Source organism: Candidatus Neomarinimicrobiota bacterium (assembly GCA_022573815.1).
GTDB lineage: Bacteria > Fidelibacterota > SORT01 > SORT01 > SORT01 > JACZTG01.
In genome coordinates this window covers 1-55,260 of record JACZTG010000014.1, presented here as the reverse complement: position 1 = coordinate 55,260, position 55,260 = coordinate 1, and the positions used below count along the sequence as shown (strand labels likewise).

49 protein-coding genes and 1 tRNA gene are annotated in these 55,260 nt (G+C 45.4%); 41 read left to right on the top strand and 9 right to left on the bottom strand.

The genetic code is table 11. The features are described from left to right. Positions 1-185: 185 nt before the first annotated feature. The 7 genes from IIB39_07225 (at position 186) to IIB39_07195 (ending at position 7,881) form a co-directional block, all read left to right on the top strand. On the top strand, positions 186-572 hold the full coding sequence (locus IIB39_07225) for a hypothetical protein (GenBank protein MCH8928489.1): 387 nt from the start codon (positions 186-188) through the stop codon (positions 570-572). A 161-nt stretch (positions 573-733) separates the two neighbouring features. Then, on the top strand, positions 734-1,486 hold the full coding sequence (locus IIB39_07220; protein MCH8928488.1) for a DUF2470 domain-containing protein: 753 nt from the start codon (positions 734-736) through the stop codon (positions 1,484-1,486). Positions 1,487-1,561: 75 nt separating this feature from the next. Next, positions 1,562-2,398: a methyltransferase gene (locus tag IIB39_07215; GenBank protein ID MCH8928487.1), complete on the top strand. Its 837-nt coding sequence runs from the start codon at positions 1,562-1,564 to the stop codon at positions 2,396-2,398. A gap of 199 nt (positions 2,399-2,597) precedes the next feature. Further along, positions 2,598-2,798: a hypothetical protein gene (locus IIB39_07210; protein MCH8928486.1), complete on the top strand. Its 201-nt coding sequence runs from the start codon at positions 2,598-2,600 to the stop codon at positions 2,796-2,798. Beyond that, positions 2,746-3,231, top strand: coding sequence for an MOSC domain-containing protein (locus IIB39_07205; protein ID MCH8928485.1), 486 nt, complete (start codon positions 2,746-2,748; stop codon positions 3,229-3,231). Before IIB39_07210 ends, IIB39_07205 begins: the two co-directional genes overlap by 53 nt. Before the next feature lie 19 nt (positions 3,232-3,250). After that, entirely contained in the window at positions 3,251-5,575 is a 2,325-nt protein-coding gene (locus IIB39_07200; protein ID MCH8928484.1) for a hypothetical protein, read from the top strand. Then, positions 5,572-7,881, top strand: coding sequence for a tetratricopeptide repeat protein (locus tag IIB39_07195; GenBank protein MCH8928483.1), 2,310 nt, complete (start codon positions 5,572-5,574; stop codon positions 7,879-7,881). Before IIB39_07200 ends, IIB39_07195 begins: the two co-directional genes overlap by 4 nt. A gap of 299 nt (positions 7,882-8,180) precedes the next feature. Here IIB39_07195 and IIB39_07190 read toward each other — a convergent pair whose 3' ends face one another. Further along, entirely contained in the window at positions 8,181-8,570 is a 390-nt protein-coding gene (locus IIB39_07190; GenBank protein MCH8928482.1) for a DUF4440 domain-containing protein, read from the bottom strand. 102 nt (positions 8,571-8,672) lie between these two features. Next, on the bottom strand, positions 8,673-9,896 hold the full coding sequence (locus tag IIB39_07185) for an MFS transporter (GenBank protein ID MCH8928481.1): 1,224 nt from the start codon (positions 9,894-9,896) through the stop codon (positions 8,673-8,675). Positions 9,897-10,122: 226 nt separating this feature from the next. Between IIB39_07185 and IIB39_07180 the strand changes: the two genes are divergently transcribed. From IIB39_07180 to phoU, 5 genes are all read left to right on the top strand, one after another. Continuing rightward, positions 10,123-11,001: a PstS family phosphate ABC transporter substrate-binding protein gene (locus IIB39_07180; GenBank protein MCH8928480.1), complete on the top strand. Its 879-nt coding sequence runs from the start codon at positions 10,123-10,125 to the stop codon at positions 10,999-11,001. 108 nt (positions 11,002-11,109) lie between these two features. Then, positions 11,110-11,916 (top strand): phosphate ABC transporter permease subunit PstC, encoded by an 807-nt coding sequence (gene pstC / locus IIB39_07175; GenBank protein MCH8928479.1) that lies wholly within the window; start codon positions 11,110-11,112, stop codon positions 11,914-11,916. Next, positions 11,913-12,773 (top strand): phosphate ABC transporter permease PstA, encoded by an 861-nt coding sequence (pstA, locus tag IIB39_07170; GenBank protein MCH8928478.1) that lies wholly within the window; start codon positions 11,913-11,915, stop codon positions 12,771-12,773. The genes pstC and pstA overlap by 4 nt, the downstream gene beginning before the upstream one ends. Positions 12,774-12,785: 12 nt before the next feature. Continuing rightward, positions 12,786-13,562 carry a phosphate ABC transporter ATP-binding protein gene (locus tag IIB39_07165; protein ID MCH8928477.1) on the top strand — a complete coding sequence of 259 codons (777 nt, stop codon included), beginning with the start codon at positions 12,786-12,788 and terminating at the stop codon, positions 13,560-13,562. Between the two features lie 11 nt (positions 13,563-13,573). Beyond that, the gene (gene phoU / locus IIB39_07160) at positions 13,574-14,245 is read left to right on the top strand and encodes a phosphate signaling complex protein PhoU (GenBank protein ID MCH8928476.1); all 672 of its coding nucleotides are present in this window, start codon (positions 13,574-13,576) and stop codon (positions 14,243-14,245) included. A 174-nt stretch (positions 14,246-14,419) separates the two neighbouring features. Here the strand turns inward: phoU and IIB39_07155 are convergent, their stop codons facing one another. The 3 genes from IIB39_07155 to IIB39_07145 all read right to left on the bottom strand — a co-directional run bounded on the left by IIB39_07155 (position 14,420) and on the right by IIB39_07145 (position 17,280). Next, positions 14,420-15,058, bottom strand: coding sequence for a methyltransferase domain-containing protein (locus IIB39_07155; GenBank protein ID MCH8928475.1), 639 nt, complete (start codon positions 15,056-15,058; stop codon positions 14,420-14,422). 253 nt (positions 15,059-15,311) lie between these two features. Continuing rightward, complete coding sequence (locus tag IIB39_07150) at positions 15,312-16,310, bottom strand: PD40 domain-containing protein (GenBank protein MCH8928474.1); 999 nt, start codon at positions 16,308-16,310, stop codon at positions 15,312-15,314. Positions 16,311-16,314: 4 nt separating this feature from the next. Continuing rightward, entirely contained in the window at positions 16,315-17,280 is a 966-nt protein-coding gene (locus IIB39_07145) for a PD40 domain-containing protein (protein ID MCH8928473.1), read from the bottom strand. Between the two features lie 460 nt (positions 17,281-17,740). On the opposite strand from IIB39_07145, the gene dusB reads away from it, so the two are divergent. The 6 genes from dusB to sucD all read left to right on the top strand — a co-directional run bounded on the left by dusB (position 17,741) and on the right by sucD (position 24,752). Then, a complete protein-coding gene (gene dusB / locus IIB39_07140) occupies positions 17,741-18,757 on the top strand; it encodes a tRNA dihydrouridine synthase DusB (protein ID MCH8928472.1) in 1,017 nt (338 codons plus the stop codon). A gap of 17 nt (positions 18,758-18,774) precedes the next feature. Beyond that, on the top strand, positions 18,775-20,328 hold the full coding sequence (pruA, locus tag IIB39_07135; GenBank protein MCH8928471.1) for an L-glutamate gamma-semialdehyde dehydrogenase: 1,554 nt from the start codon (positions 18,775-18,777) through the stop codon (positions 20,326-20,328). A 123-nt stretch (positions 20,329-20,451) separates the two neighbouring features. Then, positions 20,452-21,765 carry a GTPase gene (locus IIB39_07130; GenBank protein ID MCH8928470.1) on the top strand — a complete coding sequence of 438 codons (1,314 nt, stop codon included), beginning with the start codon at positions 20,452-20,454 and terminating at the stop codon, positions 21,763-21,765. Next, positions 21,762-22,715 (top strand): carbamate kinase, encoded by a 954-nt coding sequence (gene arcC, locus IIB39_07125; GenBank protein MCH8928469.1) that lies wholly within the window; start codon positions 21,762-21,764, stop codon positions 22,713-22,715. The genes IIB39_07130 and arcC overlap by 4 nt, the downstream gene beginning before the upstream one ends. Then, a complete protein-coding gene (gene sucC / locus IIB39_07120; GenBank protein ID MCH8928468.1) occupies positions 22,712-23,881 on the top strand; it encodes an ADP-forming succinate--CoA ligase subunit beta in 1,170 nt (389 codons plus the stop codon). Before arcC ends, sucC begins: the two co-directional genes overlap by 4 nt. A 1-nt stretch (position 23,882) precedes the next feature. Next, the gene (gene sucD, locus IIB39_07115; protein ID MCH8928467.1) at positions 23,883-24,752 is read left to right on the top strand and encodes a succinate--CoA ligase subunit alpha; all 870 of its coding nucleotides are present in this window, start codon (positions 23,883-23,885) and stop codon (positions 24,750-24,752) included. Positions 24,753-25,052: 300 nt separating this feature from the next. Here the strand turns inward: sucD and IIB39_07110 are convergent, their stop codons facing one another. Together IIB39_07110 and IIB39_07105 are read right to left on the bottom strand one after the other, a co-directional pair. Next, positions 25,053-25,487, bottom strand: coding sequence for a CBS domain-containing protein (locus tag IIB39_07110; protein MCH8928466.1), 435 nt, complete (start codon positions 25,485-25,487; stop codon positions 25,053-25,055). Between the two features lie 39 nt (positions 25,488-25,526). Next, on the bottom strand, positions 25,527-26,378 hold the full coding sequence (locus IIB39_07105) for an oxidoreductase (protein ID MCH8928465.1): 852 nt from the start codon (positions 26,376-26,378) through the stop codon (positions 25,527-25,529). 305 nt (positions 26,379-26,683) lie between these two features. On the opposite strand from IIB39_07105, the gene IIB39_07100 reads away from it, so the two are divergent. From IIB39_07100 to frr, 15 genes are all read left to right on the top strand, one after another. Further along, complete coding sequence (locus tag IIB39_07100) at positions 26,684-27,487, top strand: cyclase family protein (protein MCH8928464.1); 804 nt, start codon at positions 26,684-26,686, stop codon at positions 27,485-27,487. Between the two features lie 713 nt (positions 27,488-28,200). Beyond that, positions 28,201-29,133 (top strand): DUF72 domain-containing protein, encoded by a 933-nt coding sequence (locus tag IIB39_07095; protein MCH8928463.1) that lies wholly within the window; start codon positions 28,201-28,203, stop codon positions 29,131-29,133. A gap of 2 nt (positions 29,134-29,135) precedes the next feature. Then, positions 29,136-29,852: a VRR-NUC domain-containing protein gene (locus IIB39_07090; GenBank protein MCH8928462.1), complete on the top strand. Its 717-nt coding sequence runs from the start codon at positions 29,136-29,138 to the stop codon at positions 29,850-29,852. A 2-nt stretch (positions 29,853-29,854) separates the two neighbouring features. Continuing rightward, positions 29,855-31,105: an aminopeptidase P family protein gene (locus IIB39_07085; protein ID MCH8928461.1), complete on the top strand. Its 1,251-nt coding sequence runs from the start codon at positions 29,855-29,857 to the stop codon at positions 31,103-31,105. A gap of 1 nt (position 31,106) precedes the next feature. Continuing rightward, on the top strand, positions 31,107-31,475 hold the full coding sequence (locus tag IIB39_07080; protein ID MCH8928460.1) for a hypothetical protein: 369 nt from the start codon (positions 31,107-31,109) through the stop codon (positions 31,473-31,475). 46 nt (positions 31,476-31,521) lie between these two features. Beyond that, the gene (locus tag IIB39_07075) at positions 31,522-32,682 is read left to right on the top strand and encodes a hypothetical protein (protein ID MCH8928459.1); all 1,161 of its coding nucleotides are present in this window, start codon (positions 31,522-31,524) and stop codon (positions 32,680-32,682) included. Between the two features lie 36 nt (positions 32,683-32,718). Further along, a complete protein-coding gene (locus IIB39_07070; protein MCH8928458.1) occupies positions 32,719-34,101 on the top strand; it encodes a sodium:solute symporter in 1,383 nt (460 codons plus the stop codon). Between the two features lie 246 nt (positions 34,102-34,347). Next, a complete protein-coding gene (locus IIB39_07065) occupies positions 34,348-34,755 on the top strand; it encodes a DUF1722 domain-containing protein (protein ID MCH8928457.1) in 408 nt (135 codons plus the stop codon). 548 nt (positions 34,756-35,303) lie between these two features. Next, a complete protein-coding gene (locus IIB39_07060; GenBank protein ID MCH8928456.1) occupies positions 35,304-36,386 on the top strand; it encodes a hypothetical protein in 1,083 nt (360 codons plus the stop codon). Positions 36,387-36,719: 333 nt separating this feature from the next. Then, entirely contained in the window at positions 36,720-37,148 is a 429-nt protein-coding gene (rplM, locus tag IIB39_07055) for a 50S ribosomal protein L13 (protein MCH8928455.1), read from the top strand. A 6-nt stretch (positions 37,149-37,154) separates the two neighbouring features. Then, a complete protein-coding gene (rpsI, locus tag IIB39_07050) occupies positions 37,155-37,550 on the top strand; it encodes a 30S ribosomal protein S9 (protein MCH8928454.1) in 396 nt (131 codons plus the stop codon). A gap of 15 nt (positions 37,551-37,565) precedes the next feature. Further along, a complete protein-coding gene (gene rpsB, locus IIB39_07045) occupies positions 37,566-38,297 on the top strand; it encodes a 30S ribosomal protein S2 (GenBank protein MCH8928453.1) in 732 nt (243 codons plus the stop codon). A gap of 3 nt (positions 38,298-38,300) precedes the next feature. Further along, positions 38,301-38,906, top strand: coding sequence for a translation elongation factor Ts (tsf, locus tag IIB39_07040; GenBank protein MCH8928452.1), 606 nt, complete (start codon positions 38,301-38,303; stop codon positions 38,904-38,906). Positions 38,907-39,062: 156 nt separating this feature from the next. Continuing rightward, positions 39,063-39,791, top strand: coding sequence for a UMP kinase (locus IIB39_07035; GenBank protein ID MCH8928451.1), 729 nt, complete (start codon positions 39,063-39,065; stop codon positions 39,789-39,791). Beyond that, on the top strand, positions 39,784-40,341 hold the full coding sequence (gene frr / locus IIB39_07030; protein MCH8928450.1) for a ribosome recycling factor: 558 nt from the start codon (positions 39,784-39,786) through the stop codon (positions 40,339-40,341). Before IIB39_07035 ends, frr begins: the two co-directional genes overlap by 8 nt. A 360-nt stretch (positions 40,342-40,701) precedes the next feature. Here the strand turns inward: frr and IIB39_07025 are convergent, their stop codons facing one another. Together IIB39_07025 and IIB39_07020 are read right to left on the bottom strand one after the other, a co-directional pair. Beyond that, positions 40,702-41,628 carry a hypothetical protein gene (locus IIB39_07025; GenBank protein ID MCH8928449.1) on the bottom strand — a complete coding sequence of 309 codons (927 nt, stop codon included), beginning with the start codon at positions 41,626-41,628 and terminating at the stop codon, positions 40,702-40,704. A 15-nt stretch (positions 41,629-41,643) separates the two neighbouring features. Further along, the gene (locus IIB39_07020; protein MCH8928448.1) at positions 41,644-44,124 is read right to left on the bottom strand and encodes an adenosylcobalamin-dependent ribonucleoside-diphosphate reductase; all 2,481 of its coding nucleotides are present in this window, start codon (positions 44,122-44,124) and stop codon (positions 41,644-41,646) included. A gap of 312 nt (positions 44,125-44,436) precedes the next feature. On the opposite strand from IIB39_07020, the gene IIB39_07015 reads away from it, so the two are divergent. The 8 genes from IIB39_07015 to IIB39_06980 all read left to right on the top strand — a co-directional run bounded on the left by IIB39_07015 (position 44,437) and on the right by IIB39_06980 (position 54,661). Further along, a tRNA-Gly gene (locus IIB39_07015) sits at positions 44,437-44,509 on the top strand. An 8-nt stretch (positions 44,510-44,517) separates the two neighbouring features. Continuing rightward, positions 44,518-45,738 carry a PD40 domain-containing protein gene (locus IIB39_07010; GenBank protein MCH8928447.1) on the top strand — a complete coding sequence of 407 codons (1,221 nt, stop codon included), beginning with the start codon at positions 44,518-44,520 and terminating at the stop codon, positions 45,736-45,738. A gap of 463 nt (positions 45,739-46,201) precedes the next feature. After that, the gene (locus tag IIB39_07005; protein ID MCH8928446.1) at positions 46,202-47,323 is read left to right on the top strand and encodes a DNA repair exonuclease; all 1,122 of its coding nucleotides are present in this window, start codon (positions 46,202-46,204) and stop codon (positions 47,321-47,323) included. Position 47,324: 1 nt separating this feature from the next. After that, positions 47,325-49,496: an AAA family ATPase gene (locus IIB39_07000; GenBank protein MCH8928445.1), complete on the top strand. Its 2,172-nt coding sequence runs from the start codon at positions 47,325-47,327 to the stop codon at positions 49,494-49,496. Beyond that, positions 49,493-51,148, top strand: coding sequence for a urocanate hydratase (gene hutU / locus IIB39_06995; GenBank protein ID MCH8928444.1), 1,656 nt, complete (start codon positions 49,493-49,495; stop codon positions 51,146-51,148). Before IIB39_07000 ends, hutU begins: the two co-directional genes overlap by 4 nt. Positions 51,149-51,481: 333 nt before the next feature. Further along, entirely contained in the window at positions 51,482-52,198 is a 717-nt protein-coding gene (locus tag IIB39_06990) for a glycerophosphodiester phosphodiesterase (GenBank protein MCH8928443.1), read from the top strand. After that, positions 52,195-53,406: an imidazolonepropionase gene (locus tag IIB39_06985; protein MCH8928442.1), complete on the top strand. Its 1,212-nt coding sequence runs from the start codon at positions 52,195-52,197 to the stop codon at positions 53,404-53,406. Before IIB39_06990 ends, IIB39_06985 begins: the two co-directional genes overlap by 4 nt. A gap of 34 nt (positions 53,407-53,440) precedes the next feature. Beyond that, positions 53,441-54,661 (top strand): hypothetical protein, encoded by a 1,221-nt coding sequence (locus IIB39_06980; protein ID MCH8928441.1) that lies wholly within the window; start codon positions 53,441-53,443, stop codon positions 54,659-54,661. Positions 54,662-55,260 lie beyond the last annotated feature (599 nt).

Genomic DNA, 55,260 nt, shown 5'->3' with positions numbered 1-55,260 from the left:
CGGTCTAAATGCCGTAATTTATTAATGGGCGATAAACACCGTATAATTAAATATATACAGCTGAACGATAATTCTCATATTTGACACAGCTCACATGAATTATCCTCTGAAGCGATTGTGGCACACCACTTGCGATATATCAGGCAAAGAGTATGGGCAAATTAACAGAACCTGGAGATTAAGAGATGGGACAACAACAATTATTGTTAATAGTACTCGGGACAATCATTGTCGGAGTAGCTGTGATTGTTGGGATCAATATGTTTACAACAGGCGCTGTAAATGCAGAACGTGACGCATTGTTGCAGGACGTTAATAACGTAGCGTCAACTGCGGCGTCTTACTGGAGAAAACCGGCAGCCTTAGGCGGCGGAGCGCGAAGTTTCGTTGGAGTTTTAGACGTGACAGCATTTGGCGCCGATTCCTCTAACGCTAACGGTAATTTCTTAATGTCGACTGTCGCAGCTAATTCCTTTACTCTCACCGCGACAGGAGCAAACGAAGGAGTTATAGTAGTGGCGAACATAACCCAGCAAGGTGTATCGGGTACACCAACGATTACGCTTCCGTAATATGAAATAAAGAACCAATCCTCCCTCCCAAACAGGGGTCAGTCAGGTGTCACATCCGCGATGACATCGGCTGACCCTTTTTTATTTTATTGTGTTGCAAAACCACTGCTTCAAGAATATCTTTCAGACTTACAAACCATAAACTAAAGAAAGAATGAAAAATGCCCGGAGAAACTGACTACACCCAAGAAGCGCGTGATTTTGTCACTATGAACAAAAACGCAATACTTTCAACAACATCCGTCGATAAACTCGGATATCCGTTCGGTTCGATAGTTCCGTATGATATAGACAATCAGGCTCGCATAATTATTCAGGTTGCGGATATTTCCCAACATTATAAGAATTTGTCTGTTGACCATCGGGGGAGCATAATAGTAACCGATCAGTTCGGCTCGCATGACCCTCAGGCTCATGCCCGCGCCACAGTGTTAGCCGATTTTTCTGCGGTGCCGAACGATGAGCTCGAGGAAGTCGGCTGGTCATATAAAGGCAGGTTTCCCGAATCTTTGGAGAGGGAGCGAGCTCACGATTTCTTATATTTGAGGGGAGTGCCGACTGCCGTTAGATGGATCGGGGGATTCGGCGAGATCGGTTGGATAAGCGCACTGAATTTTACCGATACGGCAGCGGATCCATTAGCCTATGTAGCGTTAGATATAATTGATCATATGAACGCCGACCATGAAGAGGCGATGAAAACGTTAATCAGCGCAAATAGCGACATTGATCTGAAAGGAATGAATGTTGAGATGACAAACATTCGCTCAACTGATTTTACCCTGCAGGCTATTAATGGCAAAAGTTCGGAGCGGATAACTTTGGATTTCCCCGAGCCGGTCAGTGACGCGTCAAAAGCGCGCGCGGCGCTTATATCAATGCTCGCAGACACAGCCGGAAAGACAACTGTTTGAGTTCCAATTTATTCTAAATTAATCTTTCACAGAGGAATATTTTAATTCATATTCCTCCACAAGCCGGGAGGAAATTTGGGAAAGCACGATAAGGTTGATTCGCGGGAAGTCGGTCTTGAGATAGGACTTCTAATGAGCAGGTTTTTTCAAAATTGCGACGACCTGCACTATGGTTATTGGCCCAACGGTCTTGAAGTACAATTTTCAAATATGGGGCAAGCTCAAGCCAACCACTCCGAACTGATAATCTCGAATATACCCGATGGCACAAAATCCATTCTCGATGTGGGAGCCGGAGCGGGTAGCCTGGCTGAGAAATTGCTGAAGAAAGATTACGCAGTTGATTGTGTTTCGCCCAGCAGATTCCTCTCTGAGAGATTAGAAGAAAAATTAAACGGTAAATTCACTCTGTACCGCTCCAAATTTGAGGATTTGGAGACAGATGAAAAATATGACCTCATTCTTTTCAGCGAGAGTTTTCAATATATCGATATGAATAAGGCGCTCGATAAGTCACTCAATTTAATGAGCGAAAACGGTCATCTCTTGATTTGCGATTTTTTCAAGACAGACGCAGAGGGCAAAAACCCTCTTCAGGCGGGGCATAAATTCTCCGTGTATCAACAGATAATCAAAGATTATCCGTTGGAACAATTAACGGAGATAGACATCACCGCCGATACCGCTCCCACTATACAGCTGTTAGATGATTTTTTGACAAATCTTGCGCTGCCTGTGAGTGAACTTTGCTCGAAATATCTTAACGGTAAGCATCCTCGATTAATGAAGATTCTTAATTGGAAGCTGGGCAAAAGTATCGATAAGATTGAGAGCAGATATTTTAAAGGGCAGATGAACGTTGAAGCCTACTTGAAATATGAAACGTACAGGCTGTTTTTGTACAAGTCCTAAACTATAATAGCGTCTAGCTGTTGTATTCAATTGATATTAAGTCTTGAGGGATATACCTTAATAATCTTAATATCCAACATTGATTATATTTTTTAAGGTACTCTAATTTCCCAGTGGTGGAAGGAGATATATTTTTAATTCGATTTGTTCAGCAAGGTGCAGGTTATCCGTCAGCTGACAGACTGACTTCAAGGAAACAATGAAAGTTCTATCGCTAAATATAGCCCGGCGAAGGGAAGTTCAATGGCAGGGGAGAACGATAGCAACCGGATTTTTTAAAGAACCCGTAAGCGGAGAGGTATTCGTCACCAAAGAAGGGCTAACCGGCGATAGTATTGTAGAAAAAGGTGCACGGAGGAATTCTTGGGGCGGTTTACGCATATTTTCAAACTCATTATGACTATTGGGCGAAAGAAACAGGACGGGAAGATCTCACGCCGGGAATTTTCGGAGAAAATTTAACTTTGGATAGCCTTGATGAATCAAGTATAAATGGAGGCGATAAGCTTCAGATCGGAGGGGTTTTGCTGCAAGCGGTGAATTTCAGACTGCCCTGTTACAAATTGGGAATGAGAATGGAAGATGATGAGTTTCCGGGCGTTTTTATGGAGAGCAGACGCTTCGGGGTATATTTCAAAGTATTGGAAGAGGGGATGCTGAAAGCGGGCGATCAGGTTTCGATAGTTGAAAAAGATCCTGCCGGTATATCAATGAAACAGATAATCTCAGCAGCTTTTGACAATGACATAACTGCGGAATTAGTGAGTAAGGCTTTATCGGTTGAGTCACTTGTCCCAAATTTAAAGGATCGGTTAACGCACCGATTAGGCTGATTGGATATGAATTTATAATATGACGGAGTCACCAACACGCAAACTTGCCGCAATAATGTTCACCGATATGGTGGGTTACACGGCTCTTATGCAAAAGGATGAATCCAAAGCCCGGGAGCTAATACAGCGGCATCGTGATCTTATGAAACCTCATATCACGAAACATGGCGGAAAAGTTTTACAATTTGTCGGAGACGGAACGTTTTGCACCTTCGACAGCGCTATCGAAGCTGTGAATGCCGCTCTTGAGATTCAACACGTATTTAAGACCGAGGATGAAATGGCGCTCCGTATTGGAATACACGTCGGAGATGTGGTGATTGAGGGTGAAGAAGTATATGGCGACGGCGTAAATGTAGCTTCACGAATTGAGCCGTTGGCAGAACCCGGCGGAATTTGCGTGACCGATAAAGTCTATGATAACCTCAAGAATCAGCAGGGAATGAAGGTTACTCCGTTAGGCGAGAAAGAATTGAAAAACGTTGAAGAATCTCTAAAGGTTTATTCAATTGAAGCGGCAATACCTGATGAGCTTGAAAATCATGCTGACTCTAAATTTACCGAGCAGAAAAAGGCAAGCGAATCCACTACAAATAAATTAATTATTGTAGCAGCCGGGGTGATATTTTTAATCATATTATTCGCCTGGTTATTTCCTGTTTTTGAATCGAGCGAAAGAGCTCTTGAGGCATCGGGAGAGATTCGATCTATTGCGATATTACCGCTTGATAATTTGTCTAACGATCCCGATCAGGAATATTTCAGTGACGGGATGACAGAAGCTTTGATAGCCAACATTGCGAAGATACGCTCCTTAAAGGTTATTTCCCGAACCTCTGTTATGAGATACAAAGGAACTGATAAATCGCTTCCCGAAATCGCAAGAGAACTTAAAGTAGATGCGATCCTCGAGGGTTCGGTTATGCACGCAGAGGGCGAGGTACGTGTAACTGTACAGCTCATTCGGGCTGCAACAGATGAACATCTATGGGCGAACAGCTATACGGACAAGTTGGAGAATATACTCTCTTTACAGAGCAAGATCGCCCGAGCTGTAGCAGAAGAAATCAAACTGACACTATCGCCGGAAGAAGAGATGAATATCGGAGGCGATCGAAAAGTAAATCCTGAGGCATATAAACTTTACCTACAAGCGCAAAAAACAGATCCCTGGGTTCAGTCCTTTAAAGAAGAGGAAGTCGCCATAAAGCTCTTACGGGAAGCCGTTGCGATTGATGCGAATTTCACTGACGCATGGCTGCTTTTATCATATCGGTTATCCGTTTTACACTCAGAGCTTTATGATCCCGACGAGACGGAGCATGTTGCTAATGCTGAGGAGGCGCTCAATAAAGCAAAAGCGCTTGAACCTACCAAAGTAGAAGTTGAGCTGACAGAGGGTCATTATCATTATTACGGAAACAGGGATTATGTCAATGCGTTAGAGTCCTATTATAGAGTATTGCAAAAAGATCCGAATAACTCTGTGGCGAAAGAGCATATCGGTTATGTGCAGCGTAGGATGGGCAAGTGGGAATCTTCTCTTGATAAACTATTAGAAGCGTATAAAACAGATCCATATAATCTCGATCTGGTTCGCTCTGTTGGAGAAAATTATCAGAATCTGAGAAAATTCGCTGAATCTGAGGTCTTTTTTAAAAAGGCGCTGGATATTTCTCCATTGCTCACTCACGCTTACGTTGCGTTAGCCTCTATCGCATTTCAGAAATCAGGAAATCCCGAAGATGCGTTAGAGGTGATGGACACAGATCTTTTGGTCGATCTGCTTGATTGGTATGTGAATGAAAAATCATACTATTTCGCTCTAAGTGGAAACTTGGATGCTGTTTATGAATTAGTTAACTCTTACCCTTCATCTGAATTTCGGTTAGGTTCATTCATTAATACGCGTAATTATTCTTTCGGTATGGCCCACTATGTTCTTGGGGATCATGCAAAAGCGGAAGAATATTTTAATTTATTTCTGCCTGAGTTAGAGATAGCTCATCGTTTGGAACCGAAAAAGGACCAGTGGATGTTGTATCTATCTTACAGTTATGCATTTCTGGGTCGAAAGGAAGATGCTATTTCAGTTGCGCTAAATAGAGCAGAAAATATCAAGATATCTGAAGATGCCTTTTGGGGCGGGAATATTGAATATGATATGGCAGAGATATTCATGATAGTCGGCGAACTTGATAAGGCGTTGAATAAAGTTGAAATGCTTTTATCTATTCCAAGCTTATTGAACATAAATGCATTGGAGGTGCATCCAATTTGGAAACCGCTACACGACCTTCCCCGGTATCAAGAAATTATTAAAAAATATAGTCCGGAATCATGACCGATTCACCCAAAAGAAAATTAGCCGCAATAATGTTTACCGATATGGTGGGCTACACCGCTCTTATGCAGAAAGACGAAAGCAAGGCGAGAGAACTTATCGAGCGTCACCGCGCGCTAATGGAACCGTTTGTAAAGAAACATGGCGGCGAGGTTATTCAGTTTGTGGGTGACGGAACTTTCTGCTGGTTTGACAGTGCTATAGAGGCTGTGAATGCCGCAATTGAAATTCAGAAAGTTCTCGAATTAGAAGATGAAGTAAACCTCCGAATCGGTATCCATATCGGCGATGTAGTGGTGGAAGGCGACGAAGTTTACGGGGATGGCGTGAATGTGGCATCCCGGATCGAACCGCTTGCAAAACCGGGCGGCATCTGCGTTTCTCATCAGGTATATGAAAATATAAAGAATCAAACGGGATTAAGCATAACTTCACTTGGAAAAAAAGAGCTGAAGAATGTGGACGAGGAGATGGAAGTATTTGAGGTAGCTAAGTCATCTGAGCCGGCTTCTGTAACACCTGCTGTGGCACAATCAACTCCCATTTCAAATAAGATCAATATGAAATGGATAGCGATCACCGCTGCTCTGACTCTGTTGGTAATAATCGGTCTTAAAGTTGATTTCGGCACTAAGGAAGCAGAATCAACTGAAAAGGCAAATAGTCTCAGCATTGCTGTTCTTCCATTCACAAATATGAGCGCGGATCCGGAGAATGAATACTTCGCTGATGGCATAACAGAAGATATATTGACTCAACTTTCTAAGATAAAAAGTCTGGACGTGATCTCCCGAACATCCATTATGCAATATAAGAACACCACAAAAAGTCTGCGCCAAATCGGGAAAGAATTGGGTGTGGCTACTATCTTGGAAGGGAGTGTCAGAAGAGGTGGAAATCGGGTCCGCATTACAGCTCAGCTGATAGACACAGAGACTGATAAACACCTCTGGGCGGAGACGTATGACAGAGATCTCGATGACATATTTGCCATACAAAGTGACGTGGCGAAAAAGATAGCGGCTGCTTTAAAAGCATCGTTGACTCCCGAAGAAGAAAAACGCATTGATAAAAAGCCCACTGAAAATTTAGAGGCTTATGATTATTATCTGCGGGGGAAAACGTATGCGAACCGTAGTTATTTAGAATCGGATCTTAGTATAGGTATTCAGATGCTCCAAAAAGCGATAGATTTAGACCCTGATTTTTCCCTTGCTTATGCGACATTATCTCAGATTCATTCAGGCTTTTACTGGTATTATTTTGACAGGAGTGAGGAGCGATTAGTAAAAGCCAAGGCAGCGGCAGACAGGGCTTTGCAGCTAAATTCACAGCTTCAGGAAGCTCATATGGCATTAGGAATGTATTATTATCATGGGCGATTGGACTATCAGAATGCGTTGAAAGAGTTTGATGTAGCTAAAAATTTGGGATTAAACGGCGGCGAACTTTACGCTAATATAGCTTTCGTCCAAAGACGCCAGGGTAAAATGGAGTTGGCAATAGCTAACTTTTTGAAAGCCCTCGAGCTCAGTCCGCGAGAAGCAATGATATCTCAATATTTGGGAGAGACTTATTCATTTATTCGAAATTATCAGGAAGCGGAAAACTCATTTAACAAAGCCATTTCATTAAGCCCGGACTTAAGGTTTAATTATTACAGCAAAGCGCTTCTTTTTGTGAAGTGGAAGGGAGATATTAAAAAAGCTCGATCCGTCCTCAAAGAAGTTGAACAGATGATAGGTACTCCCGCTGACCAGAGTGATATCATTCTGAAATATAATTTTGATAACTATGATCGAAAATTTGATCATGCGCTCGAATTACTTATGTCCTTAAACGATGATATTTATGAAGGTCAATTTAGATACTTACATAAGAATCATCTCATAGCAGATACTTATGGATTTATGGGCAACAGCGGGTTGTCGCAAGTCTATTACGATTCAGCGCGAGTTGTTTTTGAAGAATTGGTGGAAGAAAATCCGGATGATTCCAGGTTATACTCTTCTCTCGGATTGGTTTATGCCGGTCTCGGTAGGAAAGAAGATGCCATCCGAGCAGGCAAAAAAGGAGTTGAACTGCTCCCTATCAGTAAAGAAGCGTGGAGGGGAGCTTACAGGTTGGAAGACCTTGCCGTAATTTATACCAAAGTAGGTGAACTTGATCTGGCGATCGACCATTTAGAAACACTGTTATCCATACCGGGCGATCTGTCTGTAAATCTCATCCGGCTTGACCCCAAATGGGATCCGCTTCGTGATCATCCGCGTTTTATCGCTTTACTGGAGAAATTCTCTATCTAATGCGATAAACGTCCCTCTTTCAAGAGGTATACCCGAAAGGCGGTGTTTGTCCGGAATAGAAATTATCGTCTTATTATCCTTTAAAAAAAATTGTGTGCTCCTAAAAGAAAAACTCCATAAGATCCCCTCTATCAAGAGGGGTGGATTTTGTCCCGATTGTTCGGGACGAAAGACGGGGTGTGTAATGAGTATTATATATTGAGCGATTAGTTTATTTCAATGACCTTCCTTTTAGGATGAATCACACCTCTCGTCTGTCAACCGACGGACACTCCCCTCGAGGGGAGAGAATAAGGAGTCTAATTCGGTGAGGGGCTTTTATTGCCCATATCTACCGATACTTTCCAATTACCGTTTGCATCTTTCTTCCAGATATTGAGATACTTCCCGTAGCCGGTTGATTCGCTTCCGTCTTCCTGAATGACTACAACGATGTATTTTCCCCACGTCCAGCCCAGCTCCCCTGATTTGGCGACTTCCGCTTTTATCGGAGTCCATGAGAGAGTATAATCACCCTGCATCATCGTATCGAAGATCGCTTTTTTCCCATAAATAGGCAAACTCCCTTCGGGAAGCTGCATAGCGTTATTAGTGAGATACAGATAGAAAGCCGCCGCCGCTCCTTTCTTTACGGATGTTCGCGAAAACTCCCAATCGGCATCCAGGAGTTCTTTTTGCGCGGCATTCATTTTTCCCTGCGCGCTGAGACTGCCGACATCCGATATTTGAAAAGCGGACAGGGCGATTAAAATTAATAAAGTTTTAGTTAGCGTATGTACCTCAATTTGGGTTTATCTGTTTCCCGAAGCCATCTTAGTCGCTTCAGGGAGTGCGCGAAGTTTCAGCATACTCCAAGTTCCGATTATTGGTCCGATAGCAAGTACCATAAATACGTAATTCCACCCGATTTGTTCGGATAAGATTGGAATCAGCCGAATCGAAACCATTGTCAGGAGGAAACCCATACTCGTTTGAAGCGCAAGAGCGGTTCCCACGTAACGACTGTCTGTGAGTTCGCTGACAGCCGCGCTGAATTGGGCGCTGTCGGATATTACGAAAAACCCCCACAGAAGTCCGATGATGGAAACGATAACGGGATTATGAAAAAAGAAACCGATGGTCAGAGAACAAACGCCCGAAATTACCATACTCCATGAAGTGACTTTCGTTCTGCCGAGTCTGTCGGCGAATTTCCCCGCCAAAATACAGCTGATGAGTCCGACAGCGATTACGCTGAATCCCATAACGCGGGCGGACTGTTCGCTCAAACCGGCGGATTTATAACTTAAAATAATGAAGACAGGAAGCCACGTCCACATCGCATACAGCTCCCACATATGCCCGAGGTAGCCGAAATTCGCAAGGCGGGTAGGTCTGTGGGAGAGCGCGCGGCCGACGAATTGCCAATCAAAGGGAGCGGATTCCCTGAGATGAGGTCCGGCTTTGAGGACGAATCCCGCAAGAGCGGCGCCCACCACGGCAAGCGCTGACGAGAAATAGAGAACGCTTCGCCATTCCGGAATACCGTTCTCTCCCAAATAAGGAAATGCGCTCAATAGATGGGGGAGAGCCGAGCCGACGGATAGCGCGCCCACAAGAATTCCGATTCCGAAACCCAGGTCTTTCTTGCACCAGGTAGCCATTAGCTTCATACCCGGCGGATATACTCCCGCTAATGCGAATCCCGTTAGAAATCGCAGGAGAATCGCCGATTCCGGTCCCGGATTAAGTGCGGGTATTGCCGCGTTAAAGAGCGCCGCTAAAAGAGCGCTGATTGTGAATAACCGCCTGACGGAATACCGGTCAGCGAGATTCAAAACAGCGCTGAGTAATGCTCCGATAACGAATCCGATTTGGACGCTTAGCGTCATCCATGCCTTTTGTGAATCGCTCAATCCCCACTCGGCGGATAGCTGAGGAACAACGGCAGATGCGGAAAACCAGAGTCCCATAGCCAAAAGCGCTGAAAAGGAAAGAACGGTGATATGGAACCATTTTCCTTTGTGCCGAGCTATGTTCGGGATTTCTGACACTGTTTCTCCGGTTATAGATTACGAATGAGCAAAATAGTTATGGGAGGTGAACCAACCAAACGATTAATCGCAAAACTTAAAGCGATTGTAATCCAATTCACAGCAATTCGGCAGTTTCATAGTTAGAATATTGCAGATATGAGATTGAAGATTGGATTATAGCAAATAAAATACATAGATTTATGATTCAATTTTAATGGAGAATCAAATGACCAAAAGTTACATAAATAATTTTTTCTTTATGCTGATATTACTTTTCGCTGTTATTTTCGCCGGTTGCGGTAAGGGAGACAGGGGGAATAAAAGTCTTAACACTGTTACTATTAAAGGTTCGGATACAATGGTGCATCTTGTCAGCACATGGGCGGAAGCGTTTATGACGGCGAATCCGGAAATGCAAATATCTGTTACAGGCGGCGGCTCGGGAACGGGAATAGCCGCGCTGCTGAACGGTACGACGGATTTGGCGGCATCATCGCGAGATATAAAACCGAAAGAAGTTGAGTTGGGAAAAGGCAAGGGATTAGATATTTTTCAAACGCCGGTAGCATTGGACGGCATCGCGGTTGTGGTGAATTCATCCAACCCTGTCTCGGAGCTCACCTTAGCGCAGCTTAAAGGGATATTCACAGGCAAAACCACTAACTGGAGTGAAGTGGGCGGTTCGGATGGCAAGATTGTCATACTCTCACGGGAATCGAATTCCGGCACTTTTGTATTCTTTCAGGAGTTCGTGCTTGAGAAACAGGATTACGCAGCTTCATCGCTGCTGCTGCCTTCATCGTCTTCAATCATTCAGGAAGTAAGCGGCGGAGAAACAGCTGTGGGATATGTGGGACTCGGCTTCGCGGCGCATGCGGGAGAAAGTGTGAAAACTCTTTTGGTAAAAAAAAGAGATGATTCCGAACCGGTTATTCCGTCAGGAGCTGCGGTGATGGACGGTTCGTATCCTATCGCAAGACCGCTTTACTTTTTTACGGACGGCGAACCCACAGGCGCTGTGAAAGCTTTTACAGAATATATCCTCAGCGAAGCGGGTCAGCGGATAGTCACGGAAGTCGGGTATGTTCCGATTTCGGGGATGTAACTGATGAAAGAAATTCAATAAGATTCTATAGATAACAGGGATAAAATTAGACCTATCTTAAAAGGAAATCTGATAAAATATCTTTTTCAGGGAGCAGCTTCCACAAGTATGCTTATCGTGCTTCTGATTTTTATTTTTATCGGGAAAGAAGCGCTGCCGTTTGCGTCACATCCGGGATTAGGCGAGCTTTTCGGTTCGATTTGGAAGCCTGTATCGTTCCAAAAAGAGTTGTTCGGAATTCTTCCTCTCATAACGGGAACGCTCTTGATCACTTTTTTAGCGATGCTTATCGCAGTTCCCATGGGCGTTATCGGCGCGGCGTATTTAGCCGAAGCGGCTCGAGAAAAAGAGCGGGAAATATTGAAACCGTTTATCGAAACACTCGCCGGAATACCATCGGTGGTCATCGGTTTTTTCGGGCTTGTGGTACTTGTTCCGCTGGTTAAAGAAGTTTTCGGGCTGCAAACGGGATTAACGGCGCTGACAGGCTCGATTCTGCTGGCTATAATGGCTATTCCTACAATCCTGACGATTTCGGAAGACGCGATTCAGGCTGTACCTAAATCGTACAAAGAGGCTTCGCTGGCTCTCGGCGGCAGCCGATTTGTTACGCTGTGGAAGATAGTCATACCCGCCGCTCTGCCGGGGATCATCGCTGCTATTCTTCTGGGAATGGGACGCGTTATCGGCGAGACCATGGCGGTGATGATGGTAACCGGAAATGCCGCGAATATAACGATTTCGCCGTTTGAGTCGGTGCGGACGATGACAGCTACCATAGCCGCGGAAATGGGCGAAGTGCCGTTCGGCAGTGAACACTACGGAGCGCTGTTTATGGTAGGTATAGTGCTGCTTCTTATGACGTTTGGTCTTGTAATGATCGGTCAACGGTTTTTGAATAAGTTTGAAAGATGATAATCAGTTCTACAACAACTGAAAAGTTAGGCTTCGCGGCGATGCGGCTTGTTACGTATACTATTGTAGGAATAGTCGCGTGGATTTTGTTGGATCTGATTTGGAAAGGGATTCCCGGACTCAGCTGGGAGTTCATCTCAGCCGCGCCGAGAAAAAGCGGAGCGGAAGGGGGGATTCTTCCTGCAATAGTCGGCACCCTCTCGCTTCTTGTGGGCACGATGCTGTTCGCGCTCCCGCTTGGAATCGCAAGCGCGATTTATCTTTCTGAATACGCGAAAAAAGGAAAATTCACTACTTATGTCCAAAGAGGAATTGTGACGCTCGCAGGCGTTCCGTCTATCGTATTCGGACTGTTCGGATTGGGTCTTTTCGTGCTGTTTTTTAATTTTGGAGCTTCGATTTTAGCGGGTAGTCTCACGCTGGCTTGTATGACACTGCCGACAATTATCGTAGCCAGCAACGAGTCTTTGCAAGCCGTGCCGAGGTCGTTTAGGGAGGCGAGCCTCGCGTTAGGAGCGACCAAGTGGGAGACGATTAAGAACCACGTACTGCCGTATTCGTTGTCGGGAATGCTGACGGGCTCGATCCTCGCCATCGGAAGAGCGGCGGGTGAAACAGCGCCCATCCTGCTAACAGTAGCGGCGTTTTTCCTGCCGCGGTTGCCAAACTCGATTTTTGATCAGGTAATGGTTTTGCCATATCACCTTTATATATTAGCCACTCAGCACCCGGAAGCGCCGATTTTGAGAGACAAGCAGTACGGCACGGCGTTGGTATTACTCATAATAGTTTTAGGGTTCAATTTTATAGCCGTGTACTACCGCAGTAAATTCAGGAAGAAATATAAATGGCAATGAAAAACAAGATGGATAATTCGGTTGAACGATAATAACGGAACAAAAATAAAGATAGAGAATTTGGATTTTTACTACAGCGGTAAGCAAGCGTTGTTCGACATCTCAATCAATATTCCGAATGGTAAGGTCACCGCTCTAATCGGACCTTCTGGATGCGGAAAATCCACGTTTCTCCGTACGCTCAACAGGATGAATGATATAATCGACGGAACCAGCGTCAGCGGTAAAATTCTAATCGATGGCTCTGATATTAACGATAAATCTGTCAATCTTGTGGAATTGAGAAAAAAGGTGGGGATGGTATTTCAGAAATCTAATCCATTCCCAAAATCTATATACGACAATATCGCATACGGCCCGAAAATTCACGGTTTGAAAGACAAAGAGAAACTTGATAGTTTGGTGGAAAAGAGCCTGAGGCAGGGAGCATTATGGGAAGAGGTGAAAGACCGGCTCGATGAAAGCGCTCTAAAACTTTCCGGCGGACAACAACAGCGTTTATGTATCGCCCGGGCGCTGGCCGTTGATCCGGAGATTCTTTTGATGGACGAACCCGCTTCCGCTTTAGACCCGAAAGCAACAACGCGGATAGAAAATCTTATCGGGGATTTGAGGGGCGAATATACTATAATTATCGTAACGCATAATATGCAGCAAGCGGCGCGGGTTTCGGACTACACGGCATTTTTCTACGAGGGAGAACTCGTCGAATTCGGATTAACCAAAGGAATATTCACCAAACCTGAAAACAAACGCACCGAAGATTACGTTACCGGTAGATTCGGTTAGGGGATCAGATTATGGAAATACATCTTCACAGGGAGATAGACCGTCTTAAAGAGAAGATTCTCGGTCTCGGCGCCAAAGTAGAAGATCTTCTTATCAAAGCGGTAAAGGCGGTAAGCGAGGACAGCACGGTATTAGCAAACGAGGTTATTGAGAATGATAAGGAAATCGATAGCCTGGAACTTGAAGTTGAAGAGGATTGCCTGAAGATTCTCGCGCTGCATCAGCCTGTTGCGATTGACCTGCGATATATCGTGGCAATATTGAAGATCAACAGCGATTTAGAGCGTATTGGCGATTTGGCGGGCAATATTGCCGAGATTGTTACAATGAAAATGAACGCTGAGCCTAAAAATTCAATATTCGATTTCGGAACGATGGCGAAGCTGTCTCAGGAGATGGTGAGGCAGAGTCTCGAAGCGCTGGTTAATATGAATGTGAAACTTGCGTTTGAAGTCTGCGAAAAAGATGACAAGGTGGATGAGATGTATTACGAAGCGATGGAAAAAATTAATAGTGAAATTACAAAAAATCCCGATAAAGCCAGGGATTATATCGCGCATCTCACCGTTTACCGGATGTTGGAACGGGTAGGCGACCACGCGACGAATATCGCTGAAGACATTATCTATATGATCGAAGGAAATATAGTCCGCCACAGGATGGAGGATTACGATAAGGAATAGTTTTTATCTGTTAGAGTGCAGGTCAGGGCTTGCCCGCCGCGTAAGTTCTATACTTTTTGTCATTGCGAGGGAATCCGCCAATTGGCGGATGACCGCGGCAATCTCAGAACTATCCTCTTAAATTATAAATTGAGATTCTTACGTCGCTCCGCTCCTCTGAATGACAGAAGAAAACTACGTTTTTTGATACACCCTGACTTTCCAGATGATGGTTTGCTTTTCGTACTTCAATCGGAAGCCGGCGTTTTCAACTCGATCCAATATCGGCTGCTCAGGATGAATGTACGGGTGGAAATTCCATTTTAGCAGTTTAGAGAAGAACGTAAAAAATGCGAAACCGATTCTCGGTATCAGATAGTCGCGGGGCATAACGAAACCATAAATATTCTTTGTCTTGGCTAATGTTTTCTCTAACAGCCCATCGGCGTTTTCGTAACAGCAGACGACCTTGTCGTGCATCGTTATATCAACATCAGGGATTTCGCCGTTCATCTCAACAATATCGCCATGAAAATATTCGACCTTATCGGTCAATCCTTCTTCTTCGCTGAAAATCTTCGCGGCGTTAATCATTTCTTCCGAAAGCTCGGTTGCGTAAGCCTTTGACGCTCCTTTTCGAAGCAACGCGCGGTGCGCTCCGCCGACTCCGCCGCCCACTTCTAAAATCGTGGCGTCTTTGATTCCCAGTTCTTCAATGCCTTCAACCAACATCCGGGACACTTTTTCTATCCCTTTTTTACGATATTTTTTGATAAAACTCTTCGATTCTTTGTCAAAGAATTGGGCGGCAGGATTATCACAACAACAGTTCATATTTTAATTTCTCCATAAAGGTTAATTATTTCAGCATCATCAACTTTTTGGTTTGTACTGTCGCCGCCGTTGTGTGCTATCACTTCGGCGGCTTTTTAGGTAAAATTCATGTCATAATATTCAGCCCCTTTGGTTCAGGTGGCGAAGAGATTATTAGATATGGTATTCTCATCACCCGCCTTTTTCTTCATTGCTGATCTTCGAATTTTGAGTTACTATCCATCTAAAAATTGCCTACACCAAATAATGACCATTAGTAAAATCCCTCGAAAAATGTGAGCTGCCTTAGATTCGATCCGTCAGTGTCAATCAGCCAGAGCTGACCGTTTCCAGCCGGTATCGGATCACGATTGCTGAAGCTCCAGTGAAGAAATACGATGCTCTTGCCATCAGGGCTCCAGTCAAATCTCCAATCCGGACCATCGGTTAGCTCACGAAGGCTGCTCCCGTCACTGTTCATAATCCAAATAGCAGATAATTCTGTACCTGATTTCGAATACATTGCTATTTCACTACCGTCTGGAGAAAATCGAGGGTGAGAGTTATCCGAATCATCTGAGTTAGTGAGTTGTGTTATATTTGCAGTATCATCCACTGCAAGACGGAATATATTTGTTCCCAATGCTATGAAGATGAGGTCCGTTCCATCAGGTAACCAATCCGGCATCCTTCCCCTTGTGAGAAATGTCTTGTCCGAGCCATCAGCCCTTATAATTAATATACCACATGATTCAGTAGCTGGCGGCTCAACACTGGAGCCACAATTGGTAGTATTGTCATAAGCTATCCAATTTCGATCCGGGGACCATGCAGGAAAGAAATTCCTCCCCACAAACGTAAGCTGCAGAATGCTGCCGGTGTCTATCCGGGCAGGCTCAAGACTCAGGATATCAACAGTAAATATCTGGCCGCCTCTGTGCATAGCAAGACTGCTCCCGTCGGGACTCCAGGCAGGGTAACCGAAATGGCGAATAAGCGGCTGTTTATATCCTGTCTTTGCGTTTATTATCCAAATTCCTGAGAATACAGTGTCAGCGATACCATCGAAATCCGTGTCTATGCTGTCGCCATGTTCAACAGCTATCCATTTACCGTCGGGATGCCATGCGGGATTGTCGAAAAAAAAGGGTGGCCCTTCTAGAATAATACCTCCCTCTTCTTCAACTGGGGCCTCCGGCTCTGATGGTTTCTCACCACAGGCAACAGATAACAGTGTCCATACCAGGACATTAATTAAGGTCGTTCGATTCATTTTGTTATTTAGTGAAGGTCAACTGTTTGAGATTCGTTCCGTCAATGTTAATCAGCCAGAGCTCACCGTTGCCCTCTATCGGTTCATTGAAGTTCCGCCTAAGGAAGACAATTTGGTTGCCATCAGGGCTCCAGTCAAAACTACTGTCCGGACCATTCGTTATCTGTCGAAGTTCGGTACCGTCTCTTCTTATCGTCCAGATAACAGGGGGGAGACCGACTTGAGGTTGGGCGTAAAATGATATTATACTTCCATCAGGTGAAAATTTGGCTCCAGACCCATGCTCAAGCCATGTTGCATTAGCTCCACTTGTATCCATTATGTATATTTCTGTTCCTGTTTCTCCATTGGAAATGTAACGATGGTGTGCTATCCAATTTCCGTCCGGGCTCCAGTTCGGAATTCGCCACCCTCCCTGATCCGCGCTATCGCTTTCAGTGCTAATGTTTTGCTTTTCGGTTCCATCTGACCTCATGATCCAGATATCATATTTGGTATCATCTACATTCGAATCATAGGCAATCCATTTTCCATCTGAGCTCCATGATGGGAAAAAATTGGCTCCCATTGATGTCAACTTAAGCAGAGAGGTCGTGTCTATTTCTGGCGGTTCAAGACTGAGTATGTCAACAGTAAATATTTGGCCGCCGCTGTGCATAGCAAGACTGCTACCATCTTGATTCCACGCTGGAAAACCGAAACCGCGGATAAGCGGTTGCTTATATCCTGTCTCAGCATTTATAATCCAGATTCCGGAGAATGAAGTGTCAACGATACCGTCGAAATCTGTGTCTATGCTGTCACCGTGTTCGACGGCGATCCATTTACCGTCAGGATGCCATGCCGGATTGTCGAAAAAAGCGCCAAACTTGATAATATTGAGTCCGACACCGGGGTTTGTCGGATTATCGCTGCAGGAAACCATTAGCAGCGCCAATGTCAGAATATTTATTATGTCTGTTCGAATCATTTAAATAAGCATACCCGAGAAAACGTATAATAATATTAGAAATTATATTATATTCACCAATTTGGTGCGATATTCTAAAATGTCAAGAGAATATTCGATTACGACATCATTTCGTTCGTCGGATAGTCTGTCAAGTGTGCGGTCAGGCCACCGCCATTGGCGGGACAGGCTCCGCAGGAGAACCTTTGGCTCAAGTCCTAACCCGCACCCATTTATTACCAAAGATTATTTGAGCAAAACCATCCTCTTGGTTTCGGCTGATATTTGTATATTTCTGTCAGCCACAATTATAAATGCTTATGGAAAAATATGTGCAGAATTATAATTTGTCAAGCGACGAAGAGGATTATTTCATAAAACAAGTCAATATGACTCATTCATATTTGCTTGCAAGTTTGGCGAGTTTGATTTATCATTACTGACTGTAGTTGCCGGCGGGGGAATATACAAGGAGGCAAAAGTGGGACAACTAAAATTGAAAGGAAAAGTCATTCTTGCGCCGATGGCAGGAATTACGGACTCACCCTTCCGCGGACTCTGTAAAGCTGCGGGAGCAGCGCTTGTATATACGGAAATGACTTCATCACAGGGGATAGCGAGAGGCGCGTCAAATACGCTGCGTTATCTCGGATACGAAGAATCTGAGCGTCCCATCGGCATACAAATTTACGGGGAGAATACTGCGACTATGGAGTCGGCGGCTGTTGAAGTAATGAAATGGAAGCCTGATGTTCTCGATATGAATTTCGGATGTCCCGTCAATAAAGTCACGAAAAAGGGAGCGGGTTCGGCGTTGCTGAAAGACATCAAGCACTTGGAGGAAATTGTTCGCGCCGTGGTGAACGCCGTTGATATTCCGGTAACCGCAAAAATCAGGAGCGGCTGGGACGACAAGCATGTGAATGCGGTTGAGGTCGCTCAGATGTTTGAGGACGCGGGAATTTCGGGAATCAGTGTCCATCCCCGAACGAGGGAACAAAGTTTTTCGGGAGATGCGGATTGGAGTATCATCAAGCAGGTAAAAGAAGCCGTTTCAATTACCGTGATCGGTAACGGGGACATTGATTCTGCGGTGAAAGCGAAAAAATGTTTCGAGAGTACCGGATGCGATTATGTAATGATAGGCAGGGGAGCAATCGGCAGGCCGTGGATATTCAAGATAATAGAGCACTATCTCGAAACGGGAGAAACATTAGAAGAACCGGGCGACGAAGAAAAATTTCAAATTATAAGAGATTATATTGAAGCCGAAATACATTTCAGAGGCGAATTCAGCGCGCTTGGTCAGGCGAAAAAGATGATTTCATGGTTTATTTCGGGAATGCCAAACTGTCACAAAGCAACAAACGATTTCCAGCGTCTCAAGACTTTAGCGGAATTTTCTAAGAAATTAGACGAATATTCTATAGAAGTTCTGAAAGTTGAAGATCATTCAACCTGGGAGCCGGGCCAGATAGAAGAGATGGCGTTAGATTAATATTAAGAACAGAGAATTTGGAACGAGAAAAATACAGACCGATAGATTTTATCGACTTTACAAAATCTGAAAATAAAGATAAAATGAACTCCGCATTGGAAAAAGTAGCGGGGGAGCTGGGCAAAACTTATAATCTCCATATCGGCGGTAAGGAAGTAACCGCAAGGGAAACATTCAGTTCATTTAATCCTGCTAAAGCAGATCAAGTTATCGGGCATTTTCAAAAAGCAGGCGAAAAAGAAGCCAACGATGCTATTGACGCCGCCGTGGAGGCATATAAATCATGGTCGAAAACATCGGCGGAAGAACGAGCTGATTACATTTTCAAGGCTGCCGACATTATGCGGGAGCGGAGGATGGAGATATCCGCATGGATAATTTATGAAGTAGGCAAATCGTGGGTCGAGGCGGACGGCGAGATAGCCGAGGCAATAGATTTTTTAGAGTTTTACGGTCAGGAAGCGTTACGATATTCGGGAAATAAGCCTATGATTCCGATCAACGGTGAAGCTCCTTATACCACATACATACCGCTTGGCGTAGGCGTTATCATTCCGCCCTGGAATTTTCCGCTGGCGATTACGGCGGGGATGGCAGTTGCCGCAATCGTATCGGGTAACACGATAGTTCTCAAGCCATCCTCTGATTCTCCTGCGAATGCGTATCAGTTAGTGAAAATATTCGAGGAAGTCGGTCTGCCGGACGGCGTGCTGAACTATCTATCGGGACCCGGCGCTCTTGCGGGTGATAAACTGGTGAAGCATCCGAAAACACGATTTATAGCTTTTACGGGTTCGATGGAAGTCGGGCTTGAAATTAACCGAGTGGCGGCTGAGCACCAGGACGGACAGATTTGGATTAAACGTGTTTTGGTTGAGATGGGCGGCAAAGATGCCATTATAGTAGATTCGGAAGCCGACCTTGAAGATGCGGCAACGGGTGTTGTAGCGGCGGCTTTCGGATATGGCGGACAAAAATGTTCCGCATGCTCCCGACTGATAGTCGTGGAGGATGTTCACGACGAGCTTATGGAGAAAGTGATTCAGAAAACTTCCGAGCTCAAAATTGGTGATCCCGCAGACGGCTCAACATTTATGGGTCCTCTTGTAAATAAATCTTCTTTGGAGAAAGTTGAAGAATATGTGGAGATAGGAAAAGGTGAGGGAAAACTTTTGATAGGCGGAGAACGTGGCTCTGATGAAGGTTATTATTATAAGCCGACAATTTATGGCGATTTGGACAGGAGTTCCCGATTGGCGCAGGAGGAGATTTTCGGGCCTGTTTTAGCGGTGATGAAAGCTAAGGATTTTGACGATGCACTCGACATTGCAAACGATACGATTTTCGGACTTACAGGAGCGGTTTATTCCGCCAACAGAGAAAAATTAGAAAAGGCAACTCGTGAATTTCACGTGGGTAACCTTTATCTGAATCGCAAATGCACGGGCGCTTTAGTCGGCGTTCATCCGTTCGGCGGATTTAATATGTCGGGGACGGATTCAAAAGCAGGTGGAAATGACTACCTGCTTTTTTTTCAGCAAGCGAAATTGGTTTCGGAAAAGGTTCAATAGATCAGTCGGAAACTGCTTCCGGGAATCTCAATTAGTTTAATGGGTCGCCGCACTGTTGTTTATTTATAGATGATCAAAAATGTTATTGATCCAAGATTGATAAAAAAGATTGGAGTTTGATAGATGGCGGAAAGAATAAGAACTGTTATAATGGGGGCTGCGGGGCGTGATTTTCATAATTTTAATACCGTCTTCCGGGATAACGACAGTTACGAGGTTATCGCATTCACGGCAACGCAGATACCGAATATAGACGGCAGGGTTTACCCGAAGGAACTCGCGGGAGAACTTTATCCCGACGGAATACCTATCTATGAAGAATCAGAACTGATTGAGCTGATAAAAAAAGAGAATATTCATCAGGTGATTTTCGCATATAGTGATGTATCAAATCAGTATGTAATGGAAAAAGCATCCGAAGTTATGGCGGCGGGAGCGCAGTTCGGAGTAATGGGAGCCGAGCAGACAATGCTGAAATCCACCAAACCTGTCGTTGCGGTTTGCGCCGTTCGCACCGGCTCGGGTAAGAGTCAGACCACCCGGAGAGTCGCTGAAATTCTCAAGGAAATGGGTAAGAAAATAGCTATCGTCAGGCATCCGATGCCTTACGGAGACCTTGTGGCTCAGCGAGTTCAGCGTTTTGCGGAATACGATGACCTTGAGAAACACGACGTGACCATTGAAGAACGGGAAGAATATGAACCGCACATCGCCCGGGGCGACGTGGTGTTTGCGGGCGTTGATTATGAAGCGATTCTCAGGAAAGCCGAAGAGGAAGCAGATGTTATATTATGGGACGGCGGAAATAACGATCTGCCGTTTTTCAAACCGGACATATTATTTACCGTTGCCGACCCGCATCGCGCAGGACACGAACTTACTTACTATCCCGGCTCAACCTGCGTTAGATTAGCGGACGTTGTCATAATCAATAAGGTCAACACAGCCGAACGCGCGGATGTGGAGACTGTTATCAAAAATGTGAAATCTTTGAATCCGAATGTGACGATTATTGAAGCGGATTCACCTGTAACAGTTGATAAGCCGGAACTCATCAGCGGTAAACGAGTCCTCGTAGTGGAGGACGGCCCAACTTTGACGCACGGCGGAATGAAATACGGGGCGGGAGTCGTGGCGGCAAAAGAAGCAGGCGCAGCTGAACTGATAGACCCGCGGCCGTTTGCTGTCGGAACTATAAAAGAAACGTTCGAGAAATATCCCGACATCGGGACGCTCCTGCCCGCTATGGGATACGGGAACGGCCAGATGAAAGACTTGGAGGAGACTATTAACAGCACCGATTGTGATGCGGTGATCATAGCCACGCCAATCAACCTTACAAAACTTATCAGCATCGAAAAACCAACCGCTGTTGTGACTTATGATCTGGCTGTGAAAGGCTCGCCTAACATCGAGGAAGTGCTGAGCGATATATGAGCAGGAGTGATTCCAAGCGCATCGTTATCGCTTTCGGAGGGAATGCCATTGTTTCCACCGGTCAGCGGGGAACCGTAGCCGAGCAATTCGCCAACGTTCGCAAGTCCCTGTTGAGCATAGCGAAAATCCTGAAGATTGGATATGATGTTATCATTACGCATGGGAACGGGCCGCAGGTTGGTGACGCGCTCCTTCGGGCGGAGATGGCGAGCGATGTTGTTCCTGTAAATCCGTTAGGAGTTTGCGTGGCGGAAACTGAAGGCACGATGGGATATATGATTCAGCAGACTCTTATGAACGTGCTCCATACCGCAAAGATCAAGCGACCGGTAGTGACTCTGCTTTCTCAATTGCTCGTTGACCCGAATGACAAGGCGTTTGATAATCCTTCTAAACCTATCGGTCCTGAATACGCTGAATGGGAGGCTGTGAAACTTCAGCACGAAAGAGGCTGGAAACTGAAGAAAAATTCGCACGGAAAATACAGACGAGTGGTTGCTTCTCCGGTTCCGTTGGAACTATTAGAGGCAGATGTTCTCAAGCTGCTTGTGGAGAACGGCAGCGTGGTAATAGCCGCCGGCGGCGGAGGAATTCCCGTCTGCAAAGACAAAAATGGAATAATTGACGGCGTTGACGCGGTGATTGATAAAGACCTGGCATCAGCCCTTTTAGGAGAAGTAGTGGGAGCGTCTCATCTCATTTTGGCGACTGCCGTTGACGGAGCATATCTGAATTTTAACACGCAAGGCCAGGAGCTGCTGAAGGAGCTGAAGGTAAACGATGCTCACAGGTTCTTGGAAGTAGGTCATTTCCCGGCAGGCTCAATGGGGCCGAAGATTCAGGCAGCAATAAATTTTTGTGAGAACGGAGGAGATAAGGCGATTATCTGTTCCGTGGATGAAATCGTAAACGCCCTTGAGGGCAAAAGCGGGACGACACTGACATTATGAAAATTCATGAATATCAGGCAAAGGCAATATTGAAAGATTTCGGGGTACCTGTGCCTCGGAGCGGAGTAGCGGAAACCCCGGAAGAAGCAAGGAAGATAGCGGAAGAATTGGGGGGAGGCACTGTTGTTGTTAAGGCGCAGATCCACGCCGGCGGAAGGGGAAAAGGCGGCGGAGTTAAACTCGCTTCCAATGCCGCTGAAGCGGAATCATTCGCCGCGGAAATTCTCGGGATGAATCTTGTGACGCATCAGACGGGACCGGAAGGGAAACAGGTAAATATCGTCCTTATAGAAGAGGGAGTGAAGATCGCCCGGGAACTCTATTTCGGAATCGTCCTCGACAGAGCCGCGAGTCAGTTGACGCTGATGGCGAGCAAAGAGGGCGGCGTTGAAATTGAAAAAGTGGCTGCGGAAAATCCCGATGCCATCTTGAAAGAACGGATAGACCCCGCCGTTGGTGTTCAGCCGTTCCAGCTCCGCAAACTTGCGTTCGGACTCGGATTGAAAGGAAACGCATTTAAGGAAGCGACTAAATTCTTCGGAAAGCTGCTGACCGCTTACATCGCGAAGGATGCGTCACTTTTGGAGATAAACCCGCTGGTCATCACTGAAGACGACAAGGTCATCGCTCTCGACGCCAAGATGAACTTCGATGATAACGCTCTATATAGGAATAAAGAAATTACCGAACTTAGAGACGAGACCGAGGAAGACCCGTTTGAAGTTCAGGCGTCCAAATACGGTTTGAATTACATCAAACTCGACGGGAATATCGGCTGTATGGTGAATGGCGCCGGACTCGCTATGGCTACGATGGACATAATTAAACTTTCGGGTGCGGCGCCTGCGAATTTCCTTGACGTCGGCGGCGCGGCAAGCGTGGAAACAGTGCAGAACGGTTTCAAGATTCTTATGGGCGACCCGGCGATAAAAGCCGTCCTCATAAATATTTTCGGTGGAATTGTCCGGTGCGATATTGTGGCAAACGGTGTGGTGGAAGCGGCGAAGAACGTTAAGATAAACGTCCCGCTTATTGTGCGGTTGGAAGGCACCAACGCCGAAAAAGGCTCCAAAATCTTGAGAGAGTCCGATGTTGAGATCAATGTGGCAAAAAGTTTTCTCGAAGGCGCTCGAAAAGCCGCTGAACTCGCCAAGGCAGGAGGTTGAGATGAGCATCTTAGCGGACAGAAATACGCGGTTGATCGTGCAGGGCATAACGGGCGGAGAGGGTTCATTTCATACTCGTCAGATGGTGGAATACGGAACGAATGTAGTCGCGGGAGTCACGCCCGGCAAAGGTGGAGAGAATCTCGACGGTATCGCAGTCTTTGATACGGTTGCGGACGCTGTGAAGGAAAAGGAAGCGAACGCATCGGTCATTTTCGTGCCGCCGCCGTTCGCTGCCGACGCCATAATGGAAGCTGCCGCCGCTGGAGTGGAGCTCATCATCTGCATCACCGAGGGAATCCCCACGCTTGATATGATAAATGTCCATGAATATCTGAAAAACCGGAATTCACGCCTTGTAGGACCAAACTGCCCCGGCTTGATTACTCCGGGCGAAGCGAAGATCGGTATTATGCCGGGCTTCATCGCCACCGAAGGAAAAGTCGGCGTCATCAGCCGAAGCGGAACGCTCACTTACGAAGCGGTTGACCAGCTGACGAAATTAGGTCTGGGTCAGTCAACCTGTATCGGCATCGGCGGCGATCCGATAATCGGCTCATCTTTCAAAGACCTGCTAATTCTATTTGAGGCGGATGAAGAAACAAACGCTGTAGTGATGATCGGCGAGATTGGCGGAACGGCGGAGGAAGAAGCCGCTGAATATGTAAAAGAGAATATGTCCAAACCCGTCATAGGATTTATAGCGGGTCGGACGGCTCCTCCCGGCAAACGGATGGGTCATGCCGGCGCTATCATCGCCGGCGGAAAAGGCACCGCTGTTGAGAAGATGGAAGCGCTGCGGAATGCAGGCATCCATGTCTGCGAAAGCCCCGCTGAAATCGGAGAGACTACCGTTAAAGCGCTTGGTTAGAATGGGTTGTAGATTTCCCCTCCTTTCAAAGGAGGGGATAAAGGCGAAGTCGGGGGGTGGTTGGCTTTTTCCGATGGCGGTCAGGGCAAGTGAATCCCGCTGTAAGCGGCGGCCCTAACTCGCACATTACGCCTCTCCCCTTGAGGGGAGTGTCCGGCGAAGCCGGACGAGGGGTGTGACCGTTCGGTAACGGAAGTATTTGAGTTATTTTCAGAATCACACCCACCGTCACTTCGTGCCACCTCCCTCGAGGGAGGAGATTTCCCCCTCCTTTTCAAGGAGGGGATAAAAGTGGTGGTTCTACCGACTGCCCGTGATATAGTTCTCGAGTTGACCCATTATGAAATCCTGCTCGGAGATTATCGCCTTGACCACATCCCCGATAGAAATCAGGCCCACCAATTCATCACTCTCAAATACAGGCAGGTGGCGGATTCGCTTTTCCGTCATCAATGCCATACACTCTACTATGGTCTGTTCCGGGCTTACATGATGAATCGTGGTACTCATAATTTCTTTAATAAGCGTATTTTTTGATGCTTTCCCTTTCAGGATAACTTTTCGGGCGTAGTCCCTCTCCGAAAACATCCCCACTATTTTTTCTGATTCGATCACAGGCAAAGCCCCCACATTCTTTTCAGCCATATATTCAAGAGCTTCAAATACGTGTGTATCGGGCGAAACGTTCCAGACCTCGCTCCCTTTGTTCTTTAAGAGTTCTTTGACAATTTTCATCATCTGACTCCTATTTTAATTGACTATCTCCATTTGGTATTACCAGCTCTCTTTTTTAACCCGGTCGGAGGGAATACCAATCTTTTCAACATACTCAAGCATCGTATTGACAAACCGCGGCGTGGGTTCAACTCCGGCTTCTTTCGCTTTTTTCTTCTCTATTCCTGTAATTGCCGGACCACAGACAAAAGCCACCGTGGAATCAATGTCGTCTATCTGACTTTTTATCAAATCGATATCAGGTCTTCCGAAATGGACGCCCCTTGATTCGAGTTTGCTGTTTTCTTCTCTTGTGATAGTGTGTATGATCTTAAATTTATCAGGATAATCGGCTGCCAGCTCATTTAAGCTGTCTCTGAAAATAATGTCATTCCAGGTTTTATTGGTAAATATCAGGGTATGTTTTTTATCGGAGCCGTTATTCAGTTCGTCTTTGATGATGGAATAGTTTGGTACTATCCCGCTTCCGGCGCACAGGTGCAGAATATGGTCACAGCCGTTTTGTACCGCTTCGTCCACAATGTAAGAGCCTGTATATCCTTTTATTTTCATCTTCGTACCTACGGGAGTACGGAACGTGAGAAGCGGAGAGAGGAGAGGAGGATATTTTGTTTCTCCCGGATAATAGACGTCCTCTTTCACGGTAAACGAAACATACTTTTCATTGGGAGCGCTGGACATTGAATACGCTCTCGGCGGCTCTTTTTTCCCTTTAAGGAGTTCCAGATAGCTGCACCACCTTTCGAGGGCGGGAAATTGATGAGGGTCCACGGTAAGAAATTGTCCCGCTTGATATTCGGGTGATTCTTGTCCTGTGAACAGGAAAAGTGTCGTACTGTCTTCTGTCTCCCGAACAACGTCTGATACGATTACCTCCATTTCTTGAATCATTTGCTAATCTCCTCCAAACTTCTAATAATATAAACGCGGCTTCGGGTTCAAAGAGTTTCCGGCGTTTGGGTTGTGATAAGGGTGTCATTTTCGGCTAAAACTATAAGAAATGTAAGGCGTTTCATATCGGCCTCCACGGTTTGTCAGTTACCTCACCATACCTCACGGCCCAAAATTTCAAATTATAAGATTACCTGTTTAGAAACATCTAAATATATGAATTATATCTGTAATATCAAGATTTTGTGTGATTAAAAATTAGTTTCTGATTATCTTCGGGAGGATATAATTGGAGGGATTACATTATGAAACAATTAATTACGATACTTATGATTATTGGTTTTACAACTATTTTCGGGAGCTGTTCGGAGCGCGCTCTTTTCTCATCAGGCAGATGGATTGACCTTACCCATGACTTTTCTTCGGAAACCGCTTATTGGCCCACGGCAGATTCGTTCAAGTTGGAGGAAGTTTTTAAGGGATTTACGGAAAAAGGTTTTTACTATTCCGCGAATAACTTCAGCGCGGCTGAACACGGCGGCACGCACATAGATGCGCCTGTTCATTTTGCCGAAGGGAAACAGAGTGTGGATATGATTCCGCTGAGTAATCTGATAGCCGCTGCGGTGGTAGTTGACGTTTCTGACAAGACGATGAAAAACAGGGATTATCAAATAGTTGTGGCTGATTTTATCGGTTGGGAGGCCCAATACGGCATTATTCCTGACGGAGTCATCGTACTGCTGAATACCGGTTATGCGGCGTTCTGGTCTGACAGAGAGAAGTATATGGGAACCGCCGAACGGGGAGCCGGGGCAGTTTCGGAATTACATTTTCCGGGTCTGCATCCGCAAGCGGCGAAATGGCTTGTGGAAGAGAGGAAGATCAAAGCCATCGGGCTTGATACTCCCAGCATAGATTACGGTCAATCAGTATTATTTGAGAGCCACCAAATTCTATTTAGTGAAAATATTCCTGTGTTCGAAAACGTATCCAACATTCACATTTTACCTGCCACCGGCTCTTTCGTGATAGCCCTACCGATGAAAATAATGGGAGGCAGCGGCGGTCCGCTCAGGATAGTAGCATTTGTTCAGGATAAATCCTGATTAGTACATTACGCCTCTTCCCTTGAGGGGAGTACCACGTAGTGGGGAGCCTGCCCGACTTATGTCAGGCGGGGGGTGTAATCGAATGATAACTGAAGTATTTGAGTTATTTTCAGAATCACACCCACTCCCGATAGATCGGGATAAACTCATCTCCCTCGAGGGAGGAGATTTCCCCCTCCTTTTCAAGGAGGGGATAAAGGCGAAGTCCCGAAGCAAGCGGGGGGGTTAGCATATTTCGATAGCGGTCAGTCCGTCAGCCGACGGATAAACCCGTGCATCTTTAATACGTGAATTTGAGCTTGAGTGCTGGTTGGGGCTTGCCTGTTACGCTGAAAAGCGGTGGCAGCCTGCTAAGAAATGTGGCAATAAAGCAAGAATTAATTAAGAAAAATAGCCATATTAATTATCTTCAGTTCTATCACTATTATGGCCCTTATGGACTATATTAGAAGTTCATCCAATAAAGTTATCGATCTTTTTTGCCAAATTTGCGAAGCACACTTTAGCGATCCAACCGACCTCAATTCTCTCAAAACTAAAGAGCCTACATTGATAGCATTTTCTGATTCCTTAAAAGAGTATCAAAAGAACGGAGATGCTGTCAAAATAAATACAAACACTAAAGGCAAGATGATAAACAATATAAATTCGGCACTGAAGAAAATTCCTCCTAATAATTAGACTATCAGATACTTATATTCAATCTGAATATGAGCCTTGCCGATTACAATAAGTATATCCGTTTCGGGACATCCACATGGACTTACGAGGGATGGAAAGGGACTATATACAACCGTGTGTACACAAAATCGAACTTCAAGCAGACCTGTTTGGAGGAGTACGCCGAGTATCCGCTGTTCGGAACTGTGGGGATCGACCACACTTTTTACGGGCCGGCGAGTGACGAAACGCTGAAGCGGTACGCGTCGCAGCTGCCTGACGGGTTCGAATGCTGCAGCAAAGTCTGGGAGCGGATAACCATTCCGAGGTATGGAAAGAACAAGCGGTACGGGAAATTAGCGGGAGAGAAGAACCCCGATTTTCTGAATGCGGAGCTTTTTATAGACGGCGTGCTTCCTCCGTTCGCCCGGTCGTTCAGCGGTCACACGGGACCGTTCATATTTCAGTTTCAGACTCAATATCCGCCCAAACCGAAGAATGCTGAGGATAATCCTGCTGTACGACTGAGAGAGGCGTTCACAGAAAAATTAGATGCTTTCTTGGGGAAATTGCCCACTGATTTTATGTATTCGATAGAAGTGCGGAACAGAGACTTTCTCACGCCCGAATATTTCGCAATGCTCTCCAAGCATAAGGTATCGCACGTTTTCAACCATTGGACTCATATGCCGTCTATCGGGGAGCAGCACGCTATATCCGGGTCTATCACGGACGCTGGGCATCTGGTGGCGCGAATTCTCACGCCTTTAGGAACGGCATATAAACAGGCGGTGGACAAATTCTTTCCTTATAATGAGGTGAAACAGCCGATGGAGAAGATGCGGCGGGACGTGGCAGACCTGGCACGCGAGGCGATAAATCTTAAGAAGAAAGCGTATGCCATCGTGAACAACCGCGCCGAGGGGAACGCTCCTGGAACTATCGAGGCAATTGATGCTATGATTCGCAGCGACATCGGTTAACGATGGCGAAGATCCCGGATGATATTGAAGTCCGAAAGATCGGGTTGGAGCGAAAAGTAAACCCTGAGAAAGGCTGGTCTGAATGGTGGGCAGGAACTCAGTTTTATCCTGATGTGGAGGACGCCGTTTTGGCTTATTATGTCGCGAACGGGAATTTCAGCGGAATCCGTACAACCTATCGAATTTGGAAGGAAGCGTTTCGCGGGATAGGCACGAACCGGAAATCTTCGTCGAATCAACTTATCACTGTTTTGCGGTCGTTGGACAGCGGAGCGACAGACGCATTAAAAAGCCTGATAAAATCTACCGACAGAAAAGGCGCACCCGATTTGCTGCTTTCCAAAGATGGCGAGGTTTACTTCGCGGAAGTAAAAGTGTCCGATTCCCTGTCAACACAGCAGTTGGCATGGCTGAAAGGTATGATTAGTACGGGTCTGAACGTTTTTATCGTGCGGGTGAAACCCGATTATGTCGGCGTTCAGGTCACGAAGGATGACTATATTATCGGAGAGTTCGAGAAAGAGATGTGGGATTATATCAGCAGCGCTGACAATCCTGAAATGCGTAACGCATTCGCTTACGCCAAGCGGTCGCTGACGAATTTTGACGGCTACGACATTAATTCGGCATTGGAATTCGAGTCCCGCATTCATAAACTATACACCACCGAACGACTGGAAGAAACTTTTAACAGACTCAGCAAAAAAAGAGAGGATTGAAGATGACTCCACCTTTGAGAAGAGACTTTTTGAAAACAGGCGGGCTGATGCTGGCAGCTTCCGGATTAGGGATATTCAGCAATTCCAACAATGCGGTTTCCTCGTCTAAATCTTCGGCAATGCTTTCGGACGCTCCGCAACCGATAAATGATAAAGACAGGAGGGAGCGGGAAGAACGGGCTAAAGCGCTGATGTTGAAAAACAATATGGACGCAATTCTCCTCACGGGCGGCTCATCAATGGAATATTTCACAGGCGTAAAATGGCGGCGTTCGGAGCGGACTTTCGCCTGCGTGATTCCGAGAGAAGGGAATACGATGTGGGTCAGTCCGGGGTTTGAAGCGGACAGAGCGGAGGCGACTATCGGCTCGGGGGCTAATATTTATATTTGGGAAGAAGAGGAATCTCCGTTCAAATTATTGGCGGGAATCTTCAAGGATTTGAAGATAAATAAGGGACGAATCGGCTTGGAGGAGACTATCCGGTATTTCGTTTCCGAAGGACTTAAAGAAGCGGCAAAAGACGTTGAATTCGTTTCCGCAAACCCTGTTGTGAACGGTTGTAGAGGCATCAAAACAGCTCATGAGATAGAGCTGTTACGGTATATCAATAATGTAACACATAATATACTTCAATCTACGTTCAGTCAGATGAAAGATGGGATGTCTCAGCGCGAACTCGCCACTGTTTTATCATCGGAATACGCCGAGCGCGGACTTCGGGAATGGGCTATTGTCCTGTTCGGAGCCAACGCCGCTTTTCCTCACGGAACGGACAAAAGGGAGCTGTTGTTTCCGGGTCAGATGGTACTTGTGGACACGGGAACTTCCTTTAACGGCTATCAGTCGGATATGACGCGGACTGTCATTTTCGGCGAGCCTTCCAAGAGGCAGCTGGATGCCTGGAACGCAGTTAAAAACGCGCAATCAGCCGCATTGGAAAAAGCGGCTCCCGGAGTGAAGGCGGAAGATGTGGATAAAGCTGCTCGCAAGGTGATCGAAAAATCGGGATTCGGAAAAGGATATAGCGTCTTCACTCACCGGGTGGGGCATGGCATCGGAATGGACGGTCACGAGTTCCCCTATCTCGTCAAAGGAAACAGACTCCGTTTGCAGCAGGGGATGACGTTCAGCAACGAGCCGGGGATATATATTCAGGGTGAGCTGGGCGTGCGAATCGAGGATATAATGCATATCACAGAAAACGGCGCGGAGCTGCTGACTCCGCAAACTAAATCAATGACGGAAATCTGATTTGTCCGGGTTCACTGAAAGTCTGGGGATAAAACCGGGCGACAGCGTTGTCGTATTGGACGACGGCAATACGATATTCCGCCGATTGAGCATTGAGGCGCCGGAAGATGTGGCACTGCAAAAAAGGGTGTTGGGCGACAGGGTAGAGATGATAATCGTCCGCATAGGAGAAGGGCAGGATACGGGACAGCTCTTCAAGCGGATTCAGCAGGGGATTAAACCTGACGGCGTTATCTGGGCAGTATCGCATGCGAATAACGCTGAATTGCTTGCGGGAGCTTTGGAGGCCGGCTTAATAGAAACGGATACAATTAGCTTCAGCGAAGAGGAAGTGGGCGTCCGTTTCGTCAGAGAAGAAAAACACCGTTGATTCCATCCTTGCCAAATTTAAACCTTCATAATATATTTCAGACGTTTTGAAAATATTCACAGTCATATCCTATCTGCTTCTGCTTCAATCGTCCATATTTGCACAAAGCGAAGAGCAAATATTACGATATAAACCGGTGGACGAATTTATCGCAATGCGCGGAGTTCGTCAGATGTATAATTTTCAGTTTGACGAATCGAAGAAATCGTTTGAGGAGTTCACATTGCTTAATCCCGAGCATCCGTCGGGATATTTCTATCTGGTAGTGCTTGAGTGGTTCACGCTCCGAATGGTGGAAGAGGATAAAGAGATTTGGAGCAGGATGCTTGACGGGCTTGATAACGTCATTGAGATTGCGGAGGCGCGGCTAAAGAAGCATCCTGACGATGCTCTCACTATGGTTTATCTCGGAGCCTCAAGGGGACTGAAAGCGCGTGTGGCATTGTCGAAGAATAACCTGTTAGATACGTTCTATGACGCTCAAGCGGGATTTTCCATCATCAATGACGCAATGGAAGTGAACCCGACAATGATCGATCCGCTGATTGGAGTGGGCGTGTTCCATTATTTTATCGCGATCTCCGGGAGTTTTGTCAGGAGCATCGCATATATGGCGGGCTTGAGCTCGAGCAGAGAAGATGCGTTAAACGATTTGAATTACGTTGCCGAAAAAGGAATGTACGCCGCAATAGAAGCGCGGAGTTTTCTGATGTTCGCCTACGCCTATATTGAGGAGGATTACGAAAAGGCGCTCGGGTTCGCGCGCGGATTGGTGAATGAATTTGACAAGAATCCGTATTTCCGCGGCAAATTGGCGGACATCCTTCTTATGAACGGAATGCTTGATGAAGCCGATGAGCATATTGATATGATGCTTCCCTTATCCGACGGAATGCCGCAAAAGTATCTCGAAGAAATTGAAAATCGTGTTGCATATCTGAAAGGTGAAAAGTTGAGAAGGGAAGGGAATTTAGAGGAAGCGATAATAATTTTCACGGGATTAGCGAAGACATATACACTTGAATTCAAGTTCGGGCTGGCGTATATATACCTCCGAGCCGGAATGACCTACGATCAACTCGGTGCACGGAAGAAGGCGGTTAAGCAGTATAAAAAAGCGGTGAAGCTCGACAATTTTACATCAGCGGTAAGTTTGTCGAAAAAATATTTGAAGAACGCCTACAGCAAAACTGACGATCAACGCTGAATATTTTTTTACTATTAATTTGAGGTTGTTTTATTGATGGAACCCAACTTTTCATCACTCGTTCCGCCGTTAGTGGCCATATTTCTGGCTGTCTGGACAAGGCAGGTGTATCTCTCGCTATTTTTCGGCATCTTCGCCGGTTACACTATTCTCGCGGGATGGAATCCGTTTGTGGGATTCGGAGATTCGCTTGAGGGATTGCTTTTGGTGTTTGAGAGCCACTCCAACAGCAGCGTGATAATTTTCAGTGTCCTTATGGGAGTCCTTATAACCTATACTCAGGCATCGGGCGGAGTGACCGGGTTTATCAATTGGATAGAAAGTAAGAATCTTATCAAGTCGCGGCGTTCGGCAGGTCTTCTCGCCTGGGCTTTAGGCGTGGTGATATTTGTGGAAACGAACATTACAATTCTTGTAACAGGCACCGTTTGCAGACCGATATTCGACCGCTATAAAATTTCCCGGGAGAAGCTGGCGTACATCGTTGACAGCACATCGGCTCCTGTCTGCGTGATGATACCTTTAAACGCATGGGGCGCGTTTGTAATAGGTCTGTTGGTTGAGCAGGGGATAGAGCATCCCGTCTCAGTTTTCGTCAAGAGTATCCCTCTGAATTTTTATGCAATAATCGCGCTGCTGTTGGTTGTGGTTACAGTAATGTCGCAGAAAGAAATCGGTCCGATGAAAGCCGCTGAGGAGAGAGCTAAAAACTCTATCAATCCTGTCGCGGAAGCGCCAAAAGAATCAAGCGATGAAATGAAAAACCCGCGGGCTGTCAATATGCTTCTTCCAATTGGGGTGATGGTGGGGATGATGCCGGTAGGATTGTACATCACCGGCGACGGCAATATTATGAATGGAGAAGGTTCCGCTTCTGTTCTTCTGGCAGTTATGACCGCGATCTTTGTCGCAGCGGGATTATATAAAGTTCAGGGTGTGATGAATCTCGAGGGGCTAAGCAGGAATTTTGTGACTGGTGCGCGGGCGCTTCTGCCAATGGCAATATTAATGATGTTGGCATTTGCAATCGGCGACCTGACCGTCAAGATGGGAACGGGAGTATACGTCGCCGGAGTAATTGGCCCCTGGCTGAATCCGATACTCATTCCGGCTCTGCTGTTTTTGGTCTCTGCGGCAATTTCTTTTTCCACAGGAACCTCATGGGGCACATTCGCCATTATGATTCCTATCGCTGTTCCACTGGTGAGCAGCGTAGGCGGCGCGCTCCCTCTTTCGCTTGCGGCTGTTCTCGGAGGAGGAGTGTTCGGCGACCACTGCTCTCCGATTTCTGACACCACAATCATTTCAAGCCTTGTCTCGATGACAGACCATATTGAGCATGTAAAGACACAATTGCCTTATGCATTGGTCGCCGCGGCAGCCACCACATTATTTTTTATCATCGCTGCGGCAATATAATTGATAGATTGCAAAGATTTTCAATATTTCAGTGCATTAGCTATTGACATACGTTCTTTTATGTATTACAATCCTGATGCCTAAAGCACATTTGTGAGGAGGGGGAATCTCGAGGACTTGCTTTTACGCTTGGAAAGAAATCCAATCAAGGCAGAATATAAAATTGACTTTTCGATATGAGAATTTTAAAACGCCTCATTCGAAAAAATCTAAAGATAAATCTTAGAAAAATTGTAAGGAATATAAATGACGGACTTAAAAAACATTAAAACTAAGCTGGATGTATATGAATCATGGTTCAAGGAGCGATTCAAAATAATGGAATACTCTTTTGAGGTTCATGACAAATTAATTAAGCTTATAAAATCTGACGCGCCGGAAAAGGAAATCGCAAAGACATATGTGAAAGAAGTAAAGGCGTTATACGCAGGCGATCCTGAGCCGCTGTCTCGCCGAAACGCAGCTTATTATATATGGGGTCATCTGAAAAACGTAGTTTCCAGGAATGAAAAGAAACGAATTTTCAGTTTACTTGAGCATCTTGAGGGTAATGGAGATGGCCTTAGCGAGATCAAAAAGGAATTTCACCTACTTATGAATAAATATGACGTGGAAAATCTTTCCAATTCAAATTACTTTCATGATATGAGTTAGAATATATAAAAGCTTTAAATAAGCCTTTAAATCCGGTGAGTAAAATCATCGGATTTTTTGTAATTAGAATTACTTTTTAATCCTCCAAAATACCTTATTTATAAATCAAATAAAAAACCCCGGTGAGTGAGCGAATTGGTTCCATGTTTACCCGGCTGCATGGAAGTAGCGCCACCCCGGGGGTTTTTGTTTCTGTTGCCGACTTTTTTTGATAGTATGATTTTTCGTGAAATCCAATTTATCTAAAGCCTTTCTGATATTACTTACACTTTCGTCATTGCGGGCAAAGCGACGAAAGAATCTCGGAAAGAATGGATATTGTGGGAGTCGCGAATTATCACAACCTCAATGACTCTCATTGCTCTTGACAACTCAATCGGCTCAATCTATATTTAATTATCAGATTTAGCTAACTGTCAGAGGAGTTTCACAGCATTCAATTCAACTATATTTTCTATATAAGATTATTTAAACAGTCAGTTCTTTTATTTATCCTATCCGTTTATCTCGGAATAGGATTCAGTCGGAATCTATATGCCTCCAAACCGATGAAAATTGTAAATACGGGTTACGGCAGTGTTATTGATAAGGGAGTCTTCGGAGCGAAAAAGGAGGCTATCGCAGACGCTCTGCGCGGCGCAATTGCGCAGGCAATGGAACCAATGGTTAACTTTGAAGCAAATGCCGAAAATATGCGGCTCGTGGAAGAGAATATATATTCAAACAGATTTAGATATATTCGCCTTTTCGAAATTATCTCATCCGGGATAAATATTGACAGCCTTTATGTCGTCACTCTCCGCGCTTTGGTGGATTGGAAAGAAATTGAAAAAGACCTGGACGTTTTGGGATTGCTGCACAATCGTCTCGGAATGCCGAGTCTTATGCTTTTAGTTAGAGAATCGTCTTCTGATTTCGACAGCTACGGCGGCTTGGGATCGGTGGAACAAACCCTTCTTGCCAAATTCAAAAAGAAGGGATTTGAGTTTGTTAATATGGATTCGGAAAAAATTGTTTCATTTGCTGCTGATCTGAAATTGGCGAGAATCGAAGATTCGGTAGCTATCAATCTTGCCGATGAGCTGGGCGCTGACGTGGTGATAATCGGAGAATCTGAATTGTCAATCGTTGAGGACACAGACCGAAGTTCCGGAGCGATAATCTCAATTCAGGCTACCGTCCGGCTTCAAGCGGTGAAAGTAAATAACGGCGTTGTAATTGCTGAGGTCTCCGGACACGCGATTTACCCGCATCGTAACCCTGCATTAGGGGCTGCCCGAGCTATCGCCAAGGTTTCTTCGAAAGTCTCGGAAGAATTGTCCGCAGTTATTCAATATCGGTGGAAAACCGAGGTAAACGCCGGTAGGCAGATTCTTCTAAAAGTGCAGAATCTGCACGATTTCAACAGCTTTACCAACTTCAAAAAATGGCTGGATAGCGCTGTCCACGGGCTGTTTGCTGTAAGGAGCCGGAACTATAACGGTATTTCAGCGGAGTTTGAATTGATCGCGCGTTCCACTCCTGAAAAGATGGCTGCGGAACTTAACGGGAAGAGTTTCGGGGATTACGAAATTAAGGTCGTTGATCGGACGATTAATACGCTCACCATTTCGCTCGGCGATTCGAATTGACGATGTTTTTCTTCTCCCCTTGAGGGGAGTGTCCGCCACTTGGCGGGCGAGGTGTGTAATCAATCGGAATCGAAAATTTAAAGTTAATAATATAATCACACCGTCCCCGCCTGACATCAGTCGGACAGACTTCACTAACATAAATGCGCGTTCGCAATGACGCCGGAGGAAGAAAATTACGGCAAAAATATCCAGCTCAGATCCAACTTTACCAACAGACCGAATTATTTCCCAAAAACAGCGTGTTATATCAAAAAAAACCTTGACTATCTTGCGGTTTGAATATACTTTTTGCGGCTGAACAATGTATTTATTGAGGAACAGGAAAAAGTGATGGGAACATACAGTCCGAAACAAGATGAACTGCAACGCGATTGGCTTCTGATAGACGCGGAAGACAAAGTGCTGGGCAGATTAGCGGCAAAAGTTTCGCACTTACTCATGGGAAAACATAAACCGAAATTCGCTTATCATATGGACGGCGGCGATTTCGTAGTAATCATCAACGCAGAGAAAATCAAAGTTACCGGCAATAAATATGAAACTAAAAAATATTACAGGCACACCGGTTACCCGGGTGGTATAAAAGAGACAATTTTAAAAGATATGATGGAATCGAATCCAGAACGTGTGATTGAGAAGGCTGTCAAGGGGATGCTGCCTCACACAAAACTCGGCAGGGCATTATTCAGGAAACTTAAAGTTTATGCCGGTTCGGACCATCCACACAGCGCGCAAGAACCAAAAGTGTTAGAAGTTTAGGAATTTATGGTAAAAAAAGAAAATTTTTACGGTACAGGTAGAAGAAAGAAAGCAATAGCAAGAGTTTGGTTAGTGTCGGGAAAAGGTGGATTCAGTATCAATAAGCGTGAAGTTGACGATTATTTTCCCAGAAAATCCCTTCAATACGTAATAAACCAGCCATTTGGCGCAATCGAAGCAGATTCCAAATACGATGTTATCGCCACCGTAAAAGGGGGCGGCTTGAGTTCGCAGGCAGGAGCAATCAGGCTCGGAATTTCAAGGGCATTACTGAAAATAGACGAGGAGCTTCGACCCGTTTTGAAGAAAGCAGGTTTTCTTACACGCGATTCTCGTATGGTTGAACGAAAGAAATATGGTCTTCGTGGGGCGCGAAGAGCATTTCAATTCTCTAAGAGATAAAATCAGAAGGTTCTATTGGACGAAATTAGTATACAACAGTTATTAGATACGGGCGCTCATTTTGGGCATCTGACAAGGAAATGGCATCCGAAGATGGAGCCATACATTTTTATGGAAAAAAATTCCATTCATTTGATCGACCTGAGCAAAACTAAATCCCAGATTGAAGAGGCTGTAAATATAATTAGCAATGCAGTTTCGGAAGGCGGGACCATCCTTTTCGTGGGTACCAAGAAACAGACTAAAGGTCTTATCCGTAAAGAGGCAGAACGGTGCGGAATGTATTACATCACCCATCGGTGGCTTGGCGGAACATTGACAAATTTCTCTACGATTCGTAAAAGCATTAAGAAATTAGAGAAGTTTGAGGAAGAAGGCGCCAAGATGTATGAAGGACTGACCAAAAAAGAAGTCCTGACACTCGAGCGGGAGCGCCTCAAACTTGATAATGTATTTAGCGGCATTAAAGCGATGAAACGCCTGCCCGATCTGATGGTGTTAGTTGACGGTAAACATGAAGATACTGCTATTAAAGAAGCGAGGAAATTAGATATACCTATAATAGGTCTTATTGATACCGATACAGACCCAACATTGATAGATCACGTGATACCTGCAAACGATGATTCTCTGAGAACTATTTCTCTGATAATTCAACGACTTGTTGACACCGTAGTCGCCTCCCTTGAGCTGCGAAGAGAAAAATTAGAGATTGAGAAAACCGAACCCGAAGCGGAGAAAGTATAAGAAATGGAAATAAGCGCTGAGCTAGTTAAACAGCTGCGTGATAAAACGGGGGCGGGTGTCCTTGACTGCCGCAACGCATTAAAAGAGGCAGACGGAGACATCGAAAAGGCATTCGATAACCTAAGAAAAATGGGGATTGCGAAGGCAGAATCAAAATCAAGCAGGGAAGCGAATGAAGGGGCAGTGCTTTCATACATTCATCCCGGAAATAAACTTGGTGTGATCGTAGAAATAAATTGTGAGACTGATTTTGTCGCAAGAACCGACGAATTTCTCAAATTGGCGAAAGAAGTATCGATGCAGATAGCAGCCTCAAATCCTATTGCAGTAACCCGGGACGAAATACCTGAAGAACTTGCCGAAAGAGAACGGGAAGTTCACGCGGGAAGTAAAGACCTTGAAGGCAAACCCGAGAATATGATAGACAAGATAATTGACGGTAAGATGGACAAGTGGTATAAGCAGGTATGTCTAATGGAGCAGGCTTATATAAAAGAGCCGAGCCAATCAATATCGGATATCATAAAAGCTTCCGTGGGAACGCTGGGCGAAAATATTACTATAAGCAGATTTAGCCGTTTTCAACTCGGAGATAATTCCAAAGCCTGAAAACATTTCCCATTATTAAATTAAATTCAGTTGATGCCGACTCAGATGTCGGCATTTTCTATTTTCAGCGTGATCTGTATTCCATAGGCGCGACAGTTTCGATTTTGCATTTAACTGCGCAAAGTTATATATTCAGTGAAATTGGAAACCGAATAGATGCCTGAATCCATATACAAGCGAGTGCTGCTAAAATTCAGCGGTGAAGTTCTCGCCGGAGATAAAGAATTCGGCATTGATTCGAATACGGTAAGAGAAATCGCATCAGAAATCGTTGAAGCGACATCTACAGGCGTTCAGATGGGGATAGTCATCGGAGGTGGAAACATCTTCAGGGGATTAAACGCAAAAGATTCTGAGATAGATCGGGCGACAGGCGACCAAATGGGTATGCTCGCCACTATCATTAATTCCCTGGCAATGCAGGACGCTCTTGAAAAAAAGGGGATAAAGACCCGCGCAATGACGGCTATTAAAATGGACGAAATCTCCGAACCGTATATCAGGCGCAGAGCTGTGAGGCACCTTGAGAGAGGGCGGGTAGTATTGTTCTCCGCAGGAACGGGCAGCCCTTATTTTACAACTGATACCGCCGCCGCTCTGCGGAGCATTGAAATCGGAGCGGAAATTCTTATCAAGGGAACAAAAGTTGATGGGGTTTATGACAGTGACCCGGAAAAGAACACAGACGCAAAGCTGATTCCCGAACTCAAATATATGGACATACTTGAGAAAAATCTCCGTGTAATGGATAGCACCGCGATCAGTCTCTGCATGGAAAATAATTTACCTATAAAAGTATATAATATGAAGACACCGGGAAATCTCATTAAATTACTTACCGGTGAAAATATTGGCTCAACAGTATCGGGAGTGAAAAATGATTGAGGATATTTACAAGGACACACAAGAAAGAATGCAAAAATCAGTGGATTCGACCAAGCATCATTTCTCCGCTGTGCGAACAGGCAGGGCATCAACGAGTCTTCTCGACCACATCACTGTTGACTATTACGGCACACCGACTCCTCTTGTCCAGTTAGCGGGAATAAGTATCCCTGAGCCGCGGCTCATCGCTATACAGCCTTACGATAAGTCCGCTATGGCGGACATCGAAAAGGCAATCGCAATGTCCGAGCTGGGACTGACTCCTACCAATGACGGGAATATGATTCGCATTCCGATTCCTGCGCTCACAGAAGAGCGGAGAATAGAATTGGTGAAGGTGATACATAAAATGTCGGAAGACGGCAGGGTGGCTATCCGTAACATCCGCAAAGATGCCAATCATCATATTGATATGCTGAAAGACGAGGGACATATTTCCGAGGATGATCTTAAAATAGCCCATGACAACATTCAGGATGACACGGATAAATATATCAAACTTGTTGATGAGACGGTGGTAGTAAAGGAAAAAGAGATAATGGAGGACTAATCGGTCTTCTTCACGGTCAGGCTAAATCCTGACTCGCTGCTTAATAATCAACCACCTCTTTATCCCCTCCTTAAAAAGGATGGGGAGTAAACCTCCTCCCTTGAGGGAGGTGTCACGAAGTGACGGAGGGTGTGATTCTGATATTATCTCGAAATCTCTCGATGTCGCAATATTGAGATTACCCGCCTGGCACTGGTCGGACAGGCTCGTCCGCCAAGTGGCGGACACTCCTCTCAAAGGGATAGGATTAAGTGGCGTTCAGGCTATAAATCCTGATCCACAAAAACCTTTCGTCATTGCGGGAAGTCGCCCTGCTCCTCTGAATGACAAGAGGGATGATTTTTTAAAGAACTTAGAAACTTACTTCAGATTTAATTCCCGGCCATACTCGAACATAAACTGCTGAACAACTCCGGCGTATTTCCCGAACCGTTGCCTTCCGAATTCAGACGCTTTTTTAGCGCTGATTGATTCATCCGCGCGATAATATTTTTTCAATACTTTCAGAATCCATGTATCCACAGGGAAACTCTCGCCGAAACCAAATGAGAAGAGCAGGACGCAATCAGCGACTTTTTCGCCAACACCCGGAAGTTCGCACAATTTTTTCTTTCCGTCTTCATAAGACATCAGTCTAATTGAAGATATGAATTCATTATCTTCAGCGATAATGATCGAGCTGTTCAGCACATAGGGAGCGCGGTAACCGAAACCTAATTTTTTGAATTCATCTTCAGAAGCCGCTGCTAACTTCTTTGCGGTGGGAAAATCATTGTATTCGCCGAACATATCTATCCGTTTTGTTCCGTATGAAGCGCAAAGCCGTTCAATATTGCCTTTTATACGCGGGATGTTACTTGCGGTGGAAAGGATGAAAGAGATTATAGTTTCCCACGGGTTTTGCGTCAGTACCCTTAAACCCGCATGAGCCTTCATTGCCTGGGAGAGAAAGGGATCATCACGGAAAGAATCGAAAATATCGGAATAGCGCCTGTCCAGATCGAAAAACTTTTTTATCTTGCTCTCGTTATTATCAACGGATGAAGTATCGTACTCAATGACCGAACCGTTTCCATCTTTCGACAGCTGATTGAGTTTATAACGATTCCCCTCAATTGAGCCGAGCCATGAACCGTCTTCGTTTTTCGTCCATCGGAATGATTGTCCGCTTGAGAGCGTTTTGTCTATATCAAGCTGTTCTTGAGTTTCCAGATTGAGCTTATTCGTATGAGAAATCGAAAGGTCGTCGCCAAGCGCGCTGCTTTGAATAGCCTGTGTGGAAATCACTTCAGCAGCGGTGTTTCATGAACACTTGGAATAGCCGCAATGCTTACAGACAATACAGCCGTTTTCATGTGTCATTGTGGAGCCGCACTCGATGCAAAGGGTATAGCTTTTCACTCTTGTTTCTGTTGTTTCTAATGTCTCGGCAGTTCCTTCCAAAAAAGTGAATCCGGAAGATTCTTCGTTCTGTTTATTTTTAGGGGACCGATCGGCTAAGTATTTCTCCAGAGCTTTACCGATTGCATCCGGCGTAGAGAGAATTACATCTCCGTCCTGCCAGACAGGAGAAGGCCCGCTTATTCCCTTTAGCTGTTTTACGACTTCGTGCGGATTTAGACCCGAACGAAGGGCGAGAGATATGAGCCTGCTGACGGCTTCCGATTGCGCCTGAGCATTCCCGCCTGCTTTGCCAATAGTAGTAAAGACTTCGCAAATCCCTCTATCATCTTCATTTATAGTGATGTAGAGGTTTCCTTCGCCTGTTCTTACTCTTTGTGTCACACCGGAGGTAAGCATCGGACGGTAGCGCGGATTTAGTTTCATTTCATTTTTTACGGCTTCAGTCTTTTTCTCTTTTTCGGTAATTAATATTCCTTCGCGGCTGCCTTCCCGATAAACTGTTATTCCTTTTAAGCCTGTTTTATACGCAGATATATAAATGTCGCTTATAGTTTCCACGGGGGTGTCCTCGGGAAGATTGACGGTTGAAGAAATGCTGCTGTCGGTGTATTTTTGAATTTGCCCCTGCATCTTCACTCTGAAAAACGGATCAATATCGTATGCAGTTACTACCCAATCAGGCAGATTTTCGTCCGTATCAAACAGTTGTTTTATGAGCGGATGAAAGACCTTGTATGTGCTGAAAGAATGACCGTCCTGATTCTTAACTCTGCGCTCGTAGCTGATCTGATAGATGGGTTCCACGCCCGAACTCGTTTCGGCTACGATTGAGCCTGTGCCGACGGGGGGAACGGTTATGAGAGTGCAATTGCGGATACCGCTTTCCTTGATTTTACTTTTGATAGAACGGGGGAGAGCTTTCACGAATTTACTTTTTGAATATCCTTCCCAATCAAATTGCGGATACGCTCCCTTTTCCTCGGCAAGATTTATGGACTCGAGATAAGCGGTGTCGCGTATGACTTTCATAATTTTATCAACCGTGTCCAACGCTTCTTCCGTGTCGTACTTGATACCCATTTTCACAAATGTATCACCCAATGCGGTGATCCCCAAACCTACACGCCTATCATTTCCAACGGCGGTTTTTATTTCTTCGAGAGCGTGGTTCGGATAATTATATGTGATGACATTATCGAGAAAGCGTGTGGAAATCGCCGTTATCTCTCTCAGCTCATTGTAATCGAATTCACCGTTTTCATCCACTAATGCCAGAAGGTTGATATTACCGAGATTGCAGGCGGTGAATTCCGGCAGAGGCTGCTCGCCGCACGGGTTGGTGCTCGAAAGAGGAGTGATGTATTCGTTATTATGATACTCACGCATCGTATCCCAGAATATGATTCCCGGTTCCGCGGAAGCGTGTGCGTTATTTATAATTTTATCCCACAATTCCTTTGCCCGGACTGTCCGGTAAACCTTTCCGCCCCACCTCAGCTCGAACTTTTCGTCGGCTGAAACAGCATCCATAAATTCGTTGGTGATAAGGACACTAATGTTCGCGTGCTGCACGATATTGCGAGACTTGTCATTTTTAATTGTGATGAAATTTTCTATGTCAGGATGATCAACACGGAGCGTAAGCATAAGCGCTCCGCGTCTTCCTGCTTGAGAAACCGTATTTGTGGACTCGCTGAACAAATTCATAAATGCGGTGATACCCGGAGAAGAATCCACTGTGGCATTGACTATTGCGCCTTGTGGACGTAGGGACGAAAGGTCTGTTCCAACACCGCCTCCTGTGCGGTAAACCATTGCCGAATCAAATAAACATTGATAAATGCCTTCTAAGCTGTCTTCCTTTATAGGAATTACATAGCAGTTGGAGAGAGTCGGTCGCCGGCGCGCGTCTTCCCGTCCTGCGGCGTGCATAACTCTGCCGCCGGGAATAAATTTGAAGTCTTTTAAGATCGAGAAGAATTTTTCATACCATTCCTGCTTGTTATCCTCAACCGAAGCGACAGACTTTGCGACTCTGTGCCATAAATGCAGCGGTCCTTTTTCGTTTGGAGCAAGATATTTTTTCACCAAGACGTCAGCGGCAAGATCGTTTTCGGGATAGTACGCTTTTGTTTCCATCGCCTCGGCGAGCTTGGAACCGCCATCTTCGCCGGAATAATACTTTTCTTTTAACAGCTGCAGTTCGCTCTCGGTCAGGAGATATTTATTTTTTGTTTCCCTGGATTTAAGAGGCAGGCTCTCTTTTTCTAATCCCTTTGAAACATCCGCCGGCGCTGTTTGTGAAGATGCTTTCGCCTGTTTGACGGGTGTTTCATTTTTCGTTGGTTCTTGAAATTCAATAGGGATATTTGAGTTCATTCTCGCTTCCTTCTTACTTGAGGTGATAACAGAGACGGACTCTGTTAAATTCTTTTTACTTCTTAACTATTCTTTTTTAATATATATGCGGCGTTATACGCCTGCCCACCGGAAAATCAATATATAAAAGCCGAAGAACGCAGTCAAGAAAAAAATACTATATATAGTGGTATTTGTTAACATTTTACATCATTTTGTGTGGATAATATGTTCTTAACTTGTTCATAACTATTCAAAAGTACGATTATTTTCGATAACTATTTGGTTTCTACCTCTCCGCATATATATTTCAATTGTCAGCTTTTAATGATTGCGGCTGTAGCTCAGTTGGTAGAGCGTCAGCTTCCCAAGCTGGATGTCGCGAGTTCGACCCTCGTCAGCCGCTCAAAAATTATGAATAAAAATAGACTAAACAGCTGCATTTCAATGCTCCCGCTTTTTGCGGTTTTTTTCTTGTTTACCGGTTGTTCGGATGACGGGTTGTTGGGCAACGGAGAAACCGAAGAGTTTTTAGAGATAATTTATCCCGCTCACGGCTTCAATGTCTCCGGCGAGGTGAGCATTCGTCTGAATATAAATTCTAATTCGTCGGTGGATATGACCAACTATCAGATAGCCGGCGTTTTGGATACGACCCTACAGGGGAAGGTCGAGACTCTTCCGTTAAATTTTTCTGATTCCACTCTTTTCAAAGACGGAACTTTTTACTCACTTATCGTATCGTGGTGGAATGATGAATCTTTTTACACTGACAGTCTGCTGTTCAAAGTCGATATGCTGACCATAAAAAGAATTACGAGTAATAAAGGGAATACGGAATTGTTCAATACGGTGCCGACCTACACTTCGGACTCGCTTAGAGTTATTGTGCAAAGTCTGCGGAACGGAAATATGGAACTTTTTTCCATAGACAATAGCGCTCTGATTGATACGTTTGCAAGCAATGCGCTGAATCTCTCCAACAATCCGAAATCTGATATAATGCCGTCATATTGGTCTGCGATGAACAGTGTCCTATACGCCTCTAACGATTCAGGCTCGTTTCAGCTTCGCCTGCTGAACCTTGATACTGACGAGCTGACGGTGCTGACTGAAGACTCAACTGCCGAGGCGTTTTTCCCTACGGGAAGCAACAACGGAGAATTTATATTTTATGAACGTGAAAAAGATGGAGTAACCGACATTTGGAATCTCAGGATAGAAGATCTCCAGGCGTCGCCATTGTTATTTCGAGAGGGCTCCGACGGTCATCCGTCAATCTCTCCCGATAACAGCCGGGTGGTTTTTCATTCAGATATTGACGGCAGCTTCGACCTGTGGGTGAAAGATGTTGGCAGCGGAGAGCCTCTGAAACTTGTTGATTGGAGCTCGGCCGAGAAAAATCCCGTTTGGTCTCCCGATGGAAATTATATTGCGTTTACTTCTGACAGAGCAGGAAATGATGATTTATGGCTTTTGAGAGTTTCGGACTCTTTCACAATTCAAATGACGAGTCATCCTTCGGATGAAGACTACGCCGCCTTTCATCCAACGAAAAACGAACTGCTGTTCACCGCTTTCCGGAATAACAATCAGGACATTTACCGGTTAGAGAAAATAGATAAGTTTTACTGAGTTGACCTGTGAAGAATTTCTATGCGAGTCAGGATTTATCCGCCTGAGCTATGCGTTTTATCGGAGTACATCAACTGTGTTGATGCCGCATTGACACAGTCAATGCACTCCAAAAAAAACATTTTATCCTCCACCAACGTGAGTGCCCTGACCGTTTATTAAAAGAAGCACGTCATTCTGAGCGCCTGCCCGACTGATGTCAGGCTGGTAGCGAAAGAATCTCAAGTCTGTCCACTGAGGTAATTTCTGAGATTCCTTCGTCGCATCCCTCGCCGATGGCGGGGTTCGCTCCTCTGAATGACGAAAAAGATGTGCGGTCAGGGCAAGCCCTGACTCGGACGAAGTTAATCTTTAGTCACTGCGTTTCCTGAATGACAATAGTGTTACTGATAAATCTCACCTTAAAGTCTTGCCTTTGTATGACCCTTAGTTAAATTTACAGCACGACGGGACCATCTAATTTATGATACGATTATTACATCTTGCCGACCTCCATTTGGGAGCAAAGTTCAATTGGCTCGGCAGCAAAGGGAAAACCCGGCGAAAGGATTTGTCAGACTCTTTCAGCCGCGCCGTCGAGTTTGCCCTTTCAAACAAGAATAAGATTGATGCTGTCATTATATCAGGAGACATATTCGACAGTCACGTCCCCCCAAACGATGATCTGGAACTGTTTAGAGCGCAAATAAACCGGTTGAAAAAGAGTAAGATTCATTGCGTTATCATACCCGGAAATCACGACGGTTATGAGTACGCGGATTCGGTTTGGCGGGATAGCCTGCCGTGGGCGCATCTGCTTAAAGAGCCGGCTGTGGGCGAACCTCTAACGATTTCGCTGAACGGAACGGATTGCCATTTCTACGGATTCGCATTCGATTCCCAGCTAAGCAAACCGCCCTTCGATGAGTTCAAACGAAAAGATGCAGACGGGTTCCATATCGCACTGCTTCACGGTTCGCTTGTTGACGGCAGTCAGTTCGAAATGCACAACAGAAACGTTCCGTTAGACAGGAAAAAGCTCTCTTTGTCGGGTATGGATTATATCGCATTGGGGCATTATCACAATTTTCAGGAAGTAGATGCTAATGGAGTCAAGATAGTTTATCCCGGAACTTTGGAAGGTTTGCGATTCGGCGAGGACGGAGAGAGGCAGCTCTTAGTGGTGGAATTATCTGAAAAAGGAATAAGTCTCAAAAAGGAATCGTTCAATAAACGCACTCTATTTTCTGAGGAGCTGAACCTGAATGGAACGGAAGATGCCGCTTCGGCAATTCGGGGGAAATTGAGCGAACTTGCCTCTGAAGATAATCTTTTGAAGCTGAAGCTTACAGGAACGACAGGCGCGCTTCCCGACAGCTCGGCGCTTAAAACAGCGTATGAAGATCAATTTTTTCATCTCGAAGTGAAGGACGAAATTTCAATTATCGGCAGTGAAGGGATAAAGTTGGTTATGAAAGAGAAAACCGTCAGGGGTGCGTTTGTCACAAAGCTTATGGACGGTATCAATGACCTTGATGAACGTGAGATAAAAGTACGTGAACTCGCTCTACGTAAGGGCTTAGAGAGTCTCGGCGGGATAGGCTGATATGCGATTCAGACGGCTTGAACTACGTAAGTATGGACGATTTGACGCTGAAGTCGAAGTGGAATTTAGCGATTCCGGTATTGATGTCATAATCGGGGCGAACGAAACAGGAAAGTCCACCATAATGGATGGAATTCTCACCGTGATTTTCGGTCTGTCGAAAACAACGGAAAAAGAAATGCGTGTACCGTGGAGCAAGGCGGAAAGCGGAACCGGAAGTTTGGATATTGAGCAAAACGGGTCGTTCTCTATTCGGCGGGAAATTGGAAGTCAATTTACTACGCTGACTAAAAATTCAGATGAACTTCCGTTAGAGCTGTTCAAAGGGGACGCCAAGCCCGGCGGCACGAAAGAATCGTCGCAGTATTTTAAGAAACTTAACGAAAATCTGAGTCTGACGAGCAGAGAAGTTCTTGAGTCGCTGACCTTTATAAATCAAAATGCGGTTGAAACGAAAATTGATGGAAAGATACGGGAAGTTATCTCGGGAATCGGTTCCGGCGATTATCTGAAGGCAAATAAAAAACTGAAAGAAGAAGCGGAATCATTGACCAAAAACGTATCGTGGGCAAAAAGAGAAAGGCAAGATCGAAAGCTTGAAAAATTAGAGAATAAACTTATGGAAATAAAACAGGAATTGGATTCAGCGCTCACTGCCCGTGAGGTCGGCGGCGACAAAGAAGAGGAGCTGAAAGAACTGAAAAGTAAGTCAAATAAGCTGGAAAAAATCCTCAAAAAAGAAGAAGAAAAACTCGCCGATTTTGGGAAATATATTGAGTCATTGAAGGAGCATGACAGGGCGGTGGAACGGGAAGAAAAACTCGCCGAAGAGCTGATAACCATCAAGAAACAGGAACTGAAATTAGAAGAAAATGAGGCTCTGCAAAATCTTGATATAGCTCTTAGTATAAGGAAGAAAGGCGGTAGAGTTAAAGAAGAACTTTCGCAATATAAAACTGACGAGGAGAGAAAAGCGGAGCTTTCGGAGAAAGTCGAAAACCTAAGAAGCGAGTCAGGAATTTCGGCTCCGAAAACGATTCCGGGTGTCTGGAAAACAGCCGCCGTTCTAACAACCTGTACCTTGAGTTTCATCTTAGCCTGGCTCTCAACAAACTCCGTTCAAATGTCTTCGCTGGTCGCCGTATTTTTCGGTACAATAGTATTCATCATAGTTGACCGGTGGCGCTTCAAATCTGCTGACGAACATTCGGCGCGGATAACTATACGGCTGGAAGAGCTGGAAAATCTCGAGCAGAGCAGCAGTGAGATAAAAGAGAAATACGCGCCTCTATTGGAAAAATATGGAATTGACGTCCTTCTAAAAGAATTTACGGATATGAAAGATCGAGAAAAAGAATCTGATTTGATTCGCGAAATACTGGGCGAAAGGAAGAGTTCTGAAGATCTAAAAAAAGAATCGAAAAAACTTCTTCAATCTATTCGAATGAGAGTCGCCGAAATGGACGAGATGGAGCAGAAGAACTCCGAACTTCTGAAAGCCGACAGAAAATTGGCTGAGTGCAAGGCTTTGGAAGCCGAGCAAAAAACAAAAGTTATCCTGCTGTCGGAAGAAAAGGAATCGCTGAAAGAAACGAGCCACAGCATTGATACAGAACTTGCGGAACGCCGCGGCAGAGGAGTGGGAAATGTTGATCTTCTCGGCAGGGAAGCGGCGGAGCTTGAGGAGCAGATAGAAGAAACGCGGCTGGAAGCGGATGCGTTGAAGTTGGCGGTGAGCACGCTGAACGAGGCTGTTGAGGAGTTTCAGGAAACTCATCACGGACGGCTCAGTGAGCGGATTTCGGATTGGTTCAACAGGTTTACTGAAGAAAGGTATAGCAGTGTGGAGCTCGATGATAATTGGGCGCCGCAGATACGTACAAAAGAGGGGAGGACTGTAGAAATTGATGTTTTGAGCACAGGGGCGAGGGACCAGCTCTATTTTGCTATGCGGCTCGCGCTGGCTGAATTGATGTCGCAGGAAGTTTCGCTCCCTATAGTTCTTGATGACCCGTTTGTTCATTACGACAGTGAACGGCTTAAAATTTCAAAGAAGATTCTAACAGAGATCAGCAAGGAACATCAGGTGATTCTTTTCAGCCACTCTCCCGAGTATAAAAAATGGGGGAACGTTGTGCTTGATCTGGACAGCTATTGGAAAGCGCGCAATTGAGCGGACGAGGGGAAATTCGTGCGCCTCGTGGCAAGGAGCTAACCTGTAAGGGATGGCATCAGGAAGCCGCTATGCGGATGCTTATGAACAACCTCGACCCGGAAGTCGCCGAGAAACCGCAGGAGCTCATCGTTTACGGCGGAACGGGAAAGGCAGCCCGAAACTGGGAGGCGTATGACGCTATAATCCGAACGCTTAAGGAACTCGAGAACGACGAGACGATGCTGATTCAGTCCGGCAAACCTGTGGGTGTATTCAGGACTCACGAATACGCGCCGCGGGTTATCATAAGTAATTCAATGCTTGTTCCCAATTGGGCTAACTGGGAACATTTTCGCGAATTGGAAGAGCGCGGACTGATGATGTACGGACAGATGACGGCGGGTTCGTGGATATATATCGGAACTCAGGGGATATTGCAGGGGACTTACGAGACTTTGGCGGAAGTGGCGAAACGGCGCTTCGGAGGAAGCCTGAAAGGAACCATAACTCTAACGGGCGGATTGGGTGGTATGGGCGGAGCTCAGCCGCTTGCGGTAACGATGAATGAGGGCGTTGCGGTCATTGCCGAGGTTGAGCGTGAGCGGATTCAGCGGCGTCTCGATTCCGGCTATCTGGATATGATGACCGAAGACTCCGCTGAGGGAATAGAGATCGCTCTCAAGGCAAAAGAAAAGGGAGAAGCGAAATCCATCGGGATTTTGGCAAACGCTTCCGACCTCTGCAAGAATTTTATTGAGCGGGAGATCACTCCCGATATTCTCACTGACCAGACCTCCGCTCATGACGAACTTAACGGATATGTTCCGTCCGGGATGACTTACAAGGATGCGCTGAGCCTCAGGAAAAGCAATCCGAAAAAATATATCGAAGCGTCTTATGATACAATGGCGGAACACGTGAGAGCGATGCTCGAACTTCAGCAGCGCGGAGCTGTGACGTTCGATTACGGTAACAATATTAGAGGTCAGGCGAAATCGGCGGGCGTGGAAAACGCATTTGATTTTCCCGGATTTGTGCCGGAATATATTCGGCCGCTTTTTTGCGAGGGAAAAGGACCGTTCAGATGGGTTGCGCTTTCCGGCGACCCAAAGGATATTGAAGTTACAGATAATATTGTCCTGAAACTATTCCCGGAGGACGAAAGATTGGCGAGATGGATTAGACTTGCTGGAGAAAAAGTGAAACAGCAGGGACTTCCTGCGCGTATTTGCTGGCTCGGCTACGGCGACAGGGCGAAGTTCGGCGCCGCTATAAACGATGCGGTTGCGTCCGGTGAGATTTCCGCTCCTATTGTCATAGGGCGTGACCATCTCGACTGCGGTTCTGTGGCATCCCCCAACAGGGAGACAGAAAATATGAAAGACGGTTCCGACGCGGTGGCTGACTGGCCGATTCTGAACGGACTGCTCAATGCGGTCTCAGGAGCAAGCTGGGTTTCTGTCCATCACGGCGGTGGAGTGGGGATGGGATTGGCTATCCACGCGGGAATGGTGATCGTTGCCGACGGCACTCCCGAAATGGCGAAACGGATTGAGCGGGTTCTCACAAACGACCCCGGGATCGGAGTCGCCCGGCATTTTGATGCGGGTTACGATATAGCGGTGGAATTAGCGGACAGGAAAGGCATCAAGATTCCTATGGGAAATTGAGTGCGGATGAAGGAATCTCAGAACTTGAAAGACAGGATAGCTTTGAGATTGCCACATCAGTCTAACGACTGATTCGCAATGACGGATATGAAAGTGCGGGTTAGGGGGCTTGCCTGTCCCGCCAAAGGCGGTGGCCCTGACTGCACAAAAAACTCCTCCCTTGAGGGAGGTGAGTTTATCCCGATTTATCGGGAGTGGGTGTGATTGTAAAGCAGATTCAGGTTCTTTCCTGTTACGATGTATCACAAACCCCCCGCCTGACATCAGTCGGGCAGGCTCGTCCGTCAACTGACGGGCACTCCCCTCCTTAAAAGGAGGGGAGAGAATAAGAATATGAAACGAATTATTCACAGAGCCAACACGGGAAAATATCCCGAAAATACGTTGGAAGCGTTGGAAGATGCCGTTCAAGCGGACGCTGACGCTATTGAGATAGACGTGCGGCTCTCATCCGACGGAGTGCCGATTGTCATCCACGACAGTCGGCTGCATAAGCTTACAGGCCGATGGGATAGAGTGGAATACCTGACAGCGGCTGAACTGAAAACACTGAAAGTCAGTTCTAAGAATGCGGAAAAAGAAGGGAAAATACCGACTCTTGCGGATGCGATAGAGATAATCAATGACAAAAAAGAGATTATTATCGACCTGAAACCGGGCGTAACTCAGAAAATAGTGGAATCTGTCACGAATGATTTGCACCGGTGCAAGCCGCACGAATCAATCGTTCTCTCCTCTTTCGACCCGAAAATATTAGGCGGATTCAACAAAGGCTCTCACGGATTTCACACTGCGTACATTTTCGAGTCGATCTATCGCCGGTTTTCAATCGCAAGGGCGGAAACAAATAACGGTGAATTTCAGCAATGGCATCCTAACTTTTCAAGGCTTAACTCACGACTGATGTCAATGGCAAAAGATGAGAAGAAAAAAGTAATGACGTGGGATGTGAATAGTCAAACCGAAATGGAGAAGTGCATCGCGTTGGGAGTGGACGGAATCATCACCGATGAGATAGGTTTACTGAACACCGTCTTGGGAGAAAAATGAGCGATCTTCTGATTAAGAATATCGGGGAACTGCTCACTGTTGATGAAAACGGTTCCCTTGAAACCCGGAATGAAATGGAAGTTCTAATTTCTGATGGGAAAATAATATCAGTAGGGGAAAAAGGAACGGCTGATTCCAGCGGAGAAATCGAAGTAGTGGACGCTAAGGGATCTCTCGTTACGGCAGGACTTATTGACCCGCACACGCATCTGATTTTTTACGGCACCCGCGAGGATGAATTCCTGATGCGGAACAGCGGCGTGCCGTATATGGAGATAGCCGAAGCAGGCGGCGGAATCCGAAAAAGCGTCCGAATGCTACGGGAAGCGGACGAGGATATGCTTGTGGAGGCCGCTCTGCCGCATTTGAAAACAATGTTGGAACACGGCACCACAACTGTCGAGGCTAAAAGCGGTTACGGGCTATCCTTAAAGGATGAATTGAAGAGTTTGCGGGCCATTAAACGACTGAACGAGATGCAACCTGTCAGCATAGTCGCCACCTTTTTAGGAGCGCACGAAATACCGGATGAATATAGAGACAACCGGGAAAAATACATCGAAATCATTATCAACGAGATGATTCCGGCGGTGGCTGAGGAGCGGCTTGCGGAGTTCTGCGATGTGTTCGCGGAGGAGGGAGTTTTCACAATCGGAGAGTCCGAAATTATATTGAGAGCGGCTGCCGATGCGGGACTCGGACTCAAACTGCACGCTGAGGAATTCGAGCCGATAGGAGGAGCGCAGCTTGCGGGAAGATTGAGCGCTGTTTCTGCCGACCACCTCGTTGCTATAGACGATGAGGGAATCGAAAGTTTGAAATCAGCCGGCGTTACGCCTGTCCTGCTGCCCGGCACGACATTCTTTCTCGGTTCGGATGTTTACGCTCCCGCCCGGAAAATGATTGAAAAAGGACTGAAGCCTGCCCTTGCTACCGATTTCAATCCCGGCTCGTCTATGACGGAATCACTTCAGATTATCTTGACGATTGCCTGCCTGAAACTCAAATTGACGCCGTTGGAAGCTTTTGAGGGAGTCACGCTGAACGCCGCAAAAGCTTTGAACCGGAGCGCTTCTATCGGCTCGGTGGCAGCGGGAATGAACGGCGATATAGTCATCTGGAACGCTCAAAACCATAAACAGGTGCCGTATCATTATGGTATCAATAATGTCGGGAGTGTTATTATTGGAGGTAGCGTTGTTTATTAATAAAAAAACATTCTATATAATATCGATGTTTATAATGATAGTATCACTGCTATCATGCTCTCAAAAAAAATTTACAGAAGTAAATCGAATAATGCGAGTGTGGCAGAGCGAGGGGTATTTATCCTTCACAACTTCGGATTTAGAAGGAAATCCTATAGAGAATTCAAGAGTTTATGCGGGGATTTTAGGGCATCCTCGGGTCGCATTTACTGACATTTCGGGGAAGGCAATACACAAATCATATCCTGACTATCGCATAAAATATACGGTAACTCATCCAAAATACGATTATATAAAAAAATTTGACTCACTTTGGGTACAAACTGGAGATACTCTGTTCTTAAATGTTAAAATTGATACATCCAAGAAAATGCCGCTACTGTTGTCAACAACAGAAATTTCAAAAATTGCTGATAATTTTGGAATTGATTCGGCTCTTGCCATACTACCCATATCAGTTTATGCCTTATCATACATAGATACATCTTTAGCGCTTAAACTGTCTAAAAAATGGCTAGAAAAATCCAGATTAAATTTTAAAATTATGGATTACACAATATGGAGTGTCTTAAGAATTTTTAAAGATGAAGAATTAGGTGAAATCATTCTTGATAATTTCAAAGACATGCATATCCCTGGTAGCATTTCCGAATACCAAACAACAAAAAGAAAATCCATAGCTGATTGGGGTCACTTAGATAAGCTACTTAAAATTCTTTTTTTCCAAAAACCAGAAGGAATGGAAGCAATTTTGCAAGATAAGTTCGACCGATGGGATAGGCTAGCCTCACAATTTTATAATATAAAATCCAATAATTCTAGAAAGGATAAGGATAATTATTATTCTCATGAGAGAATAAGAGTGTATTCCATGCGTATTGGATTAACTCTCGAAATGATTGATAGTACAATGTTTGACAAGACATACCTCGATAATATTAATAGAGAGTTGGATAGTGTTAGCCGGATAAAACGTGAACCTTTTAAATCCGATATGTTGCGCATTGAAATCCTAAGATATAAAAAGATTGAGAGAATCTTGCCGTACGAAATCAATTCAATGGATGATGTTGTTGGATATGATCCGAATAGCTTGCTTGATCAATATTACGATGGCATTCTTTACCCTATCGTATATAATGAAAATAAGGGTGTTTTCAAAAGGGATTTTGGCTACCAAGGAAGTATCGAATTTATAGAATTATTGGATGGAATTCTTATGAAGTATTATACAATTAGAAGCTGGATAGCTTAGGCTCAGTTACGGTCGGAATGAGCGGCGATCTGGTCATCTGGAACGCTCAGAACCATAAGCAGGTGCCGTATCACTATGGTATTAATAATGTGACTTCCGTTATTAAGACGGGGAAAACGGTCTATTCTTTCTGATCCTCTTTAAAAGAGGATAAAAGTTCACTATCTGTTCACTATTTTCTTGACACGCCGGATTTTGCTCTGTAAGTTAAGGTGAACAAAAAGCGTTAATAGGCGGAAGCCGGGATTGCCCGTCTGACATATGTCGGGCAATGACGGAAATTTTTAGATTGTTTGGATAGACGAGGAATGACAGAAATTAGTGCGGTCAGGGCAAGCCCTAACCCGCACAATAAGAGATGAATAACAGAAGATAGACAAATAAAGTGGCGGTTAGGGCTTGCCCTGACGTCACAACACCTCCTCCATTGAGGGGAGAGAATAGAATCCCCTCCTTTTTAAGGAGGGGATAAAGGGGTGGTTGTCATATTGGAGCGGTCAGTCCGTCAGCCGACGGATAACCCGCACACTGAGAGTCGAAACGGATACTAAAACGTGCCGGTTGGGGTCTTGCCCTGACGTCATAACACCTCCTCCATT

Bases quoted from the DNA above. Each gene is read 5' to 3' on its own strand.
- IIB39_06990 (MCH8928443.1), top strand. From the start codon at position 51,482: ATGAAACGAATTATTCACAGAGCCAACACGGGAAAATATCCCGAAAAT.
- IIB39_07085 (MCH8928461.1), top strand. From the start codon at position 29,855: ATGACTCCACCTTTGAGAAGAGACTTTTTGAAAACAGGCGGGCTGATG.
- phoU (MCH8928476.1), top strand. From the start codon at position 13,574: ATGGAAATACATCTTCACAGGGAGATAGACCGTCTTAAAGAGAAGATT.
- IIB39_07225 (MCH8928489.1), top strand. From the start codon at position 186: ATGGGACAACAACAATTATTGTTAATAGTACTCGGGACAATCATTGTC.
- IIB39_07130 (MCH8928470.1), top strand. From the start codon at position 20,452: ATGGCGGAAAGAATAAGAACTGTTATAATGGGGGCTGCGGGGCGTGAT.
- IIB39_07210 (MCH8928486.1), top strand. From the start codon at position 2,598: ATGAAAGTTCTATCGCTAAATATAGCCCGGCGAAGGGAAGTTCAATGG.
- IIB39_07095 (MCH8928463.1), top strand. From the start codon at position 28,201: ATGAGCCTTGCCGATTACAATAAGTATATCCGTTTCGGGACATCCACA.
- IIB39_07060 (MCH8928456.1), top strand. From the start codon at position 35,304: ATGAAAATTGTAAATACGGGTTACGGCAGTGTTATTGATAAGGGAGTC.
- sucD (MCH8928467.1), top strand. From the start codon at position 23,883: ATGAGCATCTTAGCGGACAGAAATACGCGGTTGATCGTGCAGGGCATA.
- rpsI (MCH8928454.1), top strand. From the start codon at position 37,155: ATGGTAAAAAAAGAAAATTTTTACGGTACAGGTAGAAGAAAGAAAGCA.
- IIB39_07090 (MCH8928462.1), top strand. From the start codon at position 29,136: ATGGCGAAGATCCCGGATGATATTGAAGTCCGAAAGATCGGGTTGGAG.
- IIB39_07200 (MCH8928484.1), top strand. From the start codon at position 3,251: ATGACGGAGTCACCAACACGCAAACTTGCCGCAATAATGTTCACCGAT.
- IIB39_06980 (MCH8928441.1), top strand. From the start codon at position 53,441: ATGATAGTATCACTGCTATCATGCTCTCAAAAAAAATTTACAGAAGTA.
- sucC (MCH8928468.1), top strand. From the start codon at position 22,712: ATGAAAATTCATGAATATCAGGCAAAGGCAATATTGAAAGATTTCGGG.
- IIB39_07035 (MCH8928451.1), top strand. From the start codon at position 39,063: ATGCCTGAATCCATATACAAGCGAGTGCTGCTAAAATTCAGCGGTGAA.
- IIB39_07190 (MCH8928482.1), bottom strand. From the start codon at position 8,570: ATGAATGCCGCGCAAAAAGAACTCCTGGATGCCGATTGGGAGTTTTCG.
- IIB39_07155 (MCH8928475.1), bottom strand. From the start codon at position 15,058: ATGAACTGTTGTTGTGATAATCCTGCCGCCCAATTCTTTGACAAAGAA.
- IIB39_06985 (MCH8928442.1), top strand. From the start codon at position 52,195: ATGAGCGATCTTCTGATTAAGAATATCGGGGAACTGCTCACTGTTGAT.
- IIB39_07020 (MCH8928448.1), bottom strand. From the start codon at position 44,124: ATGAACTCAAATATCCCTATTGAATTTCAAGAACCAACGAAAAATGAA.
- IIB39_07100 (MCH8928464.1), top strand. From the start codon at position 26,684: ATGAAACAATTAATTACGATACTTATGATTATTGGTTTTACAACTATT.
- IIB39_07110 (MCH8928466.1), bottom strand. From the start codon at position 25,487: ATGAAAATTGTCAAAGAACTCTTAAAGAACAAAGGGAGCGAGGTCTGG.
- pstA (MCH8928478.1), top strand. From the start codon at position 11,913: ATGATAATCAGTTCTACAACAACTGAAAAGTTAGGCTTCGCGGCGATG.
- IIB39_07150 (MCH8928474.1), bottom strand. From the start codon at position 16,310: ATGAATCGAACGACCTTAATTAATGTCCTGGTATGGACACTGTTATCT.
- IIB39_07105 (MCH8928465.1), bottom strand. From the start codon at position 26,378: ATGATTCAAGAAATGGAGGTAATCGTATCAGACGTTGTTCGGGAGACA.
- IIB39_07070 (MCH8928458.1), top strand. From the start codon at position 32,719: ATGGAACCCAACTTTTCATCACTCGTTCCGCCGTTAGTGGCCATATTT.
- IIB39_07145 (MCH8928473.1), bottom strand. From the start codon at position 17,280: ATGATTCGAACAGACATAATAAATATTCTGACATTGGCGCTGCTAATG.
- IIB39_07220 (MCH8928488.1), top strand. From the start codon at position 734: ATGCCCGGAGAAACTGACTACACCCAAGAAGCGCGTGATTTTGTCACT.
- IIB39_07180 (MCH8928480.1), top strand. From the start codon at position 10,123: ATGACCAAAAGTTACATAAATAATTTTTTCTTTATGCTGATATTACTT.
- pstC (MCH8928479.1), top strand. From the start codon at position 11,110: ATGCTTATCGTGCTTCTGATTTTTATTTTTATCGGGAAAGAAGCGCTG.
- IIB39_07195 (MCH8928483.1), top strand. From the start codon at position 5,572: ATGACCGATTCACCCAAAAGAAAATTAGCCGCAATAATGTTTACCGAT.
- frr (MCH8928450.1), top strand. From the start codon at position 39,784: ATGATTGAGGATATTTACAAGGACACACAAGAAAGAATGCAAAAATCA.
- rplM (MCH8928455.1), top strand. From the start codon at position 36,720: ATGGGAACATACAGTCCGAAACAAGATGAACTGCAACGCGATTGGCTT.
- IIB39_07065 (MCH8928457.1), top strand. From the start codon at position 34,348: ATGACGGACTTAAAAAACATTAAAACTAAGCTGGATGTATATGAATCA.
- IIB39_07005 (MCH8928446.1), top strand. From the start codon at position 46,202: ATGATACGATTATTACATCTTGCCGACCTCCATTTGGGAGCAAAGTTC.
- tsf (MCH8928452.1), top strand. From the start codon at position 38,301: ATGGAAATAAGCGCTGAGCTAGTTAAACAGCTGCGTGATAAAACGGGG.
- IIB39_07000 (MCH8928445.1), top strand. From the start codon at position 47,325: ATGCGATTCAGACGGCTTGAACTACGTAAGTATGGACGATTTGACGCT.
- IIB39_07010 (MCH8928447.1), top strand. From the start codon at position 44,518: ATGAATAAAAATAGACTAAACAGCTGCATTTCAATGCTCCCGCTTTTT.
- arcC (MCH8928469.1), top strand. From the start codon at position 21,762: ATGAGCAGGAGTGATTCCAAGCGCATCGTTATCGCTTTCGGAGGGAAT.